38 protein-coding genes and 2 pseudogenes (1 of these 40 only partly in view) are annotated in these 47,193 nt (G+C 68.3%); 22 read left to right on the forward strand and 18 right to left on the reverse strand.

Annotated features, from left to right (window positions below):
• Together TBIF_RS13415 and TBIF_RS13420 are read left to right on the forward strand one after the other, a co-directional pair.
• Window positions 1-16, forward strand: the end of a protein-coding gene (locus TBIF_RS13415; protein WP_024795312.1) for an acyl-CoA dehydrogenase family protein. 1,262 nt of this gene lie to the left of the window's left edge; only the last 16 of its 1,278 coding nucleotides appear in the window; its start codon lies off the left edge, out of view; it ends in the stop codon at window positions 14-16.
• Window positions 17-57: 41 nt separating this feature from the next.
• Window positions 58-789 carry an alpha/beta fold hydrolase gene (locus tag TBIF_RS13420; protein WP_148302262.1) on the forward strand — a complete coding sequence of 244 codons (732 nt, stop codon included), beginning with the start codon at window positions 58-60 and terminating at the stop codon, window positions 787-789.
• A gap of 30 nt (window positions 790-819) precedes the next feature.
• Here the strand turns inward: TBIF_RS13420 and TBIF_RS23590 are convergent.
• Window positions 820-1,611, reverse strand: a pseudogene (locus TBIF_RS23590) (SDR family NAD(P)-dependent oxidoreductase).
• Between the two features lie 224 nt (window positions 1,612-1,835).
• Here TBIF_RS23590 and TBIF_RS13430 point away from each other — a divergent pair.
• The 6 genes and pseudogenes from TBIF_RS13430 (at window position 1,836) to TBIF_RS13455 (ending at window position 8,969) form a co-directional block, all read left to right on the forward strand.
• The gene (locus TBIF_RS13430) at window positions 1,836-2,597 is read left to right on the forward strand and encodes an SDR family NAD(P)-dependent oxidoreductase (RefSeq protein WP_038171144.1); all 762 of its coding nucleotides are present in this window, start codon (window positions 1,836-1,838) and stop codon (window positions 2,595-2,597) included.
• Between the two features lie 43 nt (window positions 2,598-2,640).
• A complete protein-coding gene (locus tag TBIF_RS13435) occupies window positions 2,641-3,537 on the forward strand; it encodes a LysR family transcriptional regulator (protein ID WP_024795315.1) in 897 nt (298 codons plus the stop codon).
• Between the two features lie 249 nt (window positions 3,538-3,786).
• A pseudogene (locus tag TBIF_RS23595) lies at window positions 3,787-4,542 on the forward strand (TauD/TfdA dioxygenase family protein); the annotation flags it as partial.
• Window positions 4,543-4,715: 173 nt separating this feature from the next.
• On the forward strand, window positions 4,716-5,552 hold the full coding sequence (locus TBIF_RS13445) for a mycofactocin-coupled SDR family oxidoreductase (protein WP_024795316.1): 837 nt from the start codon (window positions 4,716-4,718) through the stop codon (window positions 5,550-5,552).
• A gap of 12 nt (window positions 5,553-5,564) precedes the next feature.
• Window positions 5,565-7,109 carry an AMP-binding protein gene (locus TBIF_RS13450; RefSeq protein WP_235174727.1) on the forward strand — a complete coding sequence of 515 codons (1,545 nt, stop codon included), beginning with the start codon at window positions 5,565-5,567 and terminating at the stop codon, window positions 7,107-7,109.
• A 165-nt stretch (window positions 7,110-7,274) separates the two neighbouring features.
• Complete coding sequence (locus tag TBIF_RS13455; RefSeq protein WP_024795318.1) at window positions 7,275-8,969, forward strand: FAD-dependent oxidoreductase; 1,695 nt, start codon at window positions 7,275-7,277, stop codon at window positions 8,967-8,969.
• 12 nt (window positions 8,970-8,981) lie between these two features.
• Here TBIF_RS13455 and TBIF_RS13460 read toward each other — a convergent pair whose 3' ends face one another.
• On the reverse strand, window positions 8,982-9,824 hold the full coding sequence (locus TBIF_RS13460; RefSeq protein WP_024795319.1) for an alpha/beta fold hydrolase: 843 nt from the start codon (window positions 9,822-9,824) through the stop codon (window positions 8,982-8,984).
• 171 nt (window positions 9,825-9,995) lie between these two features.
• On the opposite strand from TBIF_RS13460, the gene TBIF_RS13465 reads away from it, so the two are divergent.
• From TBIF_RS13465 to TBIF_RS13480, 4 genes are read left to right on the forward strand one after another with little or no spacing between them, the layout of a single operon-like run.
• The gene (locus TBIF_RS13465) at window positions 9,996-11,690 is read left to right on the forward strand and encodes a 4Fe-4S binding protein (RefSeq protein ID WP_024795320.1); all 1,695 of its coding nucleotides are present in this window, start codon (window positions 9,996-9,998) and stop codon (window positions 11,688-11,690) included.
• A 37-nt stretch (window positions 11,691-11,727) separates the two neighbouring features.
• Window positions 11,728-13,341: a 2-succinyl-5-enolpyruvyl-6-hydroxy-3-cyclohexene-1-carboxylic-acid synthase gene (menD, locus tag TBIF_RS13470; protein WP_024795321.1), complete on the forward strand. Its 1,614-nt coding sequence runs from the start codon at window positions 11,728-11,730 to the stop codon at window positions 13,339-13,341.
• Complete coding sequence (locus TBIF_RS13475) at window positions 13,338-13,799, forward strand: DUF3592 domain-containing protein (RefSeq protein WP_235174729.1); 462 nt, start codon at window positions 13,338-13,340, stop codon at window positions 13,797-13,799. The genes menD and TBIF_RS13475 overlap by 4 nt, the downstream gene beginning before the upstream one ends.
• On the forward strand, window positions 13,796-14,482 hold the full coding sequence (locus tag TBIF_RS13480; protein WP_200182760.1) for a demethylmenaquinone methyltransferase: 687 nt from the start codon (window positions 13,796-13,798) through the stop codon (window positions 14,480-14,482). The genes TBIF_RS13475 and TBIF_RS13480 overlap by 4 nt, the downstream gene beginning before the upstream one ends.
• A gap of 6 nt (window positions 14,483-14,488) precedes the next feature.
• Here TBIF_RS13480 and TBIF_RS13485 read toward each other — a convergent pair whose 3' ends face one another.
• Complete coding sequence (locus tag TBIF_RS13485; RefSeq protein WP_024795324.1) at window positions 14,489-15,676, reverse strand: ATP-grasp domain-containing protein; 1,188 nt, start codon at window positions 15,674-15,676, stop codon at window positions 14,489-14,491.
• 176 nt (window positions 15,677-15,852) lie between these two features.
• On the opposite strand from TBIF_RS13485, the gene TBIF_RS13490 reads away from it, so the two are divergent.
• Complete coding sequence (locus tag TBIF_RS13490; RefSeq protein WP_024795325.1) at window positions 15,853-16,830, forward strand: hypothetical protein; 978 nt, start codon at window positions 15,853-15,855, stop codon at window positions 16,828-16,830.
• Here the strand turns inward: TBIF_RS13490 and TBIF_RS13495 are convergent.
• Window positions 16,827-17,933 carry an alpha/beta hydrolase gene (locus TBIF_RS13495; protein WP_024795326.1) on the reverse strand — a complete coding sequence of 369 codons (1,107 nt, stop codon included), beginning with the start codon at window positions 17,931-17,933 and terminating at the stop codon, window positions 16,827-16,829. The genes TBIF_RS13490 and TBIF_RS13495 overlap by 4 nt on opposite strands.
• A gap of 283 nt (window positions 17,934-18,216) precedes the next feature.
• On the opposite strand from TBIF_RS13495, the gene TBIF_RS13500 reads away from it, so the two are divergent.
• Complete coding sequence (locus TBIF_RS13500; RefSeq protein WP_051461532.1) at window positions 18,217-19,227, forward strand: L,D-transpeptidase; 1,011 nt, start codon at window positions 18,217-18,219, stop codon at window positions 19,225-19,227.
• A 27-nt stretch (window positions 19,228-19,254) separates the two neighbouring features.
• On the opposite strand, the gene TBIF_RS13505 is transcribed toward TBIF_RS13500, so the two are convergent.
• A complete protein-coding gene (locus tag TBIF_RS13505; protein WP_235174732.1) occupies window positions 19,255-20,253 on the reverse strand; it encodes a DMT family transporter in 999 nt (332 codons plus the stop codon).
• Window positions 20,254-20,326: 73 nt separating this feature from the next.
• Between TBIF_RS13505 and TBIF_RS13510 the strand changes: the two genes are divergently transcribed.
• Window positions 20,327-21,226 carry a LysR family transcriptional regulator gene (locus tag TBIF_RS13510; protein WP_024795329.1) on the forward strand — a complete coding sequence of 300 codons (900 nt, stop codon included), beginning with the start codon at window positions 20,327-20,329 and terminating at the stop codon, window positions 21,224-21,226.
• Here TBIF_RS13510 and TBIF_RS13515 read toward each other — a convergent pair.
• The 4 genes from TBIF_RS13515 to TBIF_RS13530 all read right to left on the reverse strand — a co-directional run bounded on the left by TBIF_RS13515 (window position 21,223) and on the right by TBIF_RS13530 (window position 25,259).
• On the reverse strand, window positions 21,223-21,657 hold the full coding sequence (locus TBIF_RS13515) for a nitroreductase family deazaflavin-dependent oxidoreductase (RefSeq protein WP_024795330.1): 435 nt from the start codon (window positions 21,655-21,657) through the stop codon (window positions 21,223-21,225). The genes TBIF_RS13510 and TBIF_RS13515 overlap by 4 nt on opposite strands.
• Window positions 21,658-21,671: 14 nt before the next feature.
• The gene (locus tag TBIF_RS13520) at window positions 21,672-22,478 is read right to left on the reverse strand and encodes a shikimate 5-dehydrogenase (RefSeq protein ID WP_024795331.1); all 807 of its coding nucleotides are present in this window, start codon (window positions 22,476-22,478) and stop codon (window positions 21,672-21,674) included.
• A 127-nt stretch (window positions 22,479-22,605) separates the two neighbouring features.
• On the reverse strand, window positions 22,606-23,226 hold the full coding sequence (locus TBIF_RS13525; protein ID WP_024795332.1) for a flavin reductase family protein: 621 nt from the start codon (window positions 23,224-23,226) through the stop codon (window positions 22,606-22,608).
• A 59-nt stretch (window positions 23,227-23,285) separates the two neighbouring features.
• Entirely contained in the window at window positions 23,286-25,259 is a 1,974-nt protein-coding gene (locus TBIF_RS13530) for a M13 family metallopeptidase (protein ID WP_024795333.1), read from the reverse strand.
• A gap of 285 nt (window positions 25,260-25,544) precedes the next feature.
• On the opposite strand from TBIF_RS13530, the gene TBIF_RS13535 reads away from it, so the two are divergent.
• Window positions 25,545-25,895 carry a DMT family transporter gene (locus TBIF_RS13535; RefSeq protein WP_024795334.1) on the forward strand — a complete coding sequence of 117 codons (351 nt, stop codon included), beginning with the start codon at window positions 25,545-25,547 and terminating at the stop codon, window positions 25,893-25,895.
• Window positions 25,892-26,221: a DMT family transporter gene (locus TBIF_RS13540; protein WP_024795335.1), complete on the forward strand. Its 330-nt coding sequence runs from the start codon at window positions 25,892-25,894 to the stop codon at window positions 26,219-26,221. Before TBIF_RS13535 ends, TBIF_RS13540 begins: the two co-directional genes overlap by 4 nt.
• A 96-nt stretch (window positions 26,222-26,317) precedes the next feature.
• On the opposite strand, the gene TBIF_RS13545 is transcribed toward TBIF_RS13540, so the two are convergent.
• Window positions 26,318-31,873 (reverse strand): ATP-binding protein, encoded by a 5,556-nt coding sequence (locus TBIF_RS13545; RefSeq protein WP_024795336.1) that lies wholly within the window; start codon window positions 31,871-31,873, stop codon window positions 26,318-26,320.
• A 554-nt stretch (window positions 31,874-32,427) separates the two neighbouring features.
• Between TBIF_RS13545 and TBIF_RS13555 the strand changes: the two genes are divergently transcribed.
• Together TBIF_RS13555 and TBIF_RS13560 are read left to right on the forward strand one after the other, a co-directional pair.
• Window positions 32,428-33,585, forward strand: coding sequence for a trans-sulfuration enzyme family protein (locus TBIF_RS13555; RefSeq protein ID WP_038171111.1), 1,158 nt, complete (start codon window positions 32,428-32,430; stop codon window positions 33,583-33,585).
• Between the two features lie 158 nt (window positions 33,586-33,743).
• Window positions 33,744-35,309 carry an NTF2-like N-terminal transpeptidase domain-containing protein gene (locus tag TBIF_RS13560; protein WP_051461533.1) on the forward strand — a complete coding sequence of 522 codons (1,566 nt, stop codon included), beginning with the start codon at window positions 33,744-33,746 and terminating at the stop codon, window positions 35,307-35,309.
• Between the two features lie 7 nt (window positions 35,310-35,316).
• On the opposite strand, the gene TBIF_RS13565 is transcribed toward TBIF_RS13560, so the two are convergent.
• Window positions 35,317-36,246, reverse strand: a complete 930-nt coding sequence (locus tag TBIF_RS13565) for a LysR family transcriptional regulator (RefSeq protein ID WP_024795339.1) — start codon at window positions 36,244-36,246, stop codon at window positions 35,317-35,319.
• A 101-nt stretch (window positions 36,247-36,347) separates the two neighbouring features.
• On the opposite strand from TBIF_RS13565, the gene TBIF_RS13570 reads away from it, so the two are divergent.
• Window positions 36,348-37,373 (forward strand): YeiH family protein, encoded by a 1,026-nt coding sequence (locus TBIF_RS13570; protein WP_024795340.1) that lies wholly within the window; start codon window positions 36,348-36,350, stop codon window positions 37,371-37,373.
• An 89-nt stretch (window positions 37,374-37,462) separates the two neighbouring features.
• Here TBIF_RS13570 and TBIF_RS13575 read toward each other — a convergent pair whose 3' ends face one another.
• From TBIF_RS13575 to TBIF_RS13595, 5 genes are all read right to left on the reverse strand, one after another.
• Window positions 37,463-38,938, reverse strand: a complete 1,476-nt coding sequence (locus TBIF_RS13575; RefSeq protein ID WP_024795341.1) for a peptide MFS transporter — start codon at window positions 38,936-38,938, stop codon at window positions 37,463-37,465.
• Window positions 38,935-39,324: a DUF3054 domain-containing protein gene (locus tag TBIF_RS13580; protein ID WP_024795342.1), complete on the reverse strand. Its 390-nt coding sequence runs from the start codon at window positions 39,322-39,324 to the stop codon at window positions 38,935-38,937. Before TBIF_RS13580 ends, TBIF_RS13575 begins: the two co-directional genes overlap by 4 nt.
• 98 nt (window positions 39,325-39,422) lie before the next feature.
• Window positions 39,423-39,974 carry a YceI family protein gene (locus tag TBIF_RS13585; protein WP_024795343.1) on the reverse strand — a complete coding sequence of 184 codons (552 nt, stop codon included), beginning with the start codon at window positions 39,972-39,974 and terminating at the stop codon, window positions 39,423-39,425.
• Between the two features lie 118 nt (window positions 39,975-40,092).
• The gene (locus tag TBIF_RS13590) at window positions 40,093-41,652 is read right to left on the reverse strand and encodes an adenylate/guanylate cyclase domain-containing protein (protein ID WP_084611704.1); all 1,560 of its coding nucleotides are present in this window, start codon (window positions 41,650-41,652) and stop codon (window positions 40,093-40,095) included.
• A 73-nt stretch (window positions 41,653-41,725) separates the two neighbouring features.
• Complete coding sequence (locus TBIF_RS13595; RefSeq protein ID WP_024795345.1) at window positions 41,726-42,601, reverse strand: TIGR03619 family F420-dependent LLM class oxidoreductase; 876 nt, start codon at window positions 42,599-42,601, stop codon at window positions 41,726-41,728.
• Window positions 42,602-42,691: 90 nt separating this feature from the next.
• Between TBIF_RS13595 and TBIF_RS13600 the strand changes: the two genes are divergently transcribed.
• Both TBIF_RS13600 and TBIF_RS13605 read left to right on the forward strand, forming a co-directional pair.
• Window positions 42,692-43,072: a VOC family protein gene (locus TBIF_RS13600; protein WP_024795346.1), complete on the forward strand. Its 381-nt coding sequence runs from the start codon at window positions 42,692-42,694 to the stop codon at window positions 43,070-43,072.
• Window positions 43,073-43,165: 93 nt separating this feature from the next.
• The gene (locus TBIF_RS13605) at window positions 43,166-44,566 is read left to right on the forward strand and encodes a carotenoid oxygenase family protein (RefSeq protein WP_024795347.1); all 1,401 of its coding nucleotides are present in this window, start codon (window positions 43,166-43,168) and stop codon (window positions 44,564-44,566) included.
• A gap of 35 nt (window positions 44,567-44,601) precedes the next feature.
• Here the strand turns inward: TBIF_RS13605 and TBIF_RS13610 are convergent, their stop codons facing one another.
• Both TBIF_RS13610 and TBIF_RS13615 read right to left on the reverse strand, forming a co-directional pair.
• The gene (locus TBIF_RS13610) at window positions 44,602-46,263 is read right to left on the reverse strand and encodes an FAD-binding dehydrogenase (protein ID WP_024795348.1); all 1,662 of its coding nucleotides are present in this window, start codon (window positions 46,261-46,263) and stop codon (window positions 44,602-44,604) included.
• A gap of 2 nt (window positions 46,264-46,265) precedes the next feature.
• Window positions 46,266-46,931: a TetR/AcrR family transcriptional regulator gene (locus TBIF_RS13615; RefSeq protein ID WP_024795349.1), complete on the reverse strand. Its 666-nt coding sequence runs from the start codon at window positions 46,929-46,931 to the stop codon at window positions 46,266-46,268.
• Between the last annotated feature and the right edge of the window lie 262 nt (window positions 46,932-47,193).

Genomic DNA, 47,193 nt, shown 5'->3' on the forward strand with positions numbered 1-47,193 from the left:
GCTCGGAATCGCTTGAGGCGGTGATGGTGTGGGAGAAACCAACTGAGAGGCAGTCGATTGCGCACGGGAATTGTATTGATCCATGGCGGCCAGCACACCGGGCAGTGCTGGCAGCCGACAGTCGACTACCTGCGGAGGGTGCGGCCGGACGTCGAGGTCCTGGCGGTCGACCTCCCCGGCCGCGGCGACAATCCAGCCGACCTGGCCAGCGTGGGGATCGCCGAGTGCGTGGCCTCGGCGGTGGCCGACATCGAGGGCGCGGGACTGACGGACATCGTGCTGGCTGCCCACTCTATGGGCGGGGTGACCTTGCCCGGTGTGGCGGCGAAGCTGGGCGCGGACCGCGTCGCACACCTGGTCTTCATCGCCGCCGCAGTGCCGCCCGAGGGCTGGTCCATCGCGGACAACCTCACAGGTGCGCTCCAGGAGGAGGTGCTCGAGAGGGTGTCGGAGTCCGCGCCGCCGCCCGCAGTGTTCCCGCGGGAGCTGGCGGAGCAGCTGTTCTGCAATGGGATGAGTGCCGAGCAGGTGGATTTCGTCGTCGGCCAGATGTGTCCAGAGAGCAGCCTGCTGGCCACCCAGCGCGTGGATCGGACGCGGATGCCCGCGTCGATTCCGCGGACCTGGGTGCTCACCGCGCAGGACCGCGCGGTCGCCCCGGCGCAGCAACGCCGGCACATCGAGAACCTGGGCGGAGTCGGCAATATCGTGGAGATCGACACCTGCCACGACGTGATGGTCAGCGAGCCGGCGGCGTTGGGGGAGGCATTGCTCGCCTGCCTCCCCTGAGCTCGCCTGCCGCCCCTTGGCCGTCCATCCTCAGAAGTCGGTGCCCCCGTCGACATTGATGAGCGCCCCGGTCAGGTAGCCCGCGCGGGGGGAGAGCAGGAAGGCGATCAGCTCTCCGACCTCGTGGGGCTGGCCGGGGCGCGCCAGGGCGGCATTCAGTCCCCACTCCTCGACCATCACCCGCTCGAGGGCCTCGTCGTACGGGTAGCCGCGCGACTCCGCGACCTGTGCGCGAATCGCGCGGAGGGCATCTGTCTCCACCGCCCCCGGGCAGACGCAATTTGCCCGGACTCCTTGGCCGCCATAGGCTTTCGCGATGCCTTTGGTGAACACCGCGACGGCGCCCTAGAGCGACGCGTAGGGCAGGCGGGCGATCTCGGGTGCCCGGACCGAGTAGGCGGCGGTGGTGACAACGGTGCCTCGGGTCTCGACCAGATGCGGGAGCGCGGCCTCGACGGTGCGGCTCACGCCCAGTAGGACGTCGCGGAACGCCGCGGTCCACATGGCGTCGGGCGACTCGATGGGGTCCTTGCCGAGAATGCCGGTGGTCGTGGCCACCCCGTCCAAGCGGCCGAGGAATTCGACGGCGGCGTCGACCGCGCGTTCGGCATCGCCCTCGACGCTGACATCGAAGGCGACCCCGCGCGCGTGCGGGGAGCCGTCCGCCCGAAGGGTCTGGGCCGCGGCCTCCGCGCGTCCGAGATCGCGTCCGACGACCACGACGGACGCGCCGTCGGCGGCCAGCACCCGGGCCGTCGCCAAGCCCATCCCGGCGGTGCCGCCGACCACGAGGTATCCCTTGTCTCGAACTAGTAGGTCCATAGCGGTGCGGGTTCCTCCCGGTTTGGGCGCGCCGACGCTCGGGCCGTGGGGCTCGAGGGCGAGGGCTCGCAAGCGTGGTGGTGGGCGGGGCGGTGTGCGGGCGGCTCGTCAAAACGTCCGCGCCACGCATTCCAATATTGTACATTGGCGTCAGATATCGGCTATTGAATGAGATGCTCTCGGAGCCGCGCGGACGCGTTGGCGGGCACCTGGCAGAGGGAGGCATGGCTGTGCGTTTCAGCGGGAAAGTCGCGATCGTCACCGGCGCGGGCAACGGGATCGGGGAGGCTTGCGCGCGGACGTTGGCAAGCCAGGGCGCGGCAGTGCTCGTCACGGACGTCGACGACGTGGCGGGCCGCCGCGTCGTGGCGGAGATCTCTGCCGCGGGCGGTGTCGCCGCCTATGCGCACGCCGACGTCTCGCGTCCAGACGACGTCGACAACATGGTGGCGCAGGCGGTCGACGTGTTCGGGGGACTGCACCTCGCGGTCAACAACGCGGGCGTGGCCCACCCCCTCGGCCGTCTGCACGAGCTCGCCGTGGCGGACTTCGACAGGGCCGTCGACGTGACGCTCCGCGGCACCTTCTTGTGCATGCGGGCCGAGCTGGCGCACTTCGTCGCCGCGGGCAGCGGCGCCATCGTCAATATGAGCTCGTGTGCGGGGCTCAAATCGGCAGAGCAGATGCCGGGTTACGTGGCCTCGAAGCATGGAGTCCTGGGCCTGACGCGAAACGCGGCGATCGACTACGCGACGGACGGCATCCGCGTCAATGCCGTCGCGCCGGGGACGATTGCGACGCCGGCCATCCTCTCCTACCCGGCCGAGCTGCAGCAGAAGTGGCAAGGCCTCATCCCGATGGGGCGGATGGGACGGCCCCAAGAGGTGGCGGACTTGGTCGCGTTCCTGCTCTCCGACGAGGCCTCGTTCATCACGGGCAGCACGTACGAGCTGGACGGCGGGATGATGCAGGCCCTGCCTAAATGACCGGCGTGAGCACTCCCGGTTCCGCGAGCTGAGGAGGCGCATTGTGGAGATCCAGCAATTGCGATGCTTCGCCGCCGTGGCCGACCACGGCTCCTTCACCAAAGCCGCGGCCGCGGTTCACGTCACCCAGCCCGCGCTCTCCCACGCCATCGCCAAGCTCGAGTCCGAGCTGGGCGTCCGCCTGTTCAATCGGGCAGCCACCGGCGCGAGGGTGACCTCGGCGGGGAGCATGCTCCTCGAGCGCGCACGTCAAGCCCTGTGGGCCATCGAGGGCGTCGAGTCCGCGGCCGCGTCGCTGCACGGCGTCCTGGCAGGCACGCTGCGCATCGTGAGCTCACGGTCGTTCACCACGCCGTTCTCAGCGCTGGCCGCCGAATTCCATGCACTGCATCCGCTGGTCAACCTGCAGATCTCCTCGCCGCTAGCCGAGTTCGACGTGTGCTCGCTGGTCTCGCTCGGGGAGTGCGACGTCGCCCTGGCCGGAATGGTCGAGCTGCCGCCTGGACTGGCGGCCCAAGTGCTCGACGAAGAGGCGTTGGCCGTGGTTCTTCCCGAGGGGAGCGACCTGATCGGCTCGGGCCACACGGCCTCCTGGGAGCAGGTCTCGATGCTGCCCTTGATCCTGCCGCCCACCGGAAACCCGGCGCGGCTGGGTATCGACAGGATCTTCGCCGAGTTCGATCTCACGGTCTCGGCGACCGTGGAGAACGAGGACTACGAATCCACCATTGAGTTGGTGCGGCTGGGAGTTGGCGCCTGTCTGGCCAAGTCCTCATTCTCACGGCTGCCAGCCGGGCTGCAGGTCAAGACGATCACACCGATGCGGCGCACGCAGGTCGGCCTGATCTACCGGCGGGGCGATCTGGCGCCCGCCGCCGCGGCCTTCCGCGACCTCGCAGTCTCCTACTACGCGGCCTCCCGCCGCCGTGGCCCTGGCTAGCGGCCGGCGCCGGGCGGATAGCGCCATAAGTCCGGCACATGGCCCTATTCGACTTTTTCCTTGGACAGTCCGGCGCCCTCGCCGGTCTACTTAGGTCACCCGAGATTGCCGCAGTCTGGCGGCACGCAGAAGTCATCGGGCAACTCGCACAGACCTAGGAGAACCGGCCATGATCACTATCCATCCGCTTAGCAGTCGCATCGGCGTCGAAGTGGGGGTGTCTCCCTTGGTGGAGGCCTCGATGCGTCCGTCGTGGCCGAGCTGCGCGCGGCGCTCGTCGAGCACAAGGTCCTGTTCTTTCGAGATCAGCATCAGCTCACGGAGGCCGGGCAGGTTGCCTTCGGAGCGCTCTTCGGCGAGCTGGAGCAGCATCCGTTCGCCCCCGCAGCCTCCGGCCATCCTGAGCTGATGGTGTTGCGACGCGCACCGGACACACCGGTGGGCAGGGCCAAATACCCGTATGGCGAGGACTTTTGGCACTCCGACGTGAGTTGGCGCGCGGACCCTTCCTTTGGCTCGATCTTGCGGGCGAAGGAGGTCCCGGCCATGGGCGGGGACACGCTGTGGGCGGATATGGAGGCGGCGTTCGCGGGTTTGAGCCCGTCTATGCAGGAGGCGCTCCGGCCCCTGCGCGCGGTGCACGATTTCGACAAGTCCTTCGGACCCGGGCTGCCGCCAGAGCAGAAGGTCGCGATGGCAGAGCGGTACCCGGCCGTGGAGCACCCCGTCGTGCGTACGAATCCGGACACTGGGGCCCCGCTGCTCTACGTCAACGAGCCGTTCACCACGCGGATCGCCGGCATGGATATCCGGGAGAGCGACGCGCTGCCGCGGCTGCTCTATCGGCAGGCGAGCAAGCCGGAGTACCAGTGCCGGTTCAGCTGGCGCGCGGACTCCGTCGCCTTCTGGGACAACAGGGTGACCCAGCACTACGCCTGCCACGACATCGGCTCGGGCGTCCGCGAGATGCATCGGGTCACCATGGCAGGCGAGGCTCCGCACTGAGCGGGCCCACTGGCCGGGTCTGCTTTGGCCGTTGACAGTTGAGCCCCTCCGCCGTTAATGTTCATGGTGTCAGATAGCGGGATCAGGTCTTGTGGAACCACGGGGCTTCGGCGCTTCTGCGGCACCATCGCCAGCGCGGCAGATTGCCCCTGTGCGGACCGTGAGGGGAAATCATGACCAGAGTTGCAGGCAAGGTCGCGTTCGTCACCGGGGCGGCACGGGGACAGGGCCGCAGTCACGTGGTGGAACTCGCGAGGAACGGCGCGGACATCATCGCGTTCGATCTATGCGCGGACGTCGAGACCAATCACTACGCCTTGGCCACTGCCGAGGACCTCGCGGAGACTGCGGCGCTGGTCCGCGCCGAGGGGCGCCGGGTGGTGGCCGCGAAGGTGGACGTGCGGGACCGGGTTGGTCTTGAGGCGGCTCTCGCGGCCGCGGTCGACGAGTTGGGCCGGCTCGACATCGTGGTGGCGAACGCCGGTATCTGCCCGCTGGGCGACGACGTCCCCGTCCAGGGTTTCGTGGACGCGTTCGACGTGGACTTCGTGGGCGTCGTCAACACGATCCACACCGCGATTGCGCACATCGGCGACGGCGGCTCGATCATCGCGACCGGCTCCCTCGCCGCGCTCATGCCCGGGGGGCTCACTAGCCCCGGGGGGACGGGATACGGGTTGGCCAAGCGGATGATCCCCGAATATGTCCGCACCGTCGCGCACTTGCTTGCGGCGCGGGGGATCCGGGCGAACACGATCCACCCGTCGAACTGCAACACGGACATGCTCCAGAGCCCGCCGATGTACAAGATGTTCCGTGACGACCTGGAGAATCCGACGTTGGACGACGTCAAGGAGGGGTTCGCGAGCATGCACGCGATCCCGACCCCGTGGGTGGAGCCGTCCGACATCTCCAACGCGGTCCTGTACCTGGCCTCCGACGAGTCGCGGTATCTCACCGGCCAGGCGCTGCGCATCGACGCCGGCGCCGGGCTCATCCTCGGGCTATAGGGGATCAGCATCGTGGCGCAAACAGATCGCCGAGAGTTGACGCCGGACTGGTGGGCGGACCGCGAGCCGGATCGGCTCGCGGTCGTCGTCCCCGGCGGGGCGTCGATCACGTACGGCGACCTGGCGTGGAAATCGCGCGCCCTCGCGCAGGACTGGATCGGCCGGGGCATCGAGGCTGGCGACCGCGTGGCGATCGTCATGGAGAACTGTGCCGACTACCTCGTCGTGGCGATCGCGGCGCTGCGGGCCGGTGTGCGGCTCGTCGCGGTGAACATCCACCTGACCGCCGCGGAAGCCGTGCATGTCGTCGTGGACTCCGATGCGAGGCTCGTAGTCGTCGGCGAGGCTTTCGTCGACGTTGCGGTCGCGGCGCAGGCGGGTGCCGCACGGCCGCCGGCGATTGTTGTGGCCGGCGGTGTGTCTGAGGCCACCGGTGTCCCCGGGCTTTACGACAGCCTTGCCGACCCGGGACCCGCGGACGCCTCGGCCACCCGGCAGGGCACGTTCATGTTCTATTCCTCTGGCACCACCGGGAAGCCGAAGGGCATTCTGCGCGCGGTGCCCGATGTGTCCTTCGCGCAGGGTGACTCGCTGACCGAGGTGTTCTCCAAAATATGGGGGTTCGACTCCGACTCTGTGTGGCTGAACTCCGCGCCGCTCTACCACGCGTACCCACTGCAGAGCTGCACCTCGGTGATCCGATGGGGCGGCACGCTAGTCCTGACCGGGAAGTTCGACGCGGAGGAGAGCCTGCGCCTGATCGATCGGCACGGCGTGACGCACAGCAGCATGGTGCCGACCATGTTCGTCCGGTTCCTGCGGCTGCCCGCGCAGACTCGGGCGCGGTACGACGTGTCCTCGCTGAAGACTGTCCTGCACGCCGGCGCGCCCTGCTCGCAGCCCGTCAAGCAAGCGATAATGGATTGGTGGGGACCGGTCCTCTACGAATTCTATGGCGGTAGCGAGAACATCGGCATGGTCCTGATCGGTCCGCAGGACTGGCTGGCGCATCCCGGCTCCGTCGGCAAGCCGGCACCGGGCACGATCTCGGTCCTCGACGGCGAAGGCCTGCCGACGGGGCCGAACGAGCGCGGCACTATCTGGTTCGACGCGGCGCCGCAGTTCTCCTACCACCACGCGCCGGAGAAGTCGGCCGAGGTTTTCGACGCGGAGGGCCGGGCGACGCTCGGCGACTTGGGCTACCTCGACGCCGACGGCTACCTGTACCTCGACGGGCGGCGGACGGACCTGATCATCTCCGGCGGCGTGAATATCTATCCGGCGGAGACCGAGCAGCGGCTTGCTGAGCACCCGGCGGTGTTCGATGTCGCGGTGATCGGAGTCCCGGACGACGAGTACGGACAGCAGGTCAAGGCAGTCGTGCAGCTGGAGGGCGGGCATGTGTCCGGTCCGGAGATGGCGGAGACGCTGATCGCCTATTGCCGTGAGCAACTGGCCGCCTATAAGTGCCCCCGCTCGGTGTCCTTCGAGGAGTCGCTGCCGCGGACGCCGACGGGCAAATTGCTCAAGCGGGTCCTGATGGACCGCGAGTGGTGACCATGTCCTCGGCACAGCCTTGGTCCACAACGGTCGCCTTGGCGAACCTGGTTTAGTCCCACGCTGAGAAACCGGGACTGGCGTCCCGAGTCCGACCCCATTGCAATATTGCTATCTGCGCCAGCGACATTGGCTGGCGCCGAGACATTGAAGGCGAGGAATGTCATGGCCTATGTGATCACCCAGGCGTGCTGCAACGACACGGCATGTGTCGATGTGTGCCCGGTCGACTGCATCCGCCCCACTGCCGACGATGCCGAGTACGGCATCACCGAGCAGCTTTTCATCGAGCCGACCACGTGCATCGACTGCGGCGCCTGTGTGGACGCGTGCCCGGTGGACGCGATCTTCCCGGAGGACGAGCTCAGCGAGCAGAACGCGAAGTACACGCAGATCAACGCGGACTATTTCACGCTGCACCCCCTTGTCGTCGACTACGACTCGCACGTTCCCCCGACTCCGATCGTGGTCGCCAGGGAGGACGCCCCGCTCCGGGTCGCCGTCGTCGGGACCGGCCCCGCGGCGACATACGCGGCCACCGAGCTCGTCACCCAGGGTGGGCGCTCCATGGAGGTCGACATGTTCGACCGGCTGCCGTCCCCGTGGGGCCTGGCACGCGGCGGTGTGTCGCCGGATCACCAGGGCACCCGCATGATCACCGACACCTTCGAGATGTCGGTGCGCAAGCCTGCCGTGGCGGCGCACCTGAACGTGGAGATCGGCAAGCACCTCAGCCACGAGGAGCTGCTGGAGCACCACCACGCCGTCATCTACGCTGTCGGCGCGTCCACCGACCGGCAGCTGGGCATCCCCGGCGAGGACCTGCCCGGCAGCCATCCCGCCACGGACTTCGTGGCCTGGTACAACGGCCACCCCGACTACGCGGACCACGAGTTCGACCTCAGCGGCGAGCGGGCGGTGATCGTCGGCAACGGCAATGTCGCCCTCGACGTCGCGCGGATGCTCGTGATGGACCCCGATGAGCTTGCGAAGACCGACATCGCGGACCATGCCCTGGCAGCGCTGCGCAAGAGCAACATCCGGGAGGTGGTCATCCTCGGCCGTCGTGGTCCGGTGCAGGCTGCGTACACCAGCAAGGAGCTGATGGGCTTAGGCGATGTGCGCGATGTGGACGTCTATATCGATCCCCGCGACCTAGAGCTCGACGCGCACAGCCAGGCACTGGCCGACGCCGAGGACATCGAGCTGCCACTGCGGCTGAAGATGGAGTGGGCCCGCGACTTCGCCGCCCGCACGCCGAACCCCGACCGCAAGCGCATCGTGCTTAAGTTCCTCGGCTCGCCGGTGGAGATCACGGGCGAGGGCCGCGTGGAGGGCATCACGGTGGCGCGCACTGAGCTGGTCGTCGATGAGGCCGGCAATCTGCAGGCGCACGCGACCGGCGATACGGAGACCATCGAGGCGGGCCTGGTGATGCGCTCGATCGGCTACCGCGGCGTCGCGATGGCCGGGGTGCCGTTCGACGACAGGCGCGGCGTCATCCCGAACGAGGGTGGCCGCGTCATTGACCCGGCGACCGGCGAGCCGGTGCTCGGCGTCTATGTCACCGGCTGGATCAAGCGGGGGCCGTCCGGCTTCCTCGGAACCAACAAGAAGTGCGCCAACGACACCGTCGGCCTGCTGGCGGCGGACGTGAAGGACAGACTGCTCAGCCGCCCGGTGAAGGACCGGGCCGCGTTGGAGGCGCTGATCTCGGAGCGCCAGCCCGACTCGGTCAATTTCAAGGAGTGGAGCGTCCTGGACCGGGCCGAGCGCGCGAGAGGCAAGGAGTCCGGCCGCCCACGGGTCCGGTTCGCCAACGTGCAGCAAATGGTCGACATCGCCAAGGGGCGGGGCTGACGTCGGCGGCGCTCAGCCGGCGCTAGCGATCTCCTCCAGGATCAGCTCGGCGGTGCGCTGCGGCGCGAGCTCGGGGATCCAGTGGTGCACCCCGGGCAGGACCTCCAGCCGGTAGGGCGCGTCCACGAACCGGGCGGTCAGCTCCGCGCCGCGGCGGCCCAGAAATGGGTCGCCGTCGGACCAGATCAACATGGCGGGGACGGTCACCGGCGTCGCCGTTGCGCGAGGGCTGGCCAGCGGGATGGCGCGGTACCAATTGAGCATGGTGCGGCAGGTCGTCCGATCCTCCAGCTGCGCGGTATACGTCGCGGCCAGCTCCGGCGGTAGGCCTGGGATGCCGCGACGCGCAAACCTGCCGAGGATGAACTCGGGCAGCCACGGCAGCTGGAAGAACAGCATGTAGGTGCTCTTGAGCGACTGGGTGCCCGTCATCGCGCGCAGGAATGCGCCCGGGTGGGGCACGGACAGCGCCGTGACGGTGCGGACTCGCCCGGGATGGCGCTGCGCGAGGGTCCAGGCGACCATCGCGCCCCAGTCATGGCCCACGATGTGCGCGCGCTGGACGCCCGCGGCGTCCAGCATCGCGACGATGTCCGCGGCGAGCTTGTCGGCGGTGTACTGCCGCCGCCCGCGCGGGCGCGCGCCGGGGGAGTAACCGCGCTGGTCCGGGGCCAGGGTGCGGTACCCGGCGGCGTTGAGCAGCTTTGCGACCGGGTCGAAGGAGTGGCGGTTCTGCGGGAAGCCGTGCAGCAGCACGACGGTCTCGGCGGCGGAATCGGCTGCGGCGGAATTGGCTGCGGCGGGACCGGAATCCGAGACATCGAATCGCAGTCCGTCGCGAGTGAATGTGTCCATCAGCCAATTATGCCCACACGGCCAGGCGCAGGTTATGATGGTTGAACGTGTTCTAGTTTTACAGTGCATGTGATCTGAATCACTCGAGTGTTTCAGTATTGCGCTATAGATTGACGGTCGGTGTCTGCGCGATTTCCGGGCAGTGCCGAGACAGCGAACGTGAGGATTGAAATGACCTATGTGATCACCCAGGCATGCTGCAACGACACCGCGTGTGTCGACGTGTGCCCGGTCGACTGCATCCGTCCCACGGCCGACGACGCGGCGTACGCCACCACTGAACAGCTCTATATCGAGCCCACCACGTGTATCGACTGCGGCGCCTGCGTGGACGCGTGCCCGGTGGACGCGATCTTCCCGGATGATCAGCTCAGCGAGCAGAACGCCAAATACACGCAGATCAACGCGGACTACTTCGAGAAGAACCCGCTCGTCGTGGACTGGGACTCCTTCACCCCGCCCACGCCGATCGTCGTGGCCAAGGAGGACGTCCCGCTGCGGGTCGCGATCATCGGCACCGGCCCGGCCGCCACCTACGCCGCCATCGACATCGTCACCCAGGGCGGGCGCTCCGTCGAGGTCGACATGTTTGACCGCCTGCCCTCCCCGTGGGGCCTGGCGCGCGGCGGCGTCGCGCCTGACCATCAGGGCACCCGCATGATCACCGACACCTTCGAGAGTGCGGTGCGCAAGCCCAACGTCGCGGCGCACCTGAACGTGGAGATCGGCAAGCACCTCAGCCACGAGGAGCTCCTCGAGCACCACCACGCCATCGTCTACGCCGTCGGCGCGTCCACCGACCGGCACCTGAACATCCCCGGCGAGGACCTGCCCGGCAGCCATGCCGCCACGGACTTCGTCGCCTGGTACAACGGCCACCCGGACTACGCGGACCACGAGTTCGACCTCAGCGGCGAGCGGGCCGTCATCGTCGGCAACGGGAACGTGGCCCTCGACGTCGCGCGGATCCTCGTGAGCGATCCTGACGTGCTGGCCAAGACCGACATCGCGGACCACGCCCTCGCCGCGCTGCGCAAGAGCAACATCCGCGAGGTCGTCGTGCTCGGTCGCCGCGGCCCGGCGCAGGCCGCGTACACCAGCAAGGAGCTGATGGGCCTGGCAGATGTCGCCGGTGTCGACATTGTTATCGACCCCCGCGATCTCGAGCTCGACGACCACAGCCAGGCGCTCGTGGATTCGCCCGACGCACCGCTGCCCCTCGAGGTGAAGATGCGGTGGGCCCGCGATTTCGCGGCGCGCACCCCAAACCCGGACCACAAGCGCATCGTCTTGAGCTTCCTCGGCTCGCCGGTGGAACTCGTGGGCGACGGCCGCGTGGAGGGCATCGCCATCGCGCGCAACGAGCTCGTCGTCGACGACGCCGGCGCCCTCCAGGCGCACGCGACCGGCGAGGTCGAGACTCTCGACGCGGGCCTGGTCATGCGCTCGATCGGCTACCGCGGCGTGCCCGTGCCAGGCGTGCCCTTCGACGATAAGCGGGGCATCATCCCCAACGTCGACGGCCGCGTGATCGACCCGGCTACCGGCGAGCCGCTGCTGGGTATCTACACCGTTGGCTGGATTCGGCGCGGGCCGTCCGGCACCCTGGGCACCAACAAGAAGTGCGCGGCCGACATGGTCAAACTGCTTGCCGCAGACGTTAAGGACAAGCTCCTGGCCCGCCCCGTGCAGAGCCGGGACGCGCTGAACGCGCTCCTCGCCGAGCGGCAGCCAGACGCCGTCAGCTTCCAGGAGTGGACTGCGCTGGACCGCGTCGAGCGCGAGCGCGGCAAGGAGGTCGGCCGCCCCCGCGTCAAGGTCACCGACTGGGCGCAGATGATCGACATCGCCAAGGGGCGGGTCTGAGTTCATTCCGCGCGAGCGGCGTGACACCCTGGATGCCGTGAATCCGTCCACTGCCCAGGCCGCCGTCATCGTCGACGAGCTGATCCGCGGCGGGGTCCGGGATGTCGTGCTGTGCCCCGGCTCCCGCAACGCCCCGCTCTCGTTCGCCCTGTTCGAGGCTGACAAGCAGAGTCGGCTGCGTCTGCATGTGCGCATCGACGAGCGCGGCGCCGGTTTCCTCGCGGTGGGTCTGGCTCTCGCGTCGGGCCGCCCCGTGGTGGTGGTGATGACCTCCGGGACCGCCGTCGCCAACCTCGGCCCGGCTGTGCTCGAGGCGAACTACGCCCGTGTGCCGCTGATCGTGCTCAGCGCCAACCGGCCCTATGAACTGCTTGGGACGGGCGCGAATCAGACCGTCGAGCAGTTCGGGCTCTTCGGCTCGCAGGTGCGGGCCACCATCGGCCTCGGCCTGGCGGAGCCCGAGCCCGAGCGGCAGCACAGCGCGTGGCGCTCCGCGGTGTGCCGGGTCCTGGCCGAGGCCTGCGGCACCCGCTCCGGGCTGTCCGGGCCGGTGCAGTTCGACGTGCCGCTGCGTGAGCCGCTAGTTCCTGACGCGCAACCCGCGGCGGCGCCCGAGGGCCGCGCCGACGGCGGACCGTGGACCCGGGTGCCCGACGCGAAAATCGAGGTGGACGTCCCGGTCGACCTCTCCCTAGACACAGTTGTCATCGCCGGCCACGGCTCCGGCCGGCTGCCCGAGCTCGACGGCGTCCCCACCATCGCGGAGCCCACCGCCCGCCAGCGCGGCATCCCCACCAACCCCCTGGCCCTGCTCGAGGTGCGGCCGCGGCAGGCGATCATCACCGGCCGGCCCACGCTGCACCGGCCGGTCTCGGCGCTGCTCGCGGACCCGGTCGTCAACGTCATCGCGCTGACCACCGGACCCCGCTGGCCGGACGTCACCGGCAACATCGCGGCCACGGGCACCCGGCCGCTGGTCGTCGGCGCGCCCTCCGCGGACTGGCTGGCCAGCTGCGCAGCGGCGGACGCCACGGCGCAGGCCTCGATGGCCACACAGCTCGCCGCACACCCCGATCCGACCGGCCTGCATGTGGCACGGGAGGTGCTGCGCGCGCTGCGGGCGGGGGACCAGCTGATCCTCGGCGCGTCGAACCCGGTCCGCGATATCTCGCTGGTCGGCGAGGTGCCAGCGGGTGTGCTCGTGCGCTCTAACCGCGGGGTGGCGGGCATCGACGGCGTCGTCTCGACCGCGATCGGCGCCGCATTGGGACATGGCGGCCGGACCGTGGCCTTGCTGGGCGACCTGACCTTCCTGCACGACGCGAACGGGCTGATGCTCGGGCCCGACGAGCCTCGGCCACGCGATCTCACCATCGTTGTCGCCAACGACGCGGGCGGCGGTATCTTCGAGCTCCTGGAACAGGGCGACCCCCGCCACGGTGCGGCGTTCGAGCGGGTCTTCGGCACCCCGCACGCCGTGGACCTCGCGGCGTTGTGCGCGGCCCACCACATCCCGCACACGCCGGTGCCCCTGGCGGAGTTGGCGGTGGCGCTGGGCGCGTCGACCGGCGGTATCCGGGTCCTAGAGGTAGCGACGGACCGCTCCGGGCTGCGCGCGCTGCACGCTGCCATCCGAGCCGGGCTGCGATGAGCGCATTGCGTCTGACCTGGCCGGATTCCTGGCATCCCATCGAGCCGCTCGCGTTGGGCAAGCGGATTGTGTGGGGCTTGGCCATCGCTATCACCGTGCTGTCCGCGGTGCTGCTGGCCGCGGTCTGGCGCAACGATCACGCCATCGAGGCGGATAAAGGCGTCGCCTACGCGCAGGTCCTATCCGCCGGACATCTGCGTTCCACCGTCAGCTTCGTGACCCCCGACGGCGCCACCTACAACCCGCCACTGGGCGTGCTCTACCCGACAAAACTGGTTCAAGGCCAGTCGATTGAGGTGGAATACGACCGCGCCGACCCGGACCTGGTGCGGGTCAGCGGCCGGGACGTCAGCATCGCTTTGGTGCCCGTGGGTTCCGTCATTTTGGGCACCTGGTTGATCGCTGGCGGGGCGCTATGGCTCCTGCGGCGCGCGCAGCAGGTACGGTCGCAAGCGTGAATAGGGCAACCCTCGAGAAGGATCCGCGTGAGGTCGCGTCGATGTTCGACGGCGTGGCGAAGCGGTACGACATCACCAACACCGTGCTGTCCTTCGGGCAGGACCGCAATTGGCGCAACGCCACCCGTGAGGCGCTGGCCCTGCGGCCCGGTGAGCGTGTGCTGGACCTGGCCGCCGGCACCGGCGTCTCCACCGTGGAGCTGCGCCGCTCCGGCGCCTGGTGTGTCGCCACCGACTTCTCCAAGGGCATGCTCAAGGTCGGCCGCACGCGCCGCGTCCCCATGGTGGCGGGCGACGCGATGGCCCTGCCGTACGGGGACGGGATGTTCGACGCGGTGACGATCTCCTTCGGACTGCGCAACGTCGCGGACACGGACGTGGCGCTCGCCGAGATGGCACGCGTGACCAAGCCCGGCGGGCGGCTGGTGGTCTCAGAGTTCTCCACCCCGGTCTTCGGCCCGTTCCGCACCGTCTACATGGAGTACCTGATGAAGGCGTTGCCCGCTGTGGCGACCGCCGTCTCCAGCAATCCCGACGCGTACGTCTATCTGGCGGAGTCCATCCGGGACTGGCCCGACCAGGCGGCCCTCGCAAATCGCATCGAGAAGGCGGGTTGGGGCGCCGTCGAGTGGCGCAATCTCACCGGCGGGATCACGGCACTGCACCGGGCTGTCAAGAACTGAGTCAACCTATTCGGGCAGCGGCACGCCGTCCCACTCGTGATCGTGCATGAATCCCTCGGGGAATCCGACGCGGTACCGGATGCTCTGACCCAGGATGTCTGCCATCGCGAGCGGCAGGGCCAGGGCGGGCAGCGGGTCCGACCGCGAGGTGATCACCTCGTCGGCCGCGCGGGCGTCGCGGAGGAATCCGCGCAGCGTGTTGCCGGGCAGCGCGGACTTGCGCCAACCGTAGAGCAGCATGCCCGGCCCGAGCATCCGCCGGACCCCGGGCTTCGGGGTGATGACGGGCTCGCCGGGGTCGACGGCGCCCAGGAACGCACGATCGACGCGGTCCTCGCGGCTGAAGAGCAGCAGGCCGCTCGTGGCCCGGGGATTGCACTCGATGGCGAACAGGCCGTCCGCGGTGTCGACGAAGTCGAAGCCGATCTGGCCGCTGAAGTTGATCGCCTTGACGCGGTCGCGGACCCACCCGGCGAGGCCGTCGTGCTCCACATGCTCGTAGTAGAGACTGGATCGGCCGTCAATCGCGTAGTTGACGGGGTAGAGCGTGTGCGCCAGCACCTGGCCGTCGCGGCAGATCGAGTAAGTGCAGTACCTCGGGCCCTCCGCCCATCCCTGCGCGAGCCACGGGTTCTGTGGGTCGAACGCCACGCGCGGAGTCTCGCCGGGGGACACCTTGAGCACGTCCTGGGCGCCGCGGGAGTAGCAGTGCTTCAACGCGAATGGCCCGGGAATCTCCAGTTCCGCCAGCTTCGCCTCGGTGTCGACCAGGGCGTAGGGGAGCGTGGGCACTCCCATCGAGCGCAGCATCTCCTGGAACGCGAACTTGTTGTCCAGGCGGTCGACCTGCTCGAAGTCCAGGAGGAACAGCTCGCACTCCGCGGGGAACAGCCCGGGGTGCCGGCGCACCGCCGCCGCCAGGATGTCCGTCTCCTCGTGCACGGTGACCACCAGGTCGATGTGGTGCTCGCGCGCGATCCGGGCCAGGTCCTGCGCCCACGCGACGGGCTCGTGGCTGGGCCGCGCGACGAGGAAGGAGTCCGCGGTCGAGTTCGAGAACCGGGAGATGGGGAAATGCAGCGAGTCGGCGGTGTACACCCGATGCCCGCCAGCCTGGAACAACCGGGCCAATTGCAGCGCCAGGAACGACCGGCCGAACGTGATCAGCACTCTCTTGCCGGATTCGGTGGACATCAGGCCTCCTCGTCGACGTGCGCGAGGCCGACATCAGCCACCGCCTCGGCCGTGAAAACCATTGCCGTGCAGGGGAATACGAGGGCTTACGCGTCGCTTGAACTAGCCAGGGAGGCCTCAATCCAATAGTCGGAAACCGCGAAGCCATTCTACCGGCTAGAAGACGGGAGGCGCACGTGTTCCTACTCGGAGTACTGGTCGCCAGCGGTGCCGCGGTCGCCTATGGCATCTCCACGGTGCTGCGGGCCATGGGTGCGCGCAATGCCGCGATCGCCGATCACCAGGACGCCTTGCCCTTGACCGCCGTGCCCTCGCCAGCACTGCCCTCGACGGTGGGCACATTCCGCAATCGCCGCTTCCTGCTGGGCACCGGATTCCTGTTGCTCGGCTTCGCTGGCGGCGCGGTGGCGGCCCGGATCCTGCCGCTGTTCCTATCGCAGACGATCGTCTCGGCCAACCTCATCGTCACGGCGCTGATCGGCTCCCTGGCACTGAACAACACGCTGCACGCCCGCGACTGGGTGGCGATGGCCACCGTCGTGTTCTCGCTGTGCGCGCTGGGGGTGTCGTCTGCGCATCACAGCGGCGGCGGGCAGGGCCGGGACCTGCACTGGGCGCTGTTCGTCTCGACGCTCGTGCTGAGCGGTCTGGCATTGCTCGCCATCTGGCAGTTGGCCGAGCGTGGCGGGCTGCTCTACGGGGCGCTGGCCGGGGTTATGTTCGGGGTTATCGCGGTGGGCGTGCGCGTCCTGGACGGCGTGAGCCCCTTCGACCCGGGACGGCTGCTGATGGACCCTGCCGCGTGGACCATCGCGATCGCCGGCAGCGTCGGCTTCTATGTGCAGACCGTGGCGCTACAGGTCGGACGCGTGAACGGCGTGACAGCGATGCTGGTGGTGGGCGAGACCGCCGCGCCGGGCCTCATCGGGGTGCTGTTCCTGGGCGACGCAGCCCAGCCCGGGCTGGTGTGGCTGGCGTACACGGGGTTCGCTGGCGCGGTCGTGGGCGCGGTCCTGGTGGCGCTATACAATGCGGACGAGTCGGACCATTTCGACGAGTGGGAGCCGCCGCCCGGGGGCTGGAGCCTGCGTCGTCGCTACGGAACGGGACGCAAAACCCGGCGGGTGAGCCTCGCTGACCGGATCCGTCGCTAGTTCACAGCGGTCAGTAGCGAGCCGTGCGTGGTCCGGATGAAGCGGCCAATCTCCGCGATCGCGCGTTGGCCCTCGGGGATCACGTCCGCGAACACGGGGAACACGTGCGGCTGTCGATCCCAGATTTGCAGCTCACAGGGCACGCCCGCCTGGGCGAGGCGCTCGGCAATCAGCTCGGAGTCCTCCAACAGCATCTCGTGCGAGCCGACCTGGATCAGCGTCGGCGGCATGTTTCGCAGGTCTGCGTTCACCGGGCACACGCGGGGGGCCTGCCCGCGGCTGGCCATCGCCGTCTGGTCCTGCCGCTCGGAGATCTTCGTCAGCTGCGGCACCGCATTCTTGGGGAACATGGAGCAGCGCTTGGCGTTCTTGCTCTGCATCTTGTGCGTGGGGTCCATCTCGGTCAACGGGGAGATGGCGACGATGGCGGCCGGCATCGGCATCCCCGCGGCCTCGATGGCCAGGGGCACCGCGAAGGCGAGGTAGCCGCCCGCGGAGTCCCCTGCAACGGTGATCTGCTCGGAGGAGTAGCCGTTGTCGAGCAGCCAGCGGTACGCGTCCACGCCGTCCGCGATCGAGTCGGTCACGGTGGCGGCGGGCAGCATGCGGTAGTCGACCATCAGCACCGCGGACTGGCTCACTGCCGAGATCCTCGAGACCAAGCGTCGGTGGGTGCGGATGCCGCAGCACAGGAACGCGCCGCCGTGCAGGTACAAGATGACGTGCTTGGTGTTGGAACCCGGGCCTTGCAGCCACTCGGCATTGCAGTTCTGCAACCGGACCGGCTGGTACGTGGTGCCGTCGATGGGGCGGAGCGCGCCGGCGGCCTTGTCGATCAGCGCGACGGGCCAGGGCAGGCGGCTCGTGCGCGACCACACGGAGAGGGCAGGCCGGACCGTGAACTGGAGGGAACGGGACAAGGCCTGGGAGGCGAGACTGGTGCCGCGGATGTGTTGGCGGCGCACGGTGGTGGGCATCGGGGCGGGCCCGCCACCCGGCGTGAGGCCCGGCGTGTTCAGCAGGTGAAGCGATCCCGGTTGTGCCACGTCAACCTCCTGGTGGATGGGCTCGCCCTGGCGGCTGGCCTGATCGAATGATGACACAGAACTAGGTGTTCAGGGTCACATTGTTATGGAATTGTGCACTAGTTCTAGCACTCTGGCGGCATCTTTACGTCGCTGATCAGCAGCTATGTAATAAAAACCAACGTCCATGTTCCAGTGTGGGAATGGGGCATGCGTTCCGTTAGGTGAGCGCCGGCGACTTCCCGCACATCTGGAACTCTGTTGTTTTCGACGTGGCGGTGCGTGGTGCGCCGAGGGGCCCCGATAGAGTCGGCAGGGTAACGAACCGAATATGAGCACGACGAACCGAGGTGTTAGCGCAATGAAGCCCAATGGAAAATCCGGAGCGGTAGGCCGGTTGATGCGGCCCGCAGTGGCACTCGCGGTTGCCTTGGGCACTGGCGCAGCCATGGTCGTCGGCTCCGCAGGTGTCGCCCAGGCCGCCCCGATCTTCAGCGGAATTCCCGGATTGCAGGACTTGCCCGGCCAGCCCGATGTCGCGTCGCCTCTGCTGGAGACGCAGGTCTTCCCCGGCGGCCCCACTGTCGGAGGGGTTCTTGGGGTTCCCGCGCAGGGCCAGGACTCCGGCGCACTGGCCCCGGCGAACTTCGGCACCCCGTCGATCACGCCCAACGAGGGCGACGTCGTGGGCGTGGCGCAGCCGATCATCATCCGCTTCCCGAGCGCCGTGTCGGACCGTGGTGCCGCCGAGCAGGCCATGCGCGTGACCGCCGGTGGCGGCGAGCTCTCGGGCGCGTTCCACTGGTTTAGCGACACGCAGGTGCGCTGGCGTCCAGAGGCGCTGTGGCCGGGCAACACGACGGTCACCGTCCAGGCCGGCGACGCGACGCGCACCTTCCAGATCGGTGACGCCGTCGTGGCCACCGCGGACGACGCCACCAAGACCATCACGATCACCCGCAATGGCGAGGTCGTCAAGACCATGCCGACGTCGATGGGCAAGGCCGGCTACGAGACCCCCAACGGCATCTACACGGTGGGCGATAAGCACCGCGACTACGTGATGGACTCCACCACCCTCGGTGTGCCGCTCAGCGATCCGCAGGGCTACCGCGTCACGGTCGACACCGCGGTGCGCATGTCCAATAGCGGTATCTTCCTGCACTCCGCCCCGTGGTCGATGTGGGCGCAGGGCAACACCAACACCAGCCACGGCTGCTTGAACGTCAGCCCCGCGGACGGCGAGTGGTTCATGCAGAACACCAAGCGTGGCGACGCCGTCGTCGTCGTGAACACCACCGGCGGAGCCATCAACGGCCATGACGGCCTGACCGACTTCAGCATGCCGTGGGGCGAGTGGGTCAACGAGTAGGCCCCCAAGACCCCGCTAGACCTTGACCTAGACCTTGACGGAGCCCCCGGCGTGCACAGCGGCCGGGGGTTCCGCCATCTCGACCGGCAGATCGGGCTGATCGGGGCGGTCGGGCGCCGGGGCGGCGGTCTGGGACACGAACCACACCCCGAGGACCACGATTGCGCAGCCCAGCAGCTGCACCGGGCTCGGGCGCTCGCCTATCAGCACCATCGCGAAGAAGACCGCCAGCACAGGCTGGAGGAGGAGCAGCGAGGAGCCGACCGAGGGGGAGAGCTTCGGCAGCGCCGCCCCGATGAGCACCCAGCCGAGGACCTGGCCAGACAAGCCCACCACCATCAGCCAGCCGATGGCTTCCCAGCCAGGCGTGAAGTCGACCGCGCCCCAGAGCAGCCCGATTGCGGTGCCCGCGATGCCCGCAGCGGCGGTGGAGATGAAGACCTGCGAGTTGGCGCGCTCGCGCGAGCTGGTGCGGCCCACGATGATGATGTAGACCGCGTACGCGACGCCGGAGGCCAGACCCAGCAGCGTGCCGACAAGGAGGCCGCCGCCCTCTGCCGGAGCCGCGCCGACCAGGCCGCTCGTGAGTGTGATGCCGATGAACATCAACGGCACGGCCAGTACGAACCGCAGCGGAATCCGGTCGCGATAGAAGGCCCACGCGAGTAGCGGGACCACCAGGACCTGGGCGCTGTTGAGGATTGTGGCGATGCCCGCGCCGACCATCAAGATCGATTGCGTCCACAGCGCGAAGTCGATTCCGAGCATGACGCCGCCGACGGCCTGGATCGCGACGACCCTGCGGGTTGGCATGCCGTGCCTGCGGAACTCCAGCAACATCAGCAGCGCGAGCGGGGGGAGCGCGATCAGGCAGCGGAAGAACACGGCGGTCGCGGGCGAGGTGTCGGCCAGTTTGGTGAACACCGAGGTCAGGGAGATGGAAGCGGCGCCAGCGGCGGCGATCCAGCGGGCATCCAACGCCGCGGGGGCGGCCTTCACGGGGGCGGGGGGAGCAGCGATTGTCACCGAGCTATTCTCGCGCGTCAGACAGATAAGCACAAATAACTAAAAGTATCGAAAAAGCAGTAGTATTCGTTATGTGTTGAATATCGAGAGGGTGCGGGCGCTGTGTGCCCTGGCGGACCACGGCTCAATCGCCGCGGTGGCGGATGCGTTGGGGGTGACGCCGTCAGGGGTGTCCCAGCAGTTGGCCAAACTGGAGAAGGAGGTGGGGACCGCGCTGATCGAGCGCGAGGGCCGGGGCGTGCGGTTGACCGACGCGGGGCGGCTGCTGGCCCGCCGCGGCCACGAGATCATCTCGCTGTTGGCGCGAGCAGAGTCGGAGGTGGCCGCCCTGCACGGCGATGTGGTCGGGGCGCTGCGGCTGGGCGCGTTCGTCTCCGCCAGCCGCGCCGCGCTCCCAGAGGCCGTCACCCGGCTTCGGGCCGCGCACCCGCACCTGGCGGTGACGCTCGCCGAGGGCGAGTCCGAGACGTTGATTCCACAGGTGATGCGGCGGGCGATGGATGTGGCGGTGGTGGACAGCTGGTCCACGCTGCCCCTGCACATCCCACCCGACGCGGTGTTCACGATGCTGCACCGGGACATCGCCGACGTGGCCCTGCCCGCGGACCATCCCCTGGCCCAGCGCGAATGCATCCCGCTGGCCGAGCTCGACGGGCTGGGGTGGGCCGCCTGGAACGAGGGCACGGACTTTCACGACTGGCTGGTGCAGACACTCCGGGCGAACGGTGTGGACCCGCGCATCGACTTCAAGGTTGCGGAGTTCGCCACCCACCTCGAGTTCGTGGACCGCGGGCTGGCCGCGGCGTTGATCCCGCGGCTGGCCCAGGTGGCGACCCCGCCGGGCGTGCGGATCGTGCGCACCACGCCCATCCTGTACCGGGACGTGCTGGCACTGTCTCGGGCCGATAACGACCGACCCACAGTCCGGGCGGGGGTTACGGCGCTGCGCTCGGTGTTCGCGGACCTGGCCTAGACCTCCGCGATATCCGCCACCAGCACGCCGACGCGCTTGGCGGACTGGCGGGCCAGGCCGTGCAGCGCGGGATCGGCGGGATCGGTCACGACGCGCGGATTCGTGACCTGGTAGACGTGGCCGCCGCGGCGCAACTCGCAGGAGCCAGCTGCGAACAGGTTCCGCATCCAGTCGGTGCGCGAGCCGTAGAGCAGGATGATCGAGATGGTGTACCCGGATCGTTGGCTCCCGGATCTGAGCGCAGTCACCGGCGTCTCGTAGCGCTGGCCGGACTTGCGGCCGACGTGCACGATCATCGCCCACGGCGGCAGGTACGGCGCCCAGATCCGCTGCAGCTTGTTGTGCGTGCGCTTGTTGAACTGGGGCAGCCAGCCAGGGGTGACGGCGTGGCTCTGGGGCGGAACACGCTTTGGAGAAATACTGTCGGGCATAGCTGGGTCCTCTCTTAGACCTCCCGCGAGTACGCGGAGGCGCGGGAAATCTGCTCGTCGCTGGGCCGCACGCCGGTGTACATCGCGAACTGTTCCGCGGCCTGCAGCGCGATCACGTTGTCGCCGGTGACGGTGCTGGCCCCGAGCTCCTCGGCGCGGCGGATGAGCGGGGTGCGCGGCGGCATGGCGACGACGTCGAACACGGTGTGCGCAGCGGCGATGGCGTCGTCGTCGAAGGGCAGTTGGGCCGCCGAGTCGCCGGCCATGCCCTGCGGGGTCGCGTTGAGCAGCAGTGCGGGCCGCCGCGGGCCGAGCTCGGGGATCCAATCGCAGCCGTGCATGCGGGCCAGGGCGCGGCCGGTCTCCGCGTTGCGCGCGAGCACCACGAGGTCCTCGTATCCCCGCCCGCGCAGCGCGGCCAGCGCGGCCGAGGCCATGCCGCCGCTGCCGGCGACCACAGCCTGCCCGTCCGGCTGGGGGAGCAGCTCCTGCACGGCCAGCACGTCGGTGTTGTATCCGGTCAGGTGGCCGTCCTCGTTGACGATGGTGTTGACCGCGTCGATGGCGACCGCCGACTGGTCTAGGGCGTCGAGCATCGGCATGCAGTCACGCTTGAATGGCATTGAGATGCCGGCCCCGCGGATCCCGAGGGCCCGGATCCCGGCGACCGCGCCCGCGAGATCCGTCGTGGTGAACGCCTTGTAGACGAAGTCCAGCCCAAGCTCCGCGTACAGGAAGTTGTGAAAGCGAGTGCCGATGTTCGACGGGCGCGCGGCCAGCGAGATGCACAGCGTGGTGTCTTTGTTGATGCCTAGCGTCATCAGGTAAGTCTAGTTGGCCCGGAGATTCCTGCGGTGGCGCGGAGCTTGCAGGATTGAAGCGCAACGTGATTCGTGATGGTTGTGGGATCGACTAACGCGATCAACCCGCCGGTCGCTTAGGAGGAGATTAGGGATTCGCGGGCCGCTGCCGCGCCACGGTCTCAGGAGTCAGGCCCCAGTCGGACCGCCCGAGACGCGACGGCGCCGCGAGCCTGCGGAAGTCTGGGAGGCCGTCCGGCGCGAGGACGTCGTCACGCACCGAGACGTGGACGACCCTGCCGAAAATCAGCGAACTATTCCCCATCTCGATGATCGAATGCCGCACGCATTCAAAGGAGATGGGCGCCTGCGCCACCCGGGGAACCGAGACGACGGTGCTCGGCTCGGCGGTGAGGCCCACCTCCTCGAACTCGTCCACGGAGTGGTCGAACGACGCTGACGTGGCGTTCATCTGGTCGATCAGAGACTCGGAGCCAATGTTGACGACGAACTCGCCGGTGTCCGCGGTGTTTCGCCAGCTGTCCTTGTGGCCCATCGAGTTGAACTGCAGGATCGGCGGCTTGCTCGAGGCGACGGTGAAGAAGCTGTACGGGGCGAGGTTCAGCACGCCGTCCGCGGATCGCGTCGAGACCCAGGCGATCGGCCGGGGGACCACCGAGGCGGTCATGAGCTTGTAGAACTCGCCGCCCCGCATCGCGGCGGGGTCGAAGCCGGTGCGGGTGGAGGGTGGGGTCGTGATGTCTGGCATGGCTTCCCGTCGTATTGGCCGGCGGCGATACGCGGGCGCCGGCTCGGCGCCCGCGCGGCTCACCAGATCCGCACGCGCTCCTCGGCGGGCATGAACAGGGCGTCGTCGGCTGAGACGTCGAAGGCCTCATAGAACTCGTCGATGTTGCGGATCACGCCGTTGCAGCGCAGCTCGGGCGGGGAGTGCGGGTCCACGGCCAGCCGGCGGATCGCCTCGGACTCGCGGACCTTGGTGCGCCACACCTGTGCCCAGCCGAAGAACACGCGCTGCACGCCGGTGAGGCCGTCGAGCACGGGCGGTTCCTCACCGGTCCTCTCGAGCGCGATGCGGTAGGCGGCCAGCGCGATCGACAGCCCGCCGAGGTCGCCGATGTTCTCGCCGATGGTCAGCTCGCCGTTGACCTTGTGGCCGGGCAGATCCGACGGGGACAGCGCCGCGTACTGGGCGATCAAAGCCGTTGTGCGCTTTCCGAACTCAGCTCGGTCCGAGTCGGTCCACCAGTCCACGAGCTCGCCGTCGCCGTCGTATTTGGCACCCTGGTCGTCGAAGCCGTGGCCGATCTCGTGGCCGATCACGGCACCGATCCCGCCGTAGTTGGCGGCGTCGTCGGCCTCCGGGTCGAAGAACGGGGGCTGCAGGATTGCGGCGGGGAACACAATCTCGTTCATGCCAGGGTTGTAGTAGGCGTTGACGGTCTGCGGGGTCATGAACCACTCGTCCCGGTCCACCGGCCCGCCCAGCTTGTCGAGCTCGCGACGGTACTCGGCAAGGTTGCCGTTGCGGATATTGGCCAACAGGTCGGTGGGCGTGATCTCGAGGCCGGAGTAGTCGCGCCACTTGTCGGGGTAGCCGACCTTGGGGGTGAACTTATCGAGCTTGGCCAGGGCCTTGACGCGGGTCTCCGGGCTCATCCACTCCAACTCGGAGATGTTGCGGCGGTAGGCCTCCGTGAGGTCGTCCACCAGGACCTTCATGCGATCCTTGGAGTCCGCGGGGAAGTGCCGCTCGACATACAGCTTGCCGACGGCCTCGCCGAGGAGGTCCTGGACGACGCTCACACCACGCTTCCACCGCTCGCGATTCTCCTCGGTGCCGGAGAGGGCCTTGCCGTAGAACTCGAAGTCCGCCTGCACGAGGTCGTCGGTCAGGTATGCCGCGCGCGAGCGCAGAACCCGCCACACCGCCCAATCCTGCCACTGCGCCAGTTGGCGAGACTGCCACAGCTCGCCCAGCCCGGTGAGGAAACTCGGTTGCCGCACAACGACTTCCGCGAACTTTGACGGGTCCTGGGTATGCGCGCCGATCCACTGCTGCCACGGGAAGCCAGACGCGTCCGCGGCGAGGGCCTCGGGGCTGGTGAGGTTGTAGGTCAGGTCCGCGTCGCGGTTGCGCACCACGTCCCAGTGCGCGGCTGCGATGGCGGTCTCGAGCTCGAGGATGCCGGCTGCCTTGGCCGTCGCGTCGGGGATCGAGGCGAGTTCGAGCATCCGGGCGATGTGCGCGACGTAGCTCTCGCGGATCTCGGCGTAGGAGTCCTCGCGGTAGTAAGACTCGTCGGGCAGGCCCAGGCCGGACTGCGTGAGGTAGACGAGGTAGCGGGTGGAGTCCTTGCGGTCGGTGTTGACGTACATGCCGATCGCGCCCTGCACGCCGGTGGTCTGCAGGTGGCCGATCACGGCGGCGAGCTCGGCGGCGTCGGCGGCACCCGCGATCGCGTCGAGGTCCTCCCGGATCGGGTCCAGGCCGGCGGCGGCGATGGCCGCGGTGTCCATGAAGCTGCGGAACAGGTCGCCGATCTTGCGCTGCTCGGAACCCTCCGCCGCGTCGGCGGCGGCGGCAGCCTCGTCGATCAGTGTCTTGACGTCCTCCTCGGCGCGGTCGTAGAGCGTGCGAAACGCCCCGTCGACGGCGCGATCCGCGGGGATCTCATACGTGTCCAGCCATTGTCCGTTGACGTGGGCGAACAGGTCATCCTGCGGCCGGACGGCGGGGTTGCGGTGGGTGAGGTCGATGCCGGAGCGGGAAGCGGTCATGGGTCCATCCTTCCATCGAGCTGGTGTGCGCACACGTTGATGCCGAGGTTCAGTGCCGCGAGCGCGCGGCGGCGGCTCACGCGCAGCCTGCTGGCGGTGATTCTCGGGGCGAGTTTCAGCACGTGGTGTGTGTCGTCGAGATGAAAGCTATGCCTGTCGGCTGGGGGCTGGTTAGGCCTCGGCGGTCCGGGTGCACCCTCGGTCCCGCTGGCGATACTCTGGCCAGGGATTATCGGCACCACATCGGGAAGCCGGTAACGACGCTGGTGGAGGTGGCTCAGAGCCGTGAAGTGGTGGTTGCTGGCCGGAACTATCTCATTCGAGGTGGCGGCGACGCTCTCGTTGCGCGGTGCCATCGACCACCCGGCCTGGTACGCGCTGGTGGTCGTGGGCTATTGCGCGTCGTTCATCTTGCTCGCCGCGGTGCTGCGGCTGATGCCCGTAGGCGTCGCCTACGGCATCTGGGGCGCCGGGGGCATCACGCTGACGGCGCTGCTCGCCGCGGTGCTGTTCAACGATTCGCTCACCATCCCCATGGTCATCGGGATGGGGCTCGTCATCGCGGGGGTGCTCGTGGTGGAGCTGGGCTCCCAGGAGGCCGCCAATAAGCGGGCTGGGCGAGATGAGGCCGCATGACCACCTGGCTGCTGCTGATCGTCGCCATCCTCCTGGAGGTGACGGGCACGATGTGCCTGACAGCGTCGGACGGATTGTCCAAGCGGCGCTGGATCCTGCCCGTCGGGGCGAGTTACCTGGCCTCGCTCGCGCTGGTCTCGGTAGTGCTCGGACGCGGGATGACGGTCGGCGTCGTCTACGGCATCTGGGTCGCGGGCGGGGTGGCACTGACCGCAGTCCTCGGTCGCGTCATCTTCAAGGACCCGCTGACGCTGAAGATGATCGCCGGCATCGGGCTGATCATGGCGGGCGTGCTGTTCATCGAGATCGGGGCGATGGCGGGCTGAGCTGGCCCGCCCCCGGAAAGACTTACGCGCGCCCACGCAGGAATTCCGAGTGCGGAATCTGCGTGGACGCGCGTAAGTCGCGTTTGAGCGGCAGAGCTACTTCTGCTTGGCCTCGGCCTTCGCCATGCCCCGCTCGACGGCCGCGGCGATCTGGCCGCGCAGCTCGGCGGCCGGCACGATCGTGTGCACCGAGCCGACCTCCTTCGCGCGGTCGATGTTGTGGATGGCCTCGAACTCGCTCGCCACCTCACCGAGCTTGGTCGAGCGCACCGCGGTCACCTCGTCGGCCAGCTCCACCCGCAGTCGCGAGCGGGCGGCGTCGGTGGTGGCGGCAGCCAGCTCGGCCTCGAGCTCACGGATCCGGGGATCCGCCTTGGTGCGGTTGTTGACGTCGCGGGTGAAGACGACCGCCGCCGCAGGCGCCCCGCCGAGCACCGAGGCGAAGGAACCCTCGATCGCGAGGACCTCCATGTTCTCGTTCAACGCTCCGGAGAACACGACGAACGCGCCGCCGTGGTAGCGGGAGACGACGCAGAACACGATGGGGCCGTCGAAGTTGACGATGGCCCGGCCGATCTCGGCGCCGTACTGCAGCTGCAAGTTCCGCAGCGACTCCGGGGAGCCGTCGAAGCCGGACAGGTTCGCCAGCACCACGACGGGGCGGTTGCCACTGGCCGCGTTGATCGCGCGCGCGGTCTTCCAGGAGGAGCTCGGGAACAAGGTGCCGGAGGTCCACTGGTCGGGCCCGTCCGCCGGGAACCAGCCCTTGCGGGGGATGGCCCGCGACTCGATGCCGACGATGGTGATCGGGTTGCCGCCCAGGTGGGCGTCGAGCACCACGGACGTGTCGCCGCCGACCATGTCCGCCCAGCGCTCGAGCGTGGTGTGGTCCTGGTCGACCACGGAGCGCATGACGGTGCGGATGTCGAAGGGCTTCTTGCGCTCGGCGTTGAACTCCGCGGAGAAGATCTCGCCGACCGTCGTGAAGTCGCTGCCCGGGTGCACATGCGGGTAGCTGCGGACGTCGCGCGTGACGGGATCGGCGGTGACAGCCTTGCGGGGGAAGCGCTCGCCGGGGGCGATGTAGGCGTGGGCGTAGTGCGCGAACAGCACCTCGCAGGCCGCGCCGAGGTTCGGCGCCCAGTACTGCGCCTGGCCGTTCGGCCCCATGACGCGGTCGTAGCCGCCGATGCCGAAATTGTCCTCCGCGGAGACGCCGCCGGAGTAGTCCAGCGACTGTTTGCCGGTGAGCACCATCGCGCTGTCCGGGGTCATCACCAGGATGCCCTTGGTGTGCATCAGCATGGTCGCCTCGGCGTTCCAATACGGTTGCGCGCCAACGTTGATGCCCGCGACGATGATGTTGATCTCGCCGCCGGCCTGCGTGAAGTTGATGATCGCGCGCAGAGCCCGGGACACCCAGTCCATGTTCTCGGTGCCGGACTCCATCGAGATGGTGGCGCCGGAGGACAGGGTGAACCACTCGATGGGCGCGCCGATGCGCTCCGCGAGCGCGATCGCCGCGACGACGCGGGCGCACTCGGCCTCGGCCACGGTGCCCAGGGCGCGAAGGGGATCGCCGAACAGCGCGACCCGTGTCATGCCCTCGGGGTAGCGGCTGGTGGGGGTGGTGACCAGGCCGGCGATGATGCCGGCGTTGTTCTGGCCGTAGGGCCGGTCGACGGGGACCAGCACCGTGCCGGTCTTGTCCAGGTCGTGCTCGACGAACGTGCCCTCGGTGCCGGTGAGCAGCGGGATCAGCTCATACGGGTAGACGGTGCCGCGGGCGCGGGAGCGCTGGATCTTCTGCGTGTACTCGTCGAGGGGCTGCATCGGCTCGGTCGGCGGCTCGGTGACCGTCAGCACCACGCCGGCGCCGGGGCGGTAGGAGGCGCGGATGGCGACGTCGCGGGGCTCAGCGCCGGGCTTCTCGCGGATCGAGGCCATCAAGATGATCTGCTCGATGCCGGCGCCGACGGTCAGCGGGGCGAGGCCACCCGCGATGACGGACATCTGCTCCGCCGACAGGGTGACGACGGGCCAGATATAGAGCACGACGCGGTTGGCATCATGTCGCCGGCGACTGGACCCGGTGCTGTGCTCGGCGGAGTTCTGCGTACGGCGGATGCCGTCGAGACATGCGGAGAGCATGCGCTCGAGGTCGGGCATCCCAACGATCTCGCCGTCGGCGTTCAGCTCGGGGGTGTCGTCGCGGACTTGGGCCATCGCGATGAGGCGCTCGTCCGACGGGTTCTCCCGGCCGGAGAGGTGGAACAGGTAGGTCTCCGGCGCCGCGGGCAGGCGGGTGCCGAAGAAGTTCTTCAGCCGCCACAGGTCCATGCGCTGCCCGGTGAGCGGGTGAATATCGCGGATGATCAGCTGCTCACGGGGGCCCTCGGGCTTGACCCGGTAGGTGAACCGGTGGGTGGTGCCGCCCTCGGTGCAGACGGTGAAGGTGCAGCGGCGGAACGACTTCCCAATACTGTGCCGAGCCAGCTCGCCACGGATCAGCTCGGAGACGGCGTCAGCGTCGTCAATGGGGTCCGCCCACGTGAGATAGACGTCGAGCACGAGGTTGGCGCGGTCGGTGATCGGCGCCGCGATCTCCTCGATCTGCGTGAGGAGCTTGCCCAGCTCGTGCTGCTGGCCCATCGCGGAGATCAAGTCCAGGTGCTCGTCCCGCAGCTGGTACTCGCCGGTGACGAAGTGCTGTCCACCGCGTTCGAGGCTCCGCACGTTCTCGAGATCACGGATCTCGTAGTAGCGCCGGGTGATGACCTCGAGCAGCGGGCCCGACTCCGCGGACGCGCGGGCGACATGCCCTGCCAGCAGATCGGTCAGCGGCTCTGGGGTGGAGGAGATCTCGGTGATGCGCTCGGCATAGTCGGGCGCAGTCGGGTTGGCGGTCAGTTGGGTCAGCACGCCGCGGATGCGGTCCATCGCGTCCTGGCGGGACTTGTCGATGCGCGGCTGGTCGAACAGGCGGTAGCGCAGGGTGCGCGCGGCGTCGCCGATCACTGGGTAGCGCAGCTGGGTGGCGAGGATCAGCCGGTCCAGCACGGGCGCGAACTGCTCGGTCAGTAGCGCGGCCTGCCCGGCGTCGGTGCTGGTGCCGTCGGAGAGCCAGCGGTTCAGGAGTGCGGCCACCACGGAGATCTGATTGTCCAGGCGCTGCTGGGACAGGAACACCCGGTAGACAGCCTCCTCAAGGGCCTGGCGGGCTCCCGGCGCAGCATCCTCGCCGAGCTCCAGCGTGGTGACGCCATAGTGGCGCAGCACGCGAGAGACATTCTGGCGGAACGACTCGGGCAGGCCCTCCCGGTCGAGATCGAGGGAGAGCAGGTACGAGTGGAAGTGCTCGCGGGGGCTGTGGACGCTCTCGACGCCCACCTCCTCTGCGGCGGTGGGACGGTTACGCGAGAGCTCGCACAGGTCCGCGAACGTGCGTAGCAGGGTCAGCTCCGCCGCCACGATCCGCTCATCGTCGGGCAGCTTGGCGCGCAGTCCCTCATATTCGGTGAGGAGGGTGCGGGCGTGCTCGACGCTGACGTCGTAGCCGGTGACCATGGAGCCGAGCACGTCAAGCAGCGCCAGCGCGCGGCCGGAGCAATCGGCATCGGAATCGATTGTGCGGGTGGAGAACTCGATACGGGGACTAGCGGGGGCCGCGGCGACGTTTTCTTCGGAGACCGGGTCCACGCGCAGCAGCGGGGCCCCGGCGTCCACCTGGGAGTTCACCACGGCCAGGACCTCGCGCACGCGGCCAGCGATGGGGGCGCGCACCGCGGTCTCCATCTTCATGGACTCGAGCACGATGAGCACATCGCCGGCGGCCACGTCGTCGCCCACCGCGACGGGCACCGCGACCACGACAGCCGGGGCGGGGGCGCGCACGACGCCGGCCTCGTCCTGGCTGATCTGGTGGCTGACGCCGTCGACCTCGACGAGGTACTGCGCGGCACCGGCGACGGTGACGACCTGGTGGCGCTTGCCGCCGACGATGGCAAGGCGGCGCTCGAACTCGCCGAGGCGCTCAATGTCGATCTCCACCTCGCCGCAGTCGCCCTCGAGGCGGTAGCTGCGCGGGCCGATCTGGCCGACGGTCAGCTCATAGCCCTGGCCCTGGTAGCTGAGCTCGACCGCGCGGCCGATGCTGTGGCTGGCGCGGGGACGCCCGCCGCGGGCGGAGCTAAGGAAGTTGGTGCGCTCGACGGCCTCCTCGGCGTCGTAGACCTCGATGGCCGCGGTGAGCAGCGCGATCTCGGCGACCGGGGTCGGGCCGTCGGACGTGCCCGCGCCGGTCCGGTCGAGCCAACCGGTGTCTGCGGAGCCATCGAGCAGCTCCGGCTCGTTGAGCAAGTTGAGCAGGAAGGACTTGGTGGTGGTGCCGCCGTCGAGCACAACGGTGGTCTCGCGCAGCGCGGTCCGCAGGCGGGCGATGGCCTCAGAGCGGTCGCGGCCCCACGCGATCACCTTGGCGACCATCGAGTCGTAGTCGGGCGGGATGACGTCGCCCTGCGCGATGCCGGTGTCCACGCGCAGGCCGGAGCCCAGCGGGAACTTCAGCAGTCGCACGGTGCCGGGGGCGGGCGCGAAGTCGTTGTCGGCGTCCTCGGCGTTGAGGCGGGCCTCGACGGCGTGGCCGAACTCGGCCGGGCAGTCGCCCTCCAGGGGGCGGCCGGTGGCCACGTGGATCTGCAGTTTCACCAGGTCGATGCCAGTGGTGAACTCGGTGATGGGGTGCTCCACCTGGAGGCGGGTGTTGACCTCGAGGAAGGTGAATAGGTCCTGGCTGGGCTGGTATAGGTACTCGACGGTACCCGCGCCCTGGTAGCCGGCGGCGCGCACGAGGTCCGCGGAGACCGCGCGCAGGTGGTCGGCCTGCTCCTGGGACAGCACCGGGGAGCTGGACTCCTCGATGACCTTCTGGTTGCGGCGCTGGATGGAGCAATCGCGCACGCCCGGGGCCCACACGTTGCCGTGCGCGTCGGCGATGATCTGCACCTCGACGTGGCGCGCGTCGGTGACGAGGCGCTCGAGGAAGACGACGGGGTCGCCGAAGGAGCGCTCGGCCTCGCCCTGCGTGCGCTCGAGGGCCAACTCCAGCTCGTCCTCGACGAACACCTTGCGGATGCCGCGGCCGCCGCCGCCGCTACGCGCCTTGATGATCAGCGGGTAGCCGATGGCCTGCGCGTGGCGCCGGGCGTCCGCGCGGGTCTCGACGGGGCCGCCGGACCACGGGGCGACTGGCACGCCGACCTTCTCCGCGAGGAGCTTGGCCTGCACCTTGTCCCCGAGCAGCCGCATGGCGTCGCCGCTGGGGCCGATGAACGTGATGCCGAGTTCCTTGCACAGGTCCGCGAAGACCGGGTCCTCGGCGACGAAGCCCCAGCCGACCCAGACCGCGTCGGCGCGCGCGCGGCGCAGGGCGTCGGCCAGCGCGTCGTAGTCGAGGTAGGCGCTTGCCGTGCCAGTCGGGTAAAGACAGACCGCGTCGTCGGCCTGGCGCACGAACATCGCGCGCCGCTCGGCCTCGGTGTGTAGAGCGATGGTCTCGATGCCGTAGTCGAACTCCGCGTTCAGCTCTCGTACCGCCCGGATCAGGCGGACGGCGGCCTCACCGCGGTTGACTACTGCAATTCGCTTGAACATGCTCAATTTTCACCGTTCTGGTCGCTGCTTCTGGGCCGGGCTGGAGCCCGGAGTGGCCATGTGCGCTGTCTCGGATGCACTGTTGCGCGGCCTGGCGGCGGCTTCCGGACTGCCGGATTTGTGGGGAGCCGTCGGCCCCGCCTTGTTGCCCCCGCCTGGTAGCCCCGCCTTGTTTCCTCTGCCGTGGTCAATAATGCCGCATTGACTGCTCATTGTCATGTTTCCCTGCGGGCGTCCGCGGAAATGAATTGGACGCTTATGTGAATATTGAAAACCTCTGTGGCGCAGCGACTTTGGTTGAATTCTAGGAAGTTTATGTAATTGAAAGCCCGTCAATTCCCTATTACTGTCGGGTATTATTTGCCGTACTGGCCGGTAGGTGATTGGTTACCCATCGGTATCCTGATTTCTACCGGCGAGTAGGGCTGTGTGTCGCATCACAGTGACCCTATAGGTTGACCGTCCAGGGGTGTGGCCGGACGGTAATCCCGCTCCAGGCATAGGTTGGAATGGTGAAAATCCCAGGGGAAGAGCAGGCAGGTCAGCTTGGTCCGATGAGCACCGCGGTGCACGTGGGCAACGACATCGACCCGGGCACCGGGGCCGTCCGCACGCCGCTGGTGCTGGCCAACTCCTACGCGTTGCCATATGACCCCTCGCAGATGAGCTGGTCCAATACCGAGGTGCCGTTCTACACGCGCAACAGCGGGGTCAATCAGTTGGCGCTGCAGCGCAAACTGGCGGCATTCGAGGGCGCGGAGGATGCGGTGGTCCTCGCCAGCGGTGTCGCCGCCTTGCATGCGGTGTTCTTCACGCACCTCAAGTCCGGGGACCACGTGGTGGTCTCCGACGTCAGCTATGAGGCGATCTTCCGCCTGTTCGCGGACCTCCTGCCGCGCAAATACGGCATCGAGGCCACGTTCGCGGACACCTCCGACCCCGACGCGGTGCGGGCAGCGTTGCGGCCGGAGACCAAGCTGGTGCACCTTGAGACCCCGGCGAACCCGACAACGAAGCTCACCGATGTGCGGGCCATCGCCGAGATCGCCCACGCGGCCGGCGCGCTGGTCACGGTGGACTCCACCTTCGCGACCCCGCTGCTGCTGCGGCCGCTAGAGCTCGGCGCGGACCTGGTGGTGCACTCGCTGACCAAATACATCAACGGGCACGGCGACGCGATGGGCGGCGCGGTCCTGGGCGCCAAGGAGCTCATCGAGCCCATCAAGGCCGACGCGATGGTGGATGTCGGCGGCGTGATCAGCCCGTTCAACGCGTGGCTGATCGGCCGGGGCGCCATCACGCTCCCGCTGCGGATGCGCCAGCACTGCGCCAACGCCCAGGCCGCCGCCGAGTTTCTCGAGGCGGACCCGCGCATCGCCTATGTCGCATATCCCGGGCTGGCGTCGCACCCTCAGCACGAGCTGGCCGCGCGGCAGATGTCCGACGGGTATGGCGGGATGATGGCGTTCGCGGTCCGGGGCGACCCAGACACGATGAACCGGTTCGTTGGCAACTTGCGGCTGATTACCTCGGCGGTGTCGCTGGGCCACGACGAGTCGCTCATTGTGCACGTCTCCGGCGATGGGCCGCGCGTGGCCGCCTACCCGCCCGAGTTCAAGACGTGGGGCCACCTGCGCTTTTCGGTGGGTATCGAGGATGCGGCCGACATTATCGCGGATCTGCGGCAGGCGCTGGACGCCACGTTCGGCTGAGTGGGAACCGCTCGGCTGAGTGTCGAATAGGCCACGACTGCGAGCCGGTGCCGAACAAACTGTGCCGCCATAGGACAATCGAGCTTGTGCGGATCAGTCGAGAGAGCGGTCAGGGCAGTCCCAGTGGGCGGCGGGCGTGGTTGGGCGGGATGGCGGCCATGTCTGCGCTGTTGCTGGTGCTTGCCGGATGCGGCGGCGGCGAGACGTCGGTGGAGAACGTGGCCAGGCAATTTGTCGCCGCCATCAACAGCGGCAACGCGGCCTCCGCGGCGAACCTCACTGATAACCCGGCCGCCGCACGGCCGGTGATCGAGCAGATGCTGGCGGGGCTGCCCGCCGATGACGTGCGGTTCGAGGTGGAGCAGGCGTCCAGCACGGGCGGTGGCTCCGGCAATGTGAGCCTGCGGGCCAAGTGGGACTTCGGCAAGGACCGCACCTGGGAGTACACCACCGACAGCACGATGACGCAGCTCTCGATCGGGTGGCGTCTCGCGTGGGCGCCAGACTTGCTGGTGCCGGAGTTCAAGGCCGGTCAGACGGTGCAGCTGATTCGCACGGATGCGGCGCCGCCGAAAGTGCTCGACGCGAACGGCCAGCCATACATGGCGGAGCAGACCGTCAACCAGGTGCGGATAGACGCGTCGCAGACGCCTGATCTCGAGGACAGCGCACGGCGGCTGGCCGCCGTCATCGTGCCTGTGGCGCCGCTGGTGACCGCGCAGGTGCTGATCGACCGCGCCTCCTCGAAGTCCGGGCCGGTCGACGCCGTCGCGCTGCGCGGTCCCGACTTCGCGATCCTCGAGGGCTCGATCCGCGCGATCCCGGGCGTCAGCGTGGAGCAGGTGCCGAAGCTGGTGCTGGCCAACCCGAACTTGGCGTCGCCGGTCACCAGCGACATCGCGCGGCGCTGGCAGGCCACCCGGGACAACACCGCCGGCTGGGCCGTGACCATCACCGGCCCCGGCGGGGTTGTGAACCAGGTCGCCGGACATCAGGGCCCGCCGCCGCCCGACCTCGGCGTGAACCTGGACTCGCACGTGCAGCTCTCGGCCGTGAACGGCGTCGTCGGCGTCGGGCAGCCCGCCGCACTGGTGGCATTCCGGCCCTCGACGGGGCAGGTCCTCGCGGTGGCGCAGAACAGCCAGGCGGACGTCGAGGGGCAGGTGGGCTTGCAGCGGCTGGAGCCGCCCGGCGCGATCTTCAGCGCGTTCCTGCGGGCGGGCGGGGTGGACCCCACCTCGGCTGAGCAGGTGCAGAAGGCGGCCCGGCAGATCGGCCTCGGCGTCGATCTGCCGCTGCCCGGCTTCACCGCCACCACCGGCAAGATCGGCGACGACGGACAACCCGTGGCCAGCGCGTATGGCATGGCGGTCGCGGCGACGACAATTGCCGACGGGAAGCTGCCCAGCCCCGCGCTGTTCACCGGCGACGCGGGCGAGGTGACAGGTCCCACGGAGGCGCTGCCGGGCGAGCTGCGTGACAACTACCGGCGGCTGATGGCGGACTCCGTGGCGACCGGCGCGCTCACCGTGCTCGGCGCGCATTCCGGCCTCAACGCTCTCACCGGGCAGGTGGAGTCGGATGCGGAGAACCCGCCGAGCTGGCTCATCGGCATCACCGGCGACTTGGCGTTCGCCGTGTTCGTCGGGGCCACCGACGGCACCAGCAATGCGGTGATCGTCGCGGACCAGTTCCTCCGCGCGCTGGCGCGACCCCCGCTGTAGACCCGGCCTAGTACGCGGGCAGTCGGGATCGACGGGCTAGATTCACGAGCTCGCCAGCCGGGCCCTCCAGCTGCTGGGGGCCGCGCCACACCGCGCGCAGAGTGCGGCGCAGGTCCAGCCTCTCCACCTGGACCTCGTGGAGCTCGCCGGTGGTGATCCAGTGCGCGGTGGCCAGCGTGGAGAGCACTGCGGGGCCCACACCCGCGAGGACGCTTGTGCGCACCGCCGCGCTGCTGCCGAGCTGGAGCAGGGGAGCGGGGCGCTCGTACTCGTGCAGTGCCACGTCGAGCGTCGTGCGCGTGCCCGAGCCCGCCTCACGCACCACCAGGGGAGTGGCCGCCAGCTCGGCAACCGACAGAGGGCGGCGCAACCTCGCCCAGGGATGCGTCGGATGCACCACGACTGTCAGCCGGTCCTGGCCCACCGGGATGGAGTGCACGGAGGTGGGCACGGTTGGCGACTCGACGAAGCCGACGTCGTGCTCGCCACTGAGGACCCGTTCGATCACCTCGCGGGAGTTCTCGACCCGCAGCTGGATCTGCACGTCGTGGTGGGCCGCGCGGAACTCGCCGAGCCAGGCGGGCACCAGATGTTCGGCCACGGTCATGCTGGCCCCGATCTCCAACTCGCTCGTCCGCTCCAGGTGCAGCGCCGCTGCCGCGTCGAGCAGTCGGGCCGCGTCGGCGAGGACCTCGCGAGCCCAGTGCGCGATGACAGTGCCCTGCGGGGTGAGGCGGGAGCCGCGGGCACTGCGCTCAAGCAGCGGCAGCCCGAGGCGGCGTTCCAGGTCCTTGACCCGCCTGCTCGCGTTCGGCTGTGCCATGCCGACACGCCGGGCCGCCGCGCCCAGACTGGAGTGTTCATCGATGCCCACGAGGAGTTCTAGGACGGCGAGGTCGGGCCAGTCCGTGGTCTTGGGCGGGGGGTGCAGGTCCATATCAGAACAGTATGCCTGCGCCGCTCACCATATCAATCACGCATGAGCTGATCCGGTATTGGCGGCTACCGGGAGTGCACGGGAGCGGCCAGGCTAGACGAATGATCATCCTTCCCCGGCGGGACCGGGCACAGACGTCGGCGGCCTCGATACTGCCAGGCCTTGGCCTCGTGCTCGTGGCGACTGCCGCCGCGATGCTGTTCAACGCGCTGGTGCCGGCCGTCAGCCCATTGTTGATCGCGATCCTCGCGGGCGCCCTCCTGGCGAACACGGTGTCGCTGCCCGCGGCATTGACGCCCGGCCTGGCGCTATCGGCGAAGCGGCTGCTGCGCGTCGGTGTCGCGTTGCTGGGCCTGCAGTTGGTGCTCGGGGACATCTTCGCGCTGGGCTGGGGCGTCATCGCTGTCGTCGTGGCGGTGGTGGTGCTGGGGATCTTCGGCACGATGTGGCTCGGAGCCAGGTTGGGACTGTCCTGGAGCCAGCGCGTGCTCATCGCCTGCGGCTTCTCCATCTGCGGGGCCGCCGCCGTGGCCGCCGCGGACGGCGTGATCGACGCCGAGGAGGAGGAGACCGTCACCGCCATCGCGCTGGTGGTGGTGTTCGGCACGTTGATGATCCTGGCCGTTCCGCTGCTCGCGGCCGCGTTCGGCCTCGGCGACGAGGACGCGGGCATGTGGGCGGGGGCCTCGATTCACGAGGTCGCCCAGGTGGTGGCCGCAGGTGGCGCCATCGGCGGCGGTGCGCTGGCTGTCGCGGTCGTGGTGAAATTGGCCCGCGTGTTGATGCTCGCACCGGTGCTGACTGTGCTGGGCCTGGTGATGCGTCGGCGTGCCGTCGCAGAGGGGGCGGTGGCCGGTGAGTCCAAGCGCCCGCCGCTGGTCCCGCTGTTCGTCGCGATGTTCCTGGCGCTGGTGCTGGTGCGCTCCACGGGCGTGGTGCCGGACAGCGTGCTCGACATCGCCAAGTTCTGCGGCACCGCGCTGCTGACCGCCGCGATGTTCGCCCTCGGCGCGGGGGTGCAGGTGGCGACGATGAGGAAGGTTGGGCCGAGGCCGTTCATCCTGGCCGCGGCCGCGACGGTCTGGGTGGCCGGGATCGCGCTGGGCGGCGTGCTGCTGGTCGGCTGAGCCTGCCCGTCCTCGCGAACCGTTTTGTGGTTCGCCAACGATGCAGGGTCCGTGAGCTATTGGACGGTCCGCGAGGAGGCAAGCGCGGGCTACGTCACCCCGCCCATCAGCTTCTTGATGGCAGGGGTCGCCGCGGCGAGCACGGCGCCGACAGCGATCGCGACCAGTCCCAGGATCAGGAAGTACGGCGTCTCGTTGGCCTCGTCGTAGAACTTCGCCAGCGAGCCCGACAACGCGGTGCCCATCGCGACCGACAGAAAGAACAGCGCCACCATTTGCGTGTGGAAGGCTTTCGGTGCGAGTTTGGTGGCCAGGGACAGCCCGATGGGGGAGAGCATCAGCTCCGAGGCCGCGAAAATGCCCATGATGATGATCAGCCCAATCACCGGTGCGGTGTTGACCCCGGGCGGCATCAGCAGGAACGCGAGGAATGCCACGCCCATGCCAGCGGTGCCGATCGCGAACTTCATGGGGCTCGACGGTTGCCGCGGGCCGAGTTTGGTCCACAGCGCCGCGAACGCGCCGGCTCCGGCGATCACCCAGACGGGCTCGATCGACTGGACCCAGGACACCGGGAACTGCCAGCCGAACAGGTTCCGGTTCAGCCGGGTGTCGCCGTAGATGGTGATGACGGTGAAGATCTGCTGGAACAGCGACCAGAACACGACGCTGGCGATGAACAGCGGGATGAACGCGTAGACCCGTTTGCGCTCGACCGAGTCGACCTGGCGGCTGGTGAGGATGACGAGGAAGTAGATGATGGCGGCGACCGTGGCGACGCCGACGGTGATGTCCGAGAGGTTCTCCGCATTGATGACCCCCGCAGCCGCGAGCGCGACGACGATCGCGACGAACACCGCCGCGGACCCGCCGTAATACAGCTTGAGCTGTCGGGATAGCGGATCGAGGGGCCGTGAGCCGACGCCGTGCAGGTTCTTGCGGAACACGGTGTACTGGATGAGGCCCAGGCCCATGCCGACGGCGGCCAGGGCGAAGCCCATGTGGAAGCCGAACGAGGTCTGCACCACGCCGGTGATGAGCGGGCCGACGAGCGCGCCGATGTTGATGCCCATGTAGAACAGCGAGAAGCCGGCGTCGCGGCGCACGTCGTGCTCGTCGTAGAGGTCGCCAACCAGGGAGGTCGCATTGGCTTTGACACCGCCAGCGCCGAGCGCGATGAAGATCAGGCCGATGCCGACGCCGGTGAGCCCCGGGATCACGGCTAGCGCGATGTGGCCGGTCATCACGAGGAAAGCGCTGTAGAACAGGGTGCGCTCGGCGCCCAGGACGCGGTCGGCCATCCAGGCGGCGAGGATCGTGGAGATGTAGACGAGTCCGCCGTAGGCGCCGACGATCCCGGCGGCGGTGCCGCGCTCGATCCCCAGGCCGCCGTCGGTGGTCGAGTAGTACAGGTAGATCAGCAGGATGCCCTGCATGCCGTAGAACGAGAAGCGTTCCCACATCTCGACGCCGAACAGGTTCGTCAGCGCCAGCGGATGGCCGAAGAATGCGCGGTCGTGCGGCGGCTTCTCTTGGCTGACGACCTCAGCCTCGATGGGGCTCATGGCTGGATCTTTCCATGGGTGGCCTGCTTGCGCAGCGCAACCGCACCGAGCAGACGCCAACCCACAAGTGTCGCCAGATTGAAGCAGGTGGCGACGATGATGAAGGCCAGCGCGGTGCCCCCGCCCGTGGCCTGGCGCAAGGCCATCCCGACGGCGACCGTGGCGACCCAGATGACGATGCCGCCGGGGGCGGTCCAGGGCGCGGGCCTGCGGGCGGCTAGGCAGATCACCCAGCCGACGGCCAGTCCCACCAGGAATGGCCAGGCGGTGTCCAGCACGCCGAGCAGCGCGTTGGCCTCCTCGTGGGTGCGGCGACCGATGGCGGCAAACACGATTATTAGGACGACGTCGGCCAGGAGGGCCAGCGGCAGCACATATCTTCTCACGCGTTATACCGTAGAGGTCCCGCAACGAGGACCGCGCGCGACGGCCCGGGTGGGGGCGTCGCGCGCGGTCGATTGGGGCCGAGGTGGGGCCCCAAGCTTTAGGCCTGCAGGCCGGCCTCGATCTCGATCGTGAGGGTGATCTTGTCGCCCACGACCGCGCCGCCGCCCTCGAGGGGCATGTCGATGGAGATGTCGAAGTCTCGGCGGTTGATCACGGTGGAAGCCTCGAAGCCGGCGACCGGGCCGTGGCCCATGCCGGGGTTGGCGCCGAGGAAATCGAGATCCAGGTCGATCTCCTTGGTCACGCCGTGGAGGGTGAAGTCGCCGGTGAGGACGTAGTCGCTGCCCTTGGCCTTGACCGAGGTGGAGCGGAAGGTGGCCACGGGAAACTTCTCGGCCTCGAAGAAGTCGGCGTTCTTGAGGTGGCCGTCGCGTCCCTCGTTGCGGGTGTTGACGGAGTCGACCTTGATGTCGGCCACGACGGACGGGGTGCCGTCCTCGGCGATGGTGATCTGGCCGGTGAAGTCGTCGAACGTGCCGCGGACCTTGGACACGACTAGGTGCCGGACTGCGAAGCCGACGGTCGAGTGCGTGGGGTCGATGTTCCAGGTGCCGGCTACGAGACCCGTGTTCGCGAGAGCAATAGTCATGTTGTTTCCTCCGAATGTATTGAAGTTTCAAGTATCTAGAACCTAGGGGGAGCCCCAGTCATTCCCGTTGTGATGCACGTCACCGGTGCTGTTGTGGAGGGTGGCCGAGGGAGGGTCGTCAGCTGCTGCGCGAGAATTCGCCGTCGACCACGGCGAACCCGCGCTGGCGGGTGGAGTGGCGGGGTGCCGCGATGCGGGTGCGGGCCTTGCGGCCACGCAGCGAGACGCGCTCCATGAGCTTCCACTGCTCGGCCTCGGCAGGATCCGCGGCATCAATGGTGCGCTGCGAGGCGAGGACGCGGCTGGGTCGGCGCTTGGCCAGGTCGGTCAGCCGGGCCGCCTCGTTCACCGGATCACCGATCACGGTGTACTCGAACCGGTCGGAGGCGCCGATGTAGCCGGCGACGGCCGGGCCTGCGGAGACGCCGATCCCGGCGTCGGCGAGGCCCAGCTTGACGATCTCCTCGCGGAGTTCGCGCGCCGCGCGCAGGGCGGCGCCGGCGGCATCCTCGAGGGGCTCCGGCGCGCCGAACACGGCAAGGGCCGCGTCGCCCTCGAACTTGTTGATGAATCCGCCGTGCTTGTCGACGGTGGCGACCACGACGCGGAAGAACTCGTTGAGCATCCCGACGACCTGGTTTGGAGGCAGCCGCTCGGCGAGCCCCGTGGAGCCGATGATGTCTGTGAACAACACGGCGATGTCGAGCGTCTCGCCGCCGAGGGCGGTGCCTTGCTCCACAGCCTGGCGCGCGACGTCCTCCCCGACGTGCTTGTTCAGCAGGTCGCGGATGAGCTCGCGCTCGGCCACCCCCGCCACCATCCGGTTGAAGCCGGCCTGCAGCTGGCCGATCTCGGAGCCGTCGTACACCCACACGCGGACATCGGTGCGGCCCTCGCCGACCTGTTGCATCGCCTCGCTGACCTGGCGGACCGGGTCCGCGATGGTGCGCACCACGTAGACCATGCCGACCAGTCCCACCACGAGCGTGATCAGGGCGAGCACGAAGGCCGAGGGGCCGATGGCGCCGGTGACTTCGGGGCCGGACCCGGTCAGTTGCGGCGCGGCCGTGATGGCAATGCCGAGCGCCGGAACGCCGGAGCTGAGGAACCAGATGATGAGGACCCGGGGTGTGATGCCGGCTGTGTGCCAGTCGTCGCCGGAGCCGCTGCGCAGCGCCCGGGCGACGAGCCCGCGGAGTTCGCGCTCGCCCATCACATACGCGATGCCGCAGGCGGTGGCCCCGCCCATGAAGGTGGTGATGGCGATGCGCAGGGCCATGCCGGCGCCGAGGTTCATGTTCAAGGCGGTGAACATGATCAGTCCGGTGAGCCAGGTGGCAACGTGCACGCCGAGCTGGCGCAGCGGTTGCATGAGCGCCGCCCGGCGTTCCCGGGGTGTGGGGTCCCCGCCGCGGGCTGTCCAGGTGATGATCGGCAGCGCGGCGAGCACCCCGCCGCCGACGAGCATCAGCAGCGCCACCGGCAGGAAAATCAGGAAACCGATGGTGTTAGGCCGGTCCATCTCGAACGGTGGCACCCCGCTGGGCAGCGGAAGCACGAGCAGGAGAAGAAGGAACACGACGACGCCGCCGATTAAATGCCCCAGCATCATTCTGATGCCGTACACCACGACGGAACGCCTAATCAGCTCCCGTGCCAGCGGTGCTTGCAATTGCATACACCTAAGCTAGCGCCTGTTGGAAGGGTTTGTCAGTTCTATGGCTGTGGCATTTTTCACTTTGCGCTGGCGGTTAGCCGCATTTTGCGATGATGTGCTCGGCGAAACCCTCCAGCGCGGCGATTTTCTCCGCAAGCGGCTGCTGATCGAGTTCGAGTTGGTAGGGCAGGCGGAACCCGACGATGACATCGGTGACGCCCTTGTCCTCGAGCCGCCTGACGCCGTCGACTGTGAACGCCTCGCCGGAGATGGCGTGGATCTCGAACGGGTCGTTCTCCTTGCCCTCCTCCTTGCGGATCTCGTTCAGGCGGGTGAGGAGGGCGTCGAACTCTGCCGGCGGGCCGCCCGCGTGCATCCAGCCATCGCCCAAGCGCACCGCCCGACGCAGTGCCGCGTCGCTGTGCCCGCCCACCAGCAGTGGGATCGGCTGCGCAGGGACGGGGTTGATCTTGATCGACGGCACGTCGTAGATCTCGCCGTGGTATTCGAAGTACTCGCCGGTGGTCAGGCCCTTGATGATCTCCATGGCCTCGTTCATGCGCTTACCGCGGCGCGCGAACGGCACGCCCATCACCTCGAAGTCCTCCGGCCACGGGCTCAATCCGACGCCCAGGCTGAGGCGGCCGCCCGACATGTAGGCGAGCGAGCTGGCCTGCTTGGCGACGAGCACGGGCGGGCGGATCGGCAGCTTCAGGACGAAGGGTGTGAAGCGGATCCGCTCCGTCGCTGCGGCCATCGCCATGGTCAGGATGAAGGTCTCGACGAACGGCTTGTTCTCCAGGAACTCGCGGCTGCCGTCGGGCGTGTACGGATAGGTTGAATCCGATACCTCGGGGTAGCAGATGCTGTCGGCCACGGCGAAGGAGTGGTAGCCGGCATTCTCGGCGGCCTTGGCCAGTGGAACGTAAAAGGCGGGATCGGTCATGGCGTCGGCATAGGTGAATCGCACGGGCTGCTCCTCGTGTTCGGTGGTCTGGGCCATAGTAGAACGTGTTGCAGCTTCTTGGGTGAGGCTGCCCCATTCAGAGAGAGGTCCATCATGGAAATCCTGAGCAGCCGCGTGATCCTGCGGCCGGCGGACTACCCGACGACGCTCGCGTTCTACCGGGAGACGCTGGGCCTGGCGATCGCCCGCGAATATCCGGGCGGCACGGTGTTCTATGCCGGCCAGTCGCTGATCGAGGTCGCCGGGCACGACGGCTCTGCCGGGACTGGTTTCAGCGGGGCGTTGTGGCTGCAGGTGCGGGATGTGGTGGCGGTGCAGGAGGAACTGCGACGAGGTGGTGTGGACATCGTGCGCGACGCTCGTATCGAGCCCTGGGGCCTGCACGAGATGTGGCTGGCCGACCCCGACGGCGTCCTCATCGTGCTGGTCGAGGTCCCCGCCGACCACCCGCTGCGCCGCGACACCCGATCATAGTGTTGCGATCGCCTAAATAGCCTGATTGATCCTCGGCGAAGGCGTAGCGTGCGGAGTGATGCTGTAAACGCTCCATCAGCGGATGGGATCGCCATGAACGCTCCACACGCCCCGGCTGTCATCGATATGGACAGCCACCCGCATCTTGCCGGAGTCTTCGCCCCGCAGCGGCTTGAGATAGACGCCGCCGACCTGCAGATCGTCGGCACATTGCCCGCGGGCCTGTCCGGAAGCTATCTCCGCAACGGCGAGAACCCGCGGTTCGATCCGCTGGGCACCTACCTGTATCCCATCGATGGCGATGGCATGGTGCATCGGCTGACTTTCCGTGATGGTCGAGCGTCGTATTCCAATCGCTTTGTCCGCACTCCTGCCGTGGTTGCGGAGGAGAAGGCAGGCCGAGCGCTGTGGGCCGGCATCCTCGATCCGTACTTCCCGGATCCGGCCACCGTCGGGGACGAGCTTGCCGGGACCACCCGCGACCTGCCGGACATCAATGTGGTGCGGCATGGCGGCCGCCTGCTGGCGCTGGCCGAATCGGCACCGCCGTTCCTGCTCGACGGGGTCGATCTGCACACGGTCTGCCGGGAGAGTTTCGCCGGTCAATTGCCGGCCGGCATGACCGCCCATCCAAAGATCGATCCCAGCACCGGGGAGATGGTCTCGTTCTGCTACATGCTCGAGCCGCCCTATCTGATGTGGTCGGTGGTTGGCGCGGACGGGGCCGTCACCAGAGGCCCCACGCCGGTCCCCGGCGTCGAGCAGCCATCGATGATCCACGACATGGCGCTGACGCCGAACTATGTGGTGCTGCTGCTGGGCCCGCTGTACTTCGACATGGCCGCCATGATGACGGGCGGTTCGCTCCTGCAGTGGAAGCCCGAGGTGGGCACGCGAGTGGCGGTCATACCCCGCGACGGCAGCCCCGTCCGGTGGGGCGTCACCGATGCATTCTGGCTGTGGCACACCGTCAACGCCTACGAGGACACGGACGGCTCCATCGTGCTGGACTACGTGGAGTGGACCCGCGCGGGCTTCGTCGCGGAATCCGATCTGCCCAACCTCAGCGCCCTGACCCGGGCGCGTATCGATCCGATGACCGGGCGGATCAGCCGCGAGGTCATCGCCCAGGCCGACATGGAATTCCCGCGGATCGACGACACCCTGTTGACCCTGCGACACCGCACGGCGGCGCTGGTGGGGGAGAGCGGGATACAGGATCTGGTGTCCGGCGACGCCGACCGTGCGTACTGGTTTGACACCGACACCGGCGTCGAGACCCACTGGGACTCGGGCGATCTGGCTATCGGTGAACCGATCTACCTCTCAGCCGGGGCAGCCGACTATTGGGGCATGATCGCCACCGGCCGAAAGGACCTGGAGAGCTGGTTCCTGGTCTTCCCCGCAGACGATCCCGCGTCGGGACCCGTTGCGAGAGTCAAGCTCCCGCAACGGGTCCCCGCAGGACTGCACGGGGCGTGGCTGCCCGATTAGCGCGCTGTTGACTGGTCCGCTGCCCAGCCCCAGCCTCAGCCGAGGTCACGCGCCAGTGCCTGGCCCGCCGCGCGGCCCGAGAAGATGCAGCCGCCGAGGAAAGTGCCCTCCAGCGCGTTGTAGCCGTGCACGCCGCCGCCGCCAAAGCCGGCGACCTCGCCCGCCGCGTAGAGGCCTTCGAATGGTGTGCCGTCGGGCTGGATGACCTGCGAGTCGAGGTTGGTCTCGAGGCCGCCGAGCGTCTTGCGGGTGAGCAGGTGCAGGCGCACCGCGATCAGGGGACCGTGTGCCGGGTCGAGCAGCTTGTGGGGCTTGGCGACACGGGTCACCTTGTCCGCCAGGTAACTTCGCGCATTGCGCACCGCCATCAGCTGCAAGTCCTTCGAGTACGAGTTGTCGAGCTCGCGGTCGCGGCCCACCACCTCGCGCTCGATCTGGTCGTAGTCCAAGGTGGGGCCCGAGCCGATGGCGTTCATACCGTCGACCAGCGCGCGCAGGTTGTCGCGCACCACGAAGTCCTCGCCATACTTCTTGAACGCCTCCACCGGTGCGGGCGCGCCCTTGCCGACGCGGCCGAGCAGCAGCTTGAGGTCCTTCTCCGTCATGTCCGGGTTCTGCTCGGAGCCCGAGAGCGCGAACTCCTTCTCGATGATCGACTGCGTCAGGATGAACCAGCTGTGGTCGTGGCCCGTCTTCAAGATGTGCTCGAGCGTGCCGAGGGTGTCGAAGCCCGGGAACAGCGGCGCCGGTAGGCGCTTGCCTGTCGCGTCCAGCCATAGCGACGACGGGCCGGGGATGATGCGGATGGCGTGGTCCGGCCAGATCGGGTTCCAGTTGATGATCCCCTCGGTGTAGTGCCACATCCGGTCGCGGTTCACGATGTGGCCGCCGGCGTTCTCGGCGATCTCCAACATCCGGCCGTCGACGTGGGCGGGCACGCCGCAGATCATTCGGTCGGGCATCCGGCCCAGGCGCTCGACGGGCCAGTTCTTGCGCACCAGCTCCGCGTTGCCACCGATGCCGCCGGAGGTGACAATCACGGCCTGAGCGCGAAACTCGAACTGCCCCTCCGCTTCCCGGCTGGACTTGATGCCGCGGGACTCTGCTGACGGGACCAAGGTGGTGCCTCTGACGCCCACCGCCGTGCCGTTCTCCACGATCAGCTCATCGACCTGGTGGCGGTGCTTGAACGTGACCAGGCCCTTCTCGATCGCCGCGAGCACGGGCTCGCGGAACACGCGAACGACCTCGGGTCCTGTGCCCCAGGCGATGTGGAAGCGGGGGACCGAGTTGCCATGGTCCAGCGCGGTGCCGCGGCCGCGTTCCGCCCAGCCGACCGTCGGCATGAAGCGCATGCCCAGCGCATGCAGGTACGCGCGCTTCTCGCCTGCCGCGAACTGCACGTAGGCCTGCGCCCACTGCCGGCCCCAGTGGTCCTCGCGCTCCCGGTCGAAACCGGCGGAGCCCAGCCAGTCCTGCATCGCCAGGTCGTAGGAGTCCTTGATGCCCATGCGTCGTTGCTCGGGGCTGTTGACCATGAACAGCCCGCCAAGCGACCAGAATGCCTGGCCGCCAAGGTTGTTTGAGTTCTCCTGGTCCACCACGAGGACTTTGCGGCCGGCCTTGACCAGCTCATAGGTGGCGACGAGTCCCGCCAGCCCGGCCCCCACGACAATCACATCGGCGTCAACGGACATGCTCACTCCTTCACTTCGGTATTGCGGTCTGGGGTATTGCGCTCTGGGCTGCTGTAGCTGAGGATCAGTCGAGCGAAAAGCTCTGTGCGGTAGGTGTTTTCACCAGGTTCCATTAAGGCTTGGATGGTGGTGCCGTCGTGCATGGCCACAAGGGCGCGGCCGAGCATCTGGGGTTCATCGACTTTCATGCCGAAATGGGCGAGCTGCTCGATGATGATGGGCAGCAGCGTCTCGCGGATGGCCTGCTCGCGGGCTGCGATGGCGCGTAGCAGTGGAGGGTTTCGCAGCGCGTGTGCCGAGAACTCCGCGGTGATGCGGTACCAGTGGTCGTCGACTGGGATCGCGTTGAGGATGCGCGCGATCACGTCGTGCACTGTGGGCTCTTTGGGCTTGCCGGATTCGGCCTCGATAGCCGTGCGCAGGGTGGCGATGAGGTGCTCGGACTGCGATTCCCACATGGCGAGGAACAGCTCGTCCAATGAGTCGAAGTTGGAGTAGAACGCCCCACGGCTGAATCCGGCCCGCTCGCAGACATTTTCCACGGTGCTGCGGCCAAAGCCGTTGGTGGCGAAGACATTCTGAGCTGCGTCAAGTAGGCGCTGTCGGGTATTCGCACGATTGCGAGTGGCGGGCTTGTCGCGGACGGCCGTGCGTGCCGAATCGCTCATGCGGTCCTCCTCGTGATCTATCGCGACGCTCGATACATGACTGTATCCAATTTGGAGGCGACGGGGAAGGGGGTCTGGACGCATTCGGCAAGTTGCGTATCGGCTCAGGCGGAGTGCTGTGAAATCGGATTGGCGGGATTGTCATACCCCCCGGGTAGTGTCGGTTTTACGTTCTAAGAGGCGTTGACGTCGCTGGTCAGAGGGGGTGCGAGATGGCCGTCATCGATTCTGGTATCGAGGCGGCGCTCGCCGCTGCCGAGGC

The organism is Tomitella biformata AHU 1821 (assembly GCF_000524475.1).
GTDB lineage: Bacteria > Actinomycetota > Actinomycetes > Mycobacteriales > Mycobacteriaceae > Tomitella > Tomitella biformata.

Bases quoted from the DNA above. Each gene is read 5' to 3' on its own strand.
- TBIF_RS13430 (WP_038171144.1), top strand. From the start codon at position 1,836: ATGGCTGTGCGTTTCAGCGGGAAAGTCGCGATCGTCACCGGCGCGGGC.
- TBIF_RS13445 (WP_024795316.1), top strand. From the start codon at position 4,716: ATGACCAGAGTTGCAGGCAAGGTCGCGTTCGTCACCGGGGCGGCACGG.
- TBIF_RS13455 (WP_024795318.1), top strand. From the start codon at position 7,275: ATGGCCTATGTGATCACCCAGGCGTGCTGCAACGACACGGCATGTGTC.
- TBIF_RS13460 (WP_024795319.1), bottom strand. From the start codon at position 9,824: ATGGACACATTCACTCGCGACGGACTGCGATTCGATGTCTCGGATTCC.
- TBIF_RS13465 (WP_024795320.1), top strand. From the start codon at position 9,996: ATGACCTATGTGATCACCCAGGCATGCTGCAACGACACCGCGTGTGTC.
- TBIF_RS13475 (WP_235174729.1), top strand. From the start codon at position 13,338: ATGAGCGCATTGCGTCTGACCTGGCCGGATTCCTGGCATCCCATCGAG.
- TBIF_RS13485 (WP_024795324.1), bottom strand. From the start codon at position 15,676: ATGTCCACCGAATCCGGCAAGAGAGTGCTGATCACGTTCGGCCGGTCG.
- TBIF_RS13500 (WP_051461532.1), top strand. From the start codon at position 18,217: ATGAAGCCCAATGGAAAATCCGGAGCGGTAGGCCGGTTGATGCGGCCC.
- TBIF_RS13515 (WP_024795330.1), bottom strand. From the start codon at position 21,657: ATGCCCGACAGTATTTCTCCAAAGCGTGTTCCGCCCCAGAGCCACGCC.
- TBIF_RS13520 (WP_024795331.1), bottom strand. From the start codon at position 22,478: ATGACGCTAGGCATCAACAAAGACACCACGCTGTGCATCTCGCTGGCC.
- TBIF_RS13525 (WP_024795332.1), bottom strand. From the start codon at position 23,226: ATGCCAGACATCACGACCCCACCCTCCACCCGCACCGGCTTCGACCCC.
- TBIF_RS13530 (WP_024795333.1), bottom strand. From the start codon at position 25,259: ATGACCGCTTCCCGCTCCGGCATCGACCTCACCCACCGCAACCCCGCC.
- TBIF_RS13540 (WP_024795335.1), top strand. From the start codon at position 25,892: ATGACCACCTGGCTGCTGCTGATCGTCGCCATCCTCCTGGAGGTGACG.
- TBIF_RS13545 (WP_024795336.1), bottom strand. From the start codon at position 31,873: ATGTTCAAGCGAATTGCAGTAGTCAACCGCGGTGAGGCCGCCGTCCGC.
- TBIF_RS13555 (WP_038171111.1), top strand. From the start codon at position 32,428: ATGAGCACCGCGGTGCACGTGGGCAACGACATCGACCCGGGCACCGGG.
- TBIF_RS13560 (WP_051461533.1), top strand. From the start codon at position 33,744: ATGTCTGCGCTGTTGCTGGTGCTTGCCGGATGCGGCGGCGGCGAGACG.
- TBIF_RS13565 (WP_024795339.1), bottom strand. From the start codon at position 36,246: ATGGACCTGCACCCCCCGCCCAAGACCACGGACTGGCCCGACCTCGCC.
- TBIF_RS13570 (WP_024795340.1), top strand. From the start codon at position 36,348: ATGATCATCCTTCCCCGGCGGGACCGGGCACAGACGTCGGCGGCCTCG.
- TBIF_RS13575 (WP_024795341.1), bottom strand. From the start codon at position 38,938: ATGAGCCCCATCGAGGCTGAGGTCGTCAGCCAAGAGAAGCCGCCGCAC.
- TBIF_RS13585 (WP_024795343.1), bottom strand. From the start codon at position 39,974: ATGACTATTGCTCTCGCGAACACGGGTCTCGTAGCCGGCACCTGGAAC.
- TBIF_RS13590 (WP_084611704.1), bottom strand. From the start codon at position 41,652: ATGCAATTGCAAGCACCGCTGGCACGGGAGCTGATTAGGCGTTCCGTC.
- TBIF_RS13600 (WP_024795346.1), top strand. From the start codon at position 42,692: ATGGAAATCCTGAGCAGCCGCGTGATCCTGCGGCCGGCGGACTACCCG.
- TBIF_RS13605 (WP_024795347.1), top strand. From the start codon at position 43,166: ATGAACGCTCCACACGCCCCGGCTGTCATCGATATGGACAGCCACCCG.
- TBIF_RS13610 (WP_024795348.1), bottom strand. From the start codon at position 46,263: ATGTCCGTTGACGCCGATGTGATTGTCGTGGGGGCCGGGCTGGCGGGA.
- TBIF_RS13615 (WP_024795349.1), bottom strand. From the start codon at position 46,931: ATGAGCGATTCGGCACGCACGGCCGTCCGCGACAAGCCCGCCACTCGC.